The sequence below is a fragment of the Pseudomonas sp. FP1740 genome (genome assembly GCF_030687165.1).
Lineage (GTDB): Bacteria > Pseudomonadota > Gammaproteobacteria > Pseudomonadales > Pseudomonadaceae > Aquipseudomonas.
Genome location: NZ_CP117461.1, coordinates 4153231 through 4210901, shown reverse-complemented (window position 1 = coordinate 4210901; position 57671 = coordinate 4153231). Strand labels below are relative to the sequence as shown.

Below are 57671 nucleotides of genomic sequence, written 5' to 3'. Positions count from 1 at the left end.
TGGATGCACACCGGCGATCTGGCGAGCATGAACGACGAAGGCTACGTGTGCATCGCCGGGCGTAACAAGGACATGATCATTCGCGGCGGTGAGAATATTTACCCAAGGGAACTGGAAGAGTTCTTCTTCACCCACCCGGCGGTTGCCGATGTGCAGGTGATCGGCATTCCTTGCTCCCGGTATGGCGAAGAGATTGTCGCCTGGATCAAATTCCATCCCGGCCACAGCGCTACCGAGCAGGAACTGCAAGCCTGGTGCAAGGAGCGTATCGCGCACTTCAAGACGCCGCGTTACTTCAAGTTCGTCGAGGAGTTTCCGATGACCGTGACCGGCAAGATCCAGAAGTTTCGGATGCGCGAGATCAGCATCGAGGAGCTACGCAGCAAAAACGCCTGACACATAACCAGTGTGGGAGCGAGCAAGCCTGCTTCCACATGTGGGTCGAGAAAAATAGAAAAGCAGGAAAGCACAAAGGGGAGCCGAAGCTCCCCTTTAATTTTGTCGTTACGTGCTCTTTTTTTATTATTGAGGGGCGGTCTGTTGTTGTTTTTGGCAACCGTGGCCCTTTACCGCTGTTTTTGTCGATCCCCATCCGGGATCAAGAGCAAACGTATTTTTTTGAGCGCTGATCTACTTTTTCGCCAAGCGATCCAACCAGTTCGGGAGCTACCTGAAGGTAGTTTTATTGTTCTCTGCCCGGTTGCGGGTTACTCCGAAAAGCACCCTGAAAAGTACACCTTCTCCAAAAAAATCTGTTAGCTGCGTCTCTGCCGTGTTGTTCTTGTTATGTCAGAGTCGTTACGTCTTATTTTTATTGGTTTGCAGCTTTTTATTCTTGTTATGCCATAGAGATAGCAGAAGCCGTGCCAACTTTGAAAAATCCTTTAAAATCAATGATTTGATTTTTTTGAGATTTTTTCATCCGTACCAAACCTGACAATTTGTTTCCGTGTTACTCGTTTCCGCCCCACGTTCCAGAACACGCGGTAACACCCGGACACATCCACATTGTCACTGTGCGCTGCGGGCCTTGGCCACGCGAGAACCGGTAGGGCGCCCCAGCACCGCGCAAATCTGCTGGCCGGCGCGAATCAAGGCGTCCAGGTCGATCCCGGTCTCGATGCCCAGGCCGTTGAGCAGGTAAACCACGTCTTCGGTGGCGACGTTACCGCTGGCGCCCTTGGCGTACGGGCAGCCGCCAAGGCCGGCGATGGAGCTGTCGAATACCGAAATGCCTTCCAGCAGGCTGGCGTAGATATTGGCCATGGCCTGGCCATAGGTGTCGTGGAAGTGCCCGGCCAGTTTTTCCCGTGGCACGTCGGCCGAAACCACTTCAAACATCTTGCGGGTCGCGCCAGCGGTGCCGGTGCCGATGGTGTCTCCCAGCGAAACCTCGTAGCAGCCCATGGCATAGAGCTCGCGAGCGACCCGGGCGACTTGCGCAGGCTTGACATCACCCTCGTAAGGGCAGCCCAGCACACAGGACACGTAACCGCGCACGCTGACGCCGTGTTGTTTGGCCGCGTCCATGATAGGCACGAAGCGCTCCAGGCTTTCGCTGATCGAGCAATTGATATTGCGCTGGGAGAACGCTTCGGACGCTGCGGCGAACACGGCGACTTCCTTGACCCCAGCGGCGATAGCGTCTTCAAAGCCCCGCAGGTTGGGGGCGAGGGCGCCATAGGTCACCCCTGGTTTGCGCTGGATCTGCGCGAAGACCTCGGCGGAACCGGCCATTTGCGGCACCCATTTGGGCGAGACGAAACTGCCGACTTCTATATAGCCGAGGCCAGCGGCGGTGAGCGCATCGACCAATTGCACCTTGTCCGCGACGCTGATGGGTTGGGCTTCGTTTTGCAGACCGTCGCGGGGGCCGACTTCGACCAGGCGTACGTGGGTGGGGAGGGACATGGGAATCGACCTGTGCTGATTGTCTGAATGCTGAGAGAACCCTGTGGGAGCGGGCTTGTGTAGGTCTACTGGACTGATTCCTGGCTCTTGATCGTTTGCTCCAGCGCCTGGGTGCAGCGCTCTTCGGCCGTGTCGAGTTCCAGCTTCATTTGTTCGATGTCCAGCAGTTGCTGCTCGAGTTGTTCCCGACGCTCGGCAATTTTCGCCAGCATGCTGTGCAATTGCTTGGTGTTACCGCTGGAGGGGTCGTAGAGCTCGATCAGCTCGCGGCATTCGGCCAGGGAAAAACCAATGCGCTTGCCCCGCAGGATCAGCTTCAGGCTGACCTTGTCACGGGGCGAATAAATGCGTTCCTGACCGCGACGCTCGGGGCTGAGCAGGCCTTGCTCTTCATAGAAGCGAATGGCCCGGGTGGTGATGTCGAGCTCGCGGGCGAGGTCGGAAATGCTATAGGTCTGGCTGCTCATGGAAGCGCTCGAAAAAGGTCATGGCGCTAAGCTAATGTCAGGTTGACGTTTACGTCAAGGGGCATGGATCTTCGTTGGTATCACCGGCCTCTTCATCGCGGGCTTGCCCGCGAAGAACAATGACACGGATTAACGTCCTACACCTTATCCAGCTTCTTCTCGTGCGCCGTGACCTGCTGGCACAACTCGATCATCTGCTCGCGCATCCAGCGGTTGGCCGGGTCCTGGTCGGTGCTTTCGTGCCAGTAGAGGTGGGTTTCCACCGGCGGAACTTCTTTGACCGGCAGGTTCACCGAGTACAAATCATGGCGACGGGCGAAGCGTTCCGGCACGGTCATGACCATGTCGGTCTGCTGCAACACTTGGGACGCCATCAGGTAATGCTGGGAGCGCAGGGCGATCTTGCGCTGGATGCCCATTTTGCCCAGGGCCAGGTCGACATAGCCCAGGCCGCTGCGGCGGCTGGAGATATGGATGTGGGTCAGGGACAGGTAATCGTCGAGGGTGAATTTCTCTTTGCCCGCCAGCGGATGGCCCTTGCGCATGGCGCACACATAACGGTCTTCCATCAACTTGACGTGACGCACCTGCGGATCGGTGTTGAGCGGCGCATCCACCGCGAAATCCAGGCGCCCGGCCGCCAGTTCCTTGGTGGTTTCGCGGCGTTTGGACAGGAAACTTTCGATGATCACCGTCGGCGCCAGGCGGCGCAGGCGCTGGAACAATGGCGGCAGGATCACCGCTTCGGTGAGGTCGGTCATGCTGATGCGGTAGGTCTTGACCGCCTGCAACGGGTTGAAGATTCGGCTTTCCTGCACCGACACCCGCAGCAGGGAGAGGGCGTTGCGCACGGGGCCGATGATGTTCTGCGCCATCGGCGTCGGCACCATGCCCTGGGCGGTGCGCACGAAAAGCGGGTCGTTGAAGGTCTCGCGCAGGCGGGCCAGTGCGTTCGACACCGCCGGTTGAGTAATGCCGACGATCTGCCCGGCGCGGGTCAGGTTGGCTTCGGTGTAGATCGCGTCGAAGACGATGAAAAGGTTGAGGTCGACCTTGCTCAGATTCATGCGCTGCACTCTTGTTTTTAGGGGCGTCTTGATCGGACCCGAGGGCCTTGGCAATCAGCCGATCATATATCGGTGATGAATGTTAATACACGCCGAGAATAGGTTAGGTAAATTTTCGTAGCTGTTCTAGCATCGATTGCATGACCTGAACAACTCCTCTGAACCCCTGATTAAAAGGTAGAGCTGCCATGGATTTCGCTTATTCGCCCAAGGTCCAGGAACTGCGTGAGCGCGTGACTGCGTTCATGGACACCTACGTTTATCCCGCCGAAGCGGTGTTCGAACGCCAGGTCGCCGAGGGCGATCGCTGGCAGCCGACAGCAATCATGGAAGAGCTCAAGCTCAAGGCCAAGGCTGAAGGCCTGTGGAATTTGTTTCTGCCTGAGTCCGAACTCGGTGCCGGCCTGACCAACCTCGAATACGCGCCATTGGCGGAAATCATGGGCCGCTCGTTGCTGGGCCCTGAGCCGTTCAACTGCTCGGCGCCCGACACCGGCAACATGGAAGTGCTGGTGCGTTACGCCAACGAAGAGCAGAAGCAACGCTGGCTCGAACCGCTGTTGCGCGGCGAGATCCGTTCGGCGTTCGCCATGACCGAACCGGACGTGGCTTCGTCCGACGCCACCAACATGGCCGCCCGCGCTGTGCGTGATGGCGATGAATGGGTGATCGATGGCAAGAAATGGTGGACTTCGGGGGCTTGCGATCCGCGTTGCAAGATCCTGATCTTCATGGGCCTGAGCAATCCGGATGCGCCGCGCCATGCGCAGCACTCGATGATTCTGGTGCCGGTGGATACGCCTGGCGTGAAGATTGTGCGCCCGCTGCCGGTGTTCGGTTACGACGACGCACCTCACGGCCACGCCGAAGTGCTGTTCGAAAACGTCCGGGTGCCGTATGAAAACGTCCTGTTGGGCGAAGGACGCGGCTTCGAAATCGCCCAGGGTCGCCTCGGTCCGGGACGGATTCACCACTGCATGCGTTCGATCGGCATGGCTGAACGTGCGCTGGAGTTGATGTGCAAACGGGCGGTCAACCGCACCGCGTTCGGCAAACCGCTGGCGCGTCTGGGCGGCAACATCGACAAAATCGCCGATTCGCGGATGGAGATCGACATGGCGCGACTGCTGACGTTGAAAGCGGCGTACATGATGGACACCGTCGGCAACAAAGTGGCGAAGAGCGAGATCGCGCAGATCAAAGTGGTCGCGCCGAACGTGGCGTTACGGGTGATCGACCGGGCGATCCAGATCCATGGCGGGGCAGGGGTTTCCAATGATTTCCCGCTGGCCTACATGTATGCCATGCAACGCACCCTGCGCCTGGCCGACGGCCCGGACGAAGTGCACCGCGCGGCGATCGGCAAGTTCGAGATCGGCAAGTATGTGCCTAAAGAAATGATGCGCAGCGGGCACTGAGACCTGTGGCGAGGGGGCTTGCCCCCGTTCGGCTGCGCAGCAGTCGTAAATTGTACACCGCGTCTTTCCAGGAAAAATGCGGTGGCCGGTTTGAGGCCCGCTTCGCGGTCCAACGGGGGCAAGCCCCCTCGCCACGGTAGGCCCCCAAGCCACAATGTTTGGTGCTTACTTCAATACACCCAAACCTCAACCCGCCGATTCTTGATCCGCCCTTCATCCCCGCTGTTGGCCGCCACCGGCATCTCGGCGCCAAAACCGCGAATCTCGCGAAACACCACGCCGTTTTTCACCAGTTCTCGTCGCACTGCCATGGCCCGCAGCTTCGACAGCAGATCGGCCCGTGCCGGATCGCTCTTGGCATCGCCAAACCCCACCAGGGTCACCTGCCGATTGGTTTTGTCGTGCTGCTTTATATAGTCGAGCACCCGCGACAGGTCCTGGCGGGCCTTGTTGTCCAGCGTCGCGCTGCCTTCTTCGAAACGAAAATTCACCGTCAGCCGCTGGGCATGCCGACTGAGTGCCTGATAACCCTCGGGCATCAGCGCATTCGGTGTGACGGCCATGGCCTGAACGGTCTGCGCGATAAAACCATTGGCCGCGACAATCGCCTGGCCATTGCTGCTCTGGGCGAACTTCACCAGCGCCTTGGCCCAGGGATTTTTCCCGTTCGGCGGCAGGTAAAAGAACAGCCGACGGGACAGCGGGTAATCTTCCGTCGCGATCAGGCTATTGAGCGGCAGCATGGCCTGGGAGTCACCATCGACAATGGCCGCGGCTTTGGCCTGGCGCACATAAGGCAAACCGATGAAGCCGATGGCTTGCGGGTCCAGACTGACCGCGTCGGACAATTGCTCACTGGATTCGAAGCGTTTCGCGTTGCCGCTCAGCATTTTCCCACGCGGGCTGAGGACCAACTCCTTGAACGTGTCGTAGGTGCCCGATTGGTCATCCCGCGCGTAGAGATGAATCGTCCCACCGCTGCCGCCGAGTTCTTCCCAGGTTTTCGTTTCGCCGCTGAAGATTCGCGCCAGTTGCTCGGTGTTGAGCTGCTTCAGTGGATTGTACGGATGAAGGATGATGGCCAGCCCGTCGATGGCGATGACTTGTTCGGCAACCGGGCTTTTCAGGTCGCCCAGCGGTTCGAGATCCAGTCGTTCGCTGTCCTTGATCGGCCGTGACGAGGCCGCAAGATCGGCGGAGGCGATTTTCAGGGCTTTGAATCCGGTGCTGGAACCGTGGGCCGCTACCTCTACCTCGACTCGGCGGCCCTGAACGGTTTCGCCGACGATGCGTTGTTCGTTGGCCTTGTCCGGGGCTTCGCGGTGCACCTTGAGCAGGCCCTGTTCATGCATCAAACCCTCGACCAGCGCCGGCCCCAACGCCGCGCCAATGGTGTTGGAACCCTGGATGCGCAGCACCGGGCCACGTTCGGGTGTCGGCAAATCGCCGGCCGACACCGTCAACGGCAGCACGGCGCCGAGCAGCAGGAACAACACGCGCAGGGTCATGCCGGCACCTTAATAAGCCAAAGAAAGTGCCGGGAGAATAAGTCAGTAAGGTTTCTGAACGATGACAGTGATCGTTCCCACGCTCTGCGTGGCAACGCCGCCGGGGACGCTCCGCGTTCCGCTGTTGAATGTGACGCAGAGCGTCACGGGATGCATTCCGTTGCTGCGCGTGGGAACGATCAGATCAGCTCAACTCAAGCCAGATCGGCGCGTGATCGGAAGGCTTTTCCATTGCGCGCAGTTCGTAATCCACGCCCGCGTCCTTGACCCGGGGCAACAAACCGTTGGATGCCATGATCAGGTCAATCCGCAGCCCGCGCTTGGGCTCATCTTCAAAACCGCGGCTGCGGTAGTCGAACCAGCTGAAACGGTCGGCAACGTCCGGGTTCAGGTGACGGAAACTGTCCACCAGACCCCAGTTCTTCAGGCGGGCCATCCATTCGCGTTCTTCGGGCAGGAAGCTGCATTTGCCGGTTTTCAGCCAGCGTTTCATGTTGTCCGGGCCAATGCCAATGTCGCAGTCTTCCGGGGAAATGTTCACATCGCCCATCACCACGATCGGCTGGTCGTTGCTGAACTGGCTTTCCAGCAATTGCTGCAAATCGCTGTAGAAACGTTCCTTGGCCGGGAACTTGGTGGGGTGATCGCGACTTTCGCCCTGTGGGAAATAGCCGTTCATGATGGTTACCGGCACGCCATTGGCGTCGGCGAACGTGCCCCAGATAAAGCGACGTTGAGCGTCTTCTTCATCCGTGGCGAAACCTTTGTGCAGCGCAATCGGCTCCTGGCGCGAGAGCAGGGCCACGCCGTAGTGACTCTTCTGGCCGTGGAAATACACGTGATACCCCAGCGCCTGCACCTCGGCCAGGGGAAACTGGTCGTCGTGGACCTTGGTTTCCTGCAACCCGATCACGTCCGGTTGATGCTTTTCGATCAGCGCCGCCAGCTGATGCGGGCGAGCGCGCAGCCCGTTGATGTTGAAGGAGACGATCTTCATGGTCGGCAGTCCTGGCAAAAGTGCGATGCTAGCTGACATGTAGGAATGGGGCCAGCTTTGGGGTGAGGGGATTCGTTGTGTCCTGTCAGAGATGCGTTGGCGCGGGCAAGTCCAGTCGATGAAGCTCCTCGCTTGGTCTATACCTGTCTGGGGAACTGTGAAGCCACCCCAAGGCTCGTACCAAGAAGAGCGCGGCCATCTGAGCTGTGCCCCAGGGAGATCCGCCGTTATGCCCGAAACCTCGACCGCCATCGCCGATATTCACATGCTCGACAGCGGCTATTCCCGCGAAGCGCGTTCCCTGTTGTACCAGGCGTACCGGCACGAGCCGACGTTCGGCTACCTGTTCGAAGCCGAACGCCCCGGTTATGAACAGCGGGTCCGGGCGACGGTGCGCGAACTGATCAAACAACACTTTCTGCAGGATTTGCCGGCCATCGGCCTGTTGGTGAATGACCGCTTGATCGGCATCGCCCTGATCGCGCCGCCGCAACGCCGCCTGGGCATCACCGAAAGCTGGGCCTGGCGCCTGCGGATGGTGCTCAGCACCGGGTTTCGCTGTACCCGACGCTACCTCGATTACCACGCCGCCGTGATGGCCTGCGTGCCGTCCGATTCGGTGCACATCCTGCCGTTGCTGGGGGTTCACCCCCAATTCCAGGGCAAGTACTTTGGCGAACAATTGCTGCAAGCGGTGCACAACTGGTGCGCAGTCGATGAGCACTCCCAAGGCGTGATCCTCGACACCGGGAATCCTCGCTATCTGGAGTTCTATAAGCGTCAGGGCTATGAGGAAATCGGCGAAGTGGCCGTAGGACCGATCCGTGAGCACGTGTTTTTCCACGCCAACCCGCAGGTGTTACAAACAGCAACAGCGTAATCGCCGAACTTATGGGACAAGTCCGGCTCTATCAGGCTCCCAAGCTCGTGATAGCATCCGCGCCTATGAATGTTCCAGGAAGAATCACCAGCGGCCTGTTGTTGCTGTTATCCAGCTGCGCGGCGCTGGCGCAAAGTGAATTGGATGTGCGGATCAAACCGTCCAACGATGAACTGAAGGCCAATATAGAGGGCTATATCGGTAGCCTCGGCGATCGCGATGAAGAAGCCTTGCTGCGCTTCAGTCGCGGCGCCGAAGAACAGGCGCGCAAGGCCGCCCAGGCCTTGGGGTATTACCAGCCGCAAATCGACAGCGACGTGAAGGGCGGCAAGACGCCGCGCCTGGTGCTGAACATCGATCCCGGCGAGCCGATCCGTTTGCGTAACGTCACGATACGTGTCGACGGTCCTGCCGCCTCGCTCAAATCCTTTCGTGTGCCCAAAAGCGACCTGCTAATGCCAGGCGCGGTGCTTAACCATGGCCGTTACGAAGACGCCAAGCGGCTGATCCAGAACCAGGCCTCGCGTTTCGGCTTCTTCAGTGGGCGCTTCACTCGCCAGAAGCTGCTGGTGGACCCGCGTGCGGGCGTCGCCGATATCGAATTGATCTACGACAGCGGCCCGCGTTATGCGCTGGGCAAAGTCAGTTTTGAAGGCGACACGCCGTTCGACGAAGACCTGCTGCAACGCATGGTGCCGTTCAAGGCCGGTACGCCCTATGACTCGGAACTGATCGCCGAACTCAATCAGGCGCTGCAATCGAGCGGTTATTTCGAAGGCGTGCGCGTCGACGCGGCGCCAACGGCCTCCAAGGACGACGTGATCCCGGTGGCGGTCAAACTCGACACCCGCAAGCCACGAACCATGGGGCTCGGCTTGGGTTTTTCCACCGACGTCGGCCCGCGAATCAAGGCCAACTGGACCCGGCACTGGGTCAACCCGCAAGGCGACAGCTATGGCTGGGAAGCCGAACTGTCGGCACCGCGGCAGAACGTCGGGGTGTTTTACGACATTCCCCTGGACCCACCGCTGACCGACAAACTGCGCTGGGCCGCTGGCTATCAATATGAAGATATCGCTGGCACCGACTCCCGCAGCAAATTGCTGACCCTCGGTCCCGAATGGCACAGCAAGTTGCCCAGCGGCTGGCAGCGGGTGGTGTCGCTTAAATGGCAACGCGAGGAATACACACTCGGTGACGACTCGGGGCTCAGTACCTTGTTGATGCCCGGCGTGAGCTATTCGTACCTGAAAAGCGACAACCGCATCGATCCGCATAATGGCTATCGCCTGCAATTCGAAACCAAGGTCGCCAAGGAAGGATTGGGTTCGGACACCAACCTGGTGTATGGCACGGCATTGGTCAAAGGCCTGACCACGGTCTTCGATAAACACCGCTTCCTCGGTCGGGTGCAGGTCGGCGGCAGCGCCACCAACGGTTACAAATCGGTGCCGCCATCCTTACGCTTCTTCGCCGGTGGCGATCAGAGCGTGCGCGGTTACGATTACCAGAGCCTGTCCCCGGAGAACTCCGATGGCGACCGTATCGGTGGTCGCTACATGGTGGCCGGCAGCGTCGAGTATCAGTACTCCATCGCCGAAAAGTGGCGGGTCGCAACCTTCATCGACCAGGGCAACTCTTTCAACACCCTCGAACTGCCGAACCTGAAGACCGGCGTCGGTATTGGCGTACGCTGGGTTTCGCCGGTAGGACCAATTCGCCTCGACCTGGCCCACGCGATGGACGACGACGGCGGCATTCGACTGCACTTTTCCATGGGGCCTGAGCTGTGAAGCGTGGTTTGAAAATAACGCTGCTGGCGATCCCGGCGCTACTGATGCTGGTCGTGCTGGCCTTGATCATCGTGCTGGGTACGGCGACGGGCAGTCGCTGGGCGCTCGGGTTTGCGCCGGGTTTGACCGTGGAGAATTTCCAGGGCCGTTTGGGTGGACAGTGGAGCGCCGACCATCTGCTGTGGCAGCAGGACAACAGCCGGGTTGAGCTGAACCAGGCGATTTTCGCCTGGTCGCCGCTGTGCCTGACGCGCATGACGCTGTGCATCGAGCAATTGCAGGCTGAGCAGGTCAGCCTGCAATTTCCGCCAGGCGCAGAAGAGCAAAGCAGCGGGCCGATCAGCCTTCCGGACTTGAAGTTGCCGCTGGCCATCGAGTTGGGTGACGTCAAGGTCGGCCGTTTGCTGTTCAATGGCAGCGAAGAGCTCAAAGGCCTGCAACTGGCGGCGCACTGGACCGAACAGGGTTTGAAGATCGACTCGGTGCACTTGCAGCGGGATGAACTGAGCCTGAACCTGTCTGGCCTGTTGCAACCGATCGGCAACTGGCCGCTGACCGCCGAAGGCAAGCTGACCTTGCCGGCGCCGGGCACCGAACCCTGGGCACTGGCTTTGAAGGTCGACGGCGATCTGCTGAAAACCTTGAACCTGAAAGCCGACAGCAGCGGTTACCTGAACGGGCAGTTGACTGGCGAATTGCAGCCACTGGTGGAAAACCTGCCGGCAAAAGTGCGCATCACCGCTGACGGCTTCAAGGCCAGCGCCGAGCTGCCGGACACCCTGCAACTCAATCAACTGGAACTCACCGGCGACGGCGACCTGAAAAACGGCTACCAGTTGCTCGGCAAAGCCACGTTGCCCGCCGAACAAGGCCCGGTCGCGTTGTTGCTGCAAGGCAAGGTCGACGCCAAGGGCGCGCAAATCGCGGGTCTCGACCTGACCGCCAATGACAAACAAAGCCTCAAGCTCACCGGGCAACTGGACTGGAGCAAAGGCTTCAGTGCCGAAGCGAAAATCGACTGGCTGGATTTCCCCTGGCACCGCCTCTATCCGCTGATCGACGAGCCGCAAGTGGCACTGCGCAGCTTCAACGGTGAAGTCTCCTACACCGACGGCAACTACATCGGTAACTTCAAGGCCGCACTGGATGGCCCGGCCGGGGCGTTCAGCCTGAACAGCCCGTTCAGCGGCGACCTGAGCCAAATCCATCTGCCGCAATTCAAGCTCGAAGCCGGGCAGGGCAAGGCCGAAGGGCACCTGAACCTGCAATTTGCCGACGGCATCGCCTGGGATACCGCGCTGGACCTCTCGGCGATCAACCCGGCGTACTGGCTCGCGGAGTTGCCGGGTACCTTGGCGGGTCCGTTGCGCAGCAAAGGCGAGATGAAGAATGAAAGGCTCAGCCTGACCGCCGACCTGGACCTGAAAGGCAAACTGCGCGGGCAGCCGGCGGTGTTGCAAGCCAAGGCTGATGGCGGCGGCGAGCAATGGAACCTCAGCGCGTTGCAGATTCGCCTGGGTGACAACAGCATCAATGGCCAGGGCAGCCTGCAACAGAAACTCGCCGGCCAGATAGACATCAAAATGCCGCGCCTGGCCCAACTCTGGCCGCAACTGCGCGGCCAGCTCAATGGTCGGGTCAATGTCGCCGGCACGCTCAAGGCACCGCAAGGCAAGCTCGCCCTGCAAGGCACGCAACTGGTTTTCGAAGACAACCGCCTGCAAAGCCTCAATCTGGATGCCACCCTCGACAGTGCCCAACGGGCGAAGATCGACCTCAAGGGCAGCGGCATTCAGACCGGCGACACGTCACTGGGCACCTTGACCGCCAGCGGCCAGGGCGACATCAAAAACCAGAAGCTGACCCTCGACCTGCAAGGACCGAAACTGAAACTGGCGCTCGGTCTCGACGGCGCGTTGGATAAAGGTAACTGGCGCGGGCGTCTGGCCAGTGGCGATATCCAGGCCGGTGGTCAGGACTGGAAGCTGCAAAACCCGGCCAGGCTCGAACGGCTGGCGGACGGCAAAATCAACTTCGGTGCCCATTGCTGGATGTCCGGCCCGGCCAGCCTGTGTGGCGAAGACCAGCGCTTGATGCCCGAGCCAAAGCTGCGTTACCACCTCAAGCAGTTCCCGATCGACAGCCTGGCGCAATGGCTGCCGAAGGATTTTGCCTGGCAGGGCCGGCTCAACGCCGACCTGCAACTGGACTTGCCGGCCAGCGGCCCGAACGGCCAGATCAGCGTCGATGCCAGCGGCGGCACGTTGCGCATGAAGGAAAAGGATCAGTGGCTGGACTTCCCGTACCAGACCCTGAAACTCACCAGCAAACTCACGCCAAAACGCATCGATACCGACCTCAGCTTCGTCGGTGGCAAGCTTGGTGAGCTGATGCTCCAGGCGCAGATCAACCCGTTGCCGAAGAACAAACCGCTGACCGGCTCATTCCGCCTCAATGGCCTGGATTTATCGGTGGCGCGGCCGTTTGTGCCGATGGTCGAGAAACTCACCGGGCATTTGAACGGCAGCGGCACGCTGTCTGGCGGGTTGTTGGCGCCGCAGGTCAACGGCAACCTTGAGCTGCGCGACGGTGAAATCTCCGGGCCGGAACTGCCGATGGTGCTCCAGGCCCTGCAACTGCAAGCGGTGATTGCCGGCGAAACCGTGCAACTGAACGGCGGCTGGAAAAGCGGCAAGAGCGGGCAGGGCAGTCTCAATGGCAACATCGCCTGGGGCCAGGCACTGGTGGTGGATCTGGCGCTCAAGGGCTCGCAGTTGCCGGTCACCGTCGAACCCTACGCCGCGCTGGAAGTCGCGCCGGACCTGAAAATCTCCATGAAGGACGACAAACTGGCAATCGTCGGCAAGGTGTTGGTGCCCAAGGGCGAGATCACTGTGCGGGAACTGCCGCCGTCGACGGTCAAGGTCTCCAATGACACGGTGATCGTCGGTCAGCAGACCGAAGAGGGCAAACCGCCGATGGCCATGGCGATGGACATCGATGTGGTGGTGGGGGAGGACAAGCTGAGCTTTGCCGGCTTCGGCCTGACCGCCAACCTGCAAGGTCATGTGCACATCGGCGACAACATGGACACCCGCGGCGAGCTGTGGCTCAACGACGGGCGTTATCGCGCCTATGGCCAGCGCCTGACCGTGCGCCGGGCCCGCTTGCTGTTTGCCGGTCCCATCGATCAGCCGTACCTGGACATCGAAGCGATTCGCCAGACCGACGACGTGATCGCCGGCATTCGCTTGAGCGGCAGTGCCGAGCAGCCGACCACGCAGATCTTTTCCGAGCCGGCGATGAGTCAGGAGCAGGCGTTGTCCTATCTGGTGCTGGGGCGTCCTCTGAGTACCACCGGTGAAGACAACAACATGCTCGCCCAGGCCGCCCTTGGCTTGGGTTTGATGGGCAGCTCCGGGGTCACCAGCGGGTTGGCCAAGGACCTGGGCATTCAGGACTTCCAGCTCGATACCCAAGGCAGCGGCAACACCACCAGTGTGGTGGCCAGCGGCAACATCTCCGAGAAGCTCAGCCTGCGTTATGGCGTAGGCGTGTTTGAACCGGCCAACACCATCGCCTTGCGTTACAAACTGAGTAAAAAGGTCTACCTCGAAGCCGCCAGCGGCGTGGCCAGTTCGCTGGACATCTTCTACAAGCGGGATTTCTAACTCCGCTTTCCCTTAAAGATCGTTCCCATGCTCTGCATGGGAACGCAGCCCGGGACGCTCCGCGTCCCTTCCAGAGCCGAACGCAGAGCGTCCGTTGAAACATTCCCACGCAGAGCGTGGGAACGATCGGTCGTGCGCCTTTTATCAGTTGAATACAAAGCATCCTAACTATTACTTTGACATTGGCTGCCTAGGCAGTAATATCTCGACATACATTCACTGCCTAGGCAGCTAATTGGTGGTCCGATGAAACACTTCTCCTCATACGATTTCCACAATTGCCATCTCGGCCTGTTGCTCGGACGTGCCGCGCTGCTCAAGGACCGAATCATCGACACGCACATGGAACCCCACGGCATCACCGCCGCGCAGTTCAAAGTGCTGATCATCATGGCCCAGTTCGGCGTCGATACCCCGGCCGAGCTGTGCCGACACCTGTCGCTGGACAGCGGTTCGATGACCCGCATGCTCGATCGTCTGGAACAGAAAGGTTTCCTCGCCCGCCAACGCTCCGAAGCAGACCGCCGTCAGGTGCAACTGGTGTTGACCGAACAAGGCCAACAATTGACTGACCAGCTGCCGCAGATCGGTGCCGATGCCATGAACGAACTGGCCGGCGCCATCACCCCGGAAGAATTGAAAACCCTGGAACACATCCTGAAGAAAATTCTGGTAGCGGCGGGTGACTCGATCACTCTGCTGCGGGTAGGTGGCCATGAACAGTAAACGCCTGCGTACCGGACTGAGCCTGGTGCTGTTGGCCATGAGCGTCGCCGGTTGCGCCAGCTACAGCGGCCTGACCACTGAAGGCGTCAGCCTCGATGCGAAGAACCTCAAGGCCGGGCAGTCGCTCAATGGCGTGACCCTGACACCCGCCGCATGGCCGAAAAGCGATTGGTGGAAAAGCCTCGGCGACCCGCAGCTCGACGGCTTGATCCGCGAAGCCCTGCACGACAGCCCCGACATGCAAATCGCCGACGCCCGTGCTCACCAGGCCAGTGCTGCCGCCTATGCCGCCGACGCTGCGCGGATGCCCACCCTCGATGCCAACGCCGGTGTCAGCCGTTCGCGTCTGGCTCGCGATAAAGACCCGAGCGGGCAGGGTGGAACGTATTCCACCGTGCGTAACCTCGGCGCCAGCTTCAATTACACCTTCGACCTCTGGGGCGGCCAGCGCGATGCCTGGGAAGCCGCATTGGGCCAGGCCCGCGCCGCCGAAGTCGATCAGCAGGCCGCGCAACTGACCTTGTCCGCCGACGTCGCCCGCGCCTACAGCGATCTGGGGCAGGCACACATCATCCATGACCTGGCCAGCGAAGACCTCAAACGCACCAAACAAATGCTCGACCTCAGCCAGCGTCGCCTGAGCTCGGGGATCGACAGTCAGTACCAGTTCCAGCAAACCGAAAGCCTTGAAGCCAGCGCCGAAGCCAGCCTGATCGACGCCGAGAAACGCCTGCAAAGCGCGAAAATCGCCTTGGCGGTGCTGCTGGGCAAAGGCCCGGATCGCGGCAACGAAATCGCCCGGCCGAAAGTCCTTCAGGCCAGCGCCGTCGCGTTGCCATCGGTGTTACCAGCGGAATTGCTCGGTCGTCGCCCGGACCTGGTGGCGGCACGCTGGCGGGTTGAGGCTGCGAGCAAAAATATCGCGGCGAGCAAGACCCGGTTCTACCCCAACCTCAACCTGAGCGCGGCGGCCGGTGTCGAGTCGTTGCTGGGGGATGCGATGTTCGGTTCCGCCAGTCGTTTCTTCAACATCGCTCCGACGATCTCGGTGCCGATTTTCGACGGCGGCCGCCTGCGTGCCGACCTCGATTCCCGCGACGCCGATTACGACCTCGCGGTGGCGCAGTACAACAAAAGCCTGGTGAAAGCTTTAGGCGATGTCAGCGACACCATCAACCAGTTGCACGATATCGGCCGGCAAATCGGTGCCCAGCAACACGCCACCGACATCGCCCAGGATTCTTACAACACCGTGGTCCAGCGCTACGGTTCCGGCATCGGCAACTACCTCGACGTGCTCAGCATCGAGCAGCAATTGCTCCAGGCCCAGCGTCAGCTGGCCAACCTGAATGCCGAGCAGATCGACCTGTCGATCCAACTGATGCAGGCGCTGGGTGGCGGTTTTCAGGGCGAAACCCTGACCGCCGCCAACGCAACCCCAGCCACGCAGCACAACTAATTCAAGGTACTTGTCATGGCCACTGCCGATACAACTCCAACCCCAACTCCTGACAACGGTCAAGACACGAGCAACCCGCGCAAGCGCAAAGTGATGCTGTTTGTCCTGACGATCATGGTGATCCTCGCCGGAGCCGGCGTCTGGGGTTATCACCAATTCTTCGGCCGCTGGAGCGAAAGCACCGACGACGCCTACGTGAACGGCAACGTGGTGGAAATCACTCCGCTGGTCACCGGCACCGTGGTCAGCATCGGCGCCGACGACGGCGATTTGGTCCACGAAGGCCAGGTGCTGATCAACTTCGACCCGAACGACGCCGAAGTCGGTCTGCAAAGCGCCCAGGCCAACCTGGCCCGCACCGTGCGCCAGGTGCGCGGTTTGTATAGCAACGTCGACGGCATGAAAGCCCAGGTCAATGCACAGCAGGCCGAAGTGCAAAAGGCTCAGGACAACTTCAATCGGCGCAAGAACCTCGCTGCCGGCGGGGCGATTTCCCAGGAAGAGCTGTCCCACGCCCGTGATGATCTAACCTCGGCGCAGAACGCCCTGGCCAACGCCCAACAACAGCTCAAGACCACCAGCGCGCTGGTCGATGACACCGTGGTGTCGTCGCACCCGGACGTGATGGCCGCCGCCGCGCAAGTGCGTCAGGCGTACCTGAACAATGCCCGCAGCACCTTGATTGCGCCGGTCACCGGTTATGTCGCCAAACGTACCGTGCAACTCGGTCAGCGGGTTCAGCCGGGCACGGCGCTGATGGCGGTGATCCCGCTGGATCAGCTGTGGATCGACGCCAACTTCAAGGAAACCCAACTGCGTGACATGCGCATTGGTCAGCCGGTGGACATTGAAGCCGATCTCTACGGTAGCAACGTCAAATACAGCGGCACCATCGACAGCCTCGGTGCCGGGACCGGCAGCGCGTTTGCCTTGCTGCCGGCGCAGAACGCGACTGGGAACTGGATCAAGATCGTGCAGCGGGTGCCGGTGCGAATTCACATCAATGCCGAAGAGCTGGCCAAGCACCCGTTGCGGGTCGGCCTGTCGACTCAGGTCGAGGTGAACCTGCGCGACCAGAGCGGTCCGGTGCTGGCGCAGCAGCCACCGCAAAAGGCTTCGTTCAGTACCAATGTGTATGACCGTCAATTGGTCGAGGCCGACGCGATGATCACCCAATTGATCCACGATAACAGCGCCGCGGTCAGCAAAACCGCGCACCGCTGATGCGCCATCACACCGACCCTGTGGGAGCGAGCTCCCTCTCCACAAAGCTCACTCCCACAAGGTCAGCTGCGTCAGTAACAGGCGCTGTGCCAATCCCGCTCCAAAAAATTCAGCTCCAAAGGATTCGCGATGAGCCATAACGACTCTTTCTCGCCGCCCAGTCTGGTGCTCAGCACCATCGGCCTGTCGCTGGCGACGTTCATGCAAGTGCTCGACACCACCATCGCCAACGTGGCCTTGCCGACGATTTCCGGCAACCTGGGCGTGAGTTCGGAGCAGGGCACCTGGGTGATCACCTCGTTTGCCGTGAGCAACGCCATCGCGCTGCCGCTGACCGGTTGGCTCAGCCGACGTTTCGGTGAAGTGAAACTGTTTCTCTGGGCGACGATGCTGTTCGTGCTGGCGTCTTTTCTGTGCGGTATCTCGACCTCGATGCCGGAGCTGATCGGCTTTCGGGTACTGCAAGGCCTGGTGGCCGGGCCGTTGTACCCGATGACCCAGACGCTGTTGATCGCGGTCTATCCGCCCGCCAGGCGCGGCATGGCCCTGGCGTTGCTGGCGATGGTCACGGTGGTGGCGCCGATTGCCGGTCCCATCCTCGGCGGCTGGATCACCGACAGCTACAGCTGGCCGTGGATCTTCTTCATCAACGTGCCGATCGGGGTCTTCGCCGTGATGGTGGTGCGCCAGCAACTCAAGGCGCGTCCGGTGGAGACCAGTTACCAGCCGATGGATTACGTGGGGCTGATCACCTTGATCATTGGGGTGGGTGCATTGCAGGTGATCCTCGACAAGGGCAACGACCTGGACTGGTTCGAGTCGAATTTCATCATCATCGGCGCGGCTATTTCGGTAATTGCGCTGGCGGTGTTCGTGATCTGGGAAATGACCGACAAACACCCTGTGGTCAATCTGCGGTTGTTCGCCTACCGCAACTTTCGCATCGGCACCATCGTGCTGGTGGGCGGATACGCCGGGTTCTTCGGCATCAACCTGATCCTGCCGCAATGGCTGCAAACCCAGATGGGCTACACGGCCACCTGGGCCGGTCTGGCGGTAGCACCGATCGGCATTCTGCCGGTGGTGTTGTCGCCGTTTGTCGGTAGGTACGCGCACAAATTCGACCTGCGATTGCTGGCCGGTGGCGCATTCCTGTGCATCGGCTTGAGTTGCTTCATGCGCGCCGGGTTTACCAACGAAGTGGACTTCCAGCACATCACCCTGGTGCAGCTGTTCATGGGCATTGGCATGGCGCTGTTCTTCATGCCGACCTTGAGCATTTTGATGTCGGACCTGCCGCCTGGCCAGATTGCCGACGGCGCGGGGCTGGCGACATTCCTGCGGACCCTGGGCGGTAGTTTTGCGGCGTCGTTGACCACCTGGATCTGGATTCGCCGGGCCGATCAGCACCATGCGTATCTGAGTGAAAGCATCACTACCTATGAGCCGGCGACCCGGGAGGCGTTGAACACGCTGGGCGGGGCAGGCAACCCGGCCTACGCGCAACTGGATCATGTGCTGACCAGCCAGGCGTACATGCTCTCCACCGTGGATTACTTCACGTTGCTGGGGTGGGCGTTCATGGGCTTGATTCTGCTGGTATGGCTGGCGAAACCGCCGTTTGCGGCGAAGGCGGGGCCGGCTGCTTCCGGCCACTGAGGCAGGAAGATCGTTCCCACGCAGAGCGTGGGAACGATCAGGCTGAAGGTGCTGCCAATTGCGGTGGCGGGGTGAAATCAAACGGCGCCAACGCAAACCCTTGCTCATCCACCTGCAACGCCCAGCCCTGACGGTCCCAATCTCCCAGCACAATGCGCTTGGCCGCCTGCTCGCCAATCTGCAACTTGTGGATGGCGGGGCGATGGGTGTGGCCGTGGATCAAGGTTTTCACACCATATTGCTGCATGACCCGCGGCACTTCTTCCGGCGTGACATCGACGATGTCATTGGCCTTCATCCGCGTTTGCACACGGCTTTCACTGCGCAACTTGCGCGCCAGCTTATGCCGGGTGCCCAAGGGCAGATGGCGCAGGATGAACAGGGTGATCGGGTTACGCAGGTAGCGCCGCAGCTTCATATAACCTACGTCGCGGGTGCAAAGGCTGTCGCCGTGCATCAACAGCACCGGCTCGCCGTAAAACTGCACGACACTCGGATCTTTGAGCAAGGTACAGCCGGCCGCTTTGCAGAAGGCCTTGCCGAGCATGAAGTCGCGATTGCCGTGCATCAGGAAAATGGCCGTGCCGCTGTCGCTCAAATTACGCAGGGCCTGGCAGATGGAACGCTGGAAGGCAGTCATGGCATCGTCGCCAATCCACGCCTCGAAAAAGTCGCCCAGAATGTACAACGCACTCGCCGAGCGGGCGCGTCCAGCGAGCAAATCCAGAAACGCCCGGGTAATGTCCGGGCGCTCCTCTTCCAGATGCAAGTCTGAAATCAGCAGTATCACTCAATGATCTCGGCTTTCTCGATGATCACGTCGTCTGCAGGTACGTCCTGGTGACCGGCCTTGGAGGTGGTGGCCACGCCTTTGATCTTGTCGACGACGTCGGTGCCTTCAACCACTTCGCCGAATACCGCGTAGCCCCAGCCCTGAACGGTCTTGGCGCTGTGGTTCAGGAAGCTGTTGTCAGCCACGTTGATGAAGAATTGCGCGGAAGCCGAATGCGGCTCCATGGTGCGGGCCATGGCAACGCTGTACTTCTTGTTCGGCAGGCCGTTGTCGGCTTCGTTCTGGATGCTTGGGCGCTTGTCTTTCTTTTCTTTCATGCCAGGCTCGAAACCGCCGCCCTGGATCATGAAGTTACCGATGACGCGGTGGAAAACAGTGTTTTCGTAGTGACCGGCCTTGACGTATTCGATGAAGTTGGCAACGGTCAGCGGTGCCTTTTCAGCGTTCAGTTGCAGAACGATGTCGCCGAAGTTGGTAGACAGTTTGACTTGAGTCATGATCAGTACTCTTTATAGGAATTCGTGGGTTAGGGGCGCTTTGGCCCTCAACCGGTCCGGCCAGTGTCGGCCAAGGTGCGCAGTTTAGCGTGCCGGACGCGAATTTCGAGGCTGTTTTTCATCGGCAGCCGATTAAATGCAACCGATTGCCGGCCCGCTCTGTCAGCTACTTGACAGCATCGGCTATGATAAGCCCCTTTGATTTATAACAGCCGCTTTGATTTGGCCAACTGGCCGCGCACTTGTACGTTCAAGGATCCTATGAGCAAGCCCACTGTCGACCCTACCTCGAATTCCAAGACCGGCCCTGCCGTGCCGGTCAATTTCCTGCGCCCGATCATCCAGGCGGACCTGGACTCGGGTAAGCACACGCAGATCGTTACCCGTTTCCCGCCCGAGCCCAACGGCTACCTGCACATTGGTCACGCCAAGTCGATCTGTGTGAACTTCGGCCTGGCCCAGGAGTTCGGCGGCGTCACGCACCTGCGTTTCGACGACACCAACCCGGCCAAGGAAGACCAGGAATACATCGACGCGATCGAAAGCGACGTCAAATGGCTGGGCTTCGAATGGTCCGGTGAAGTGCGCTACGCCTCGCAGTATTTCGACCAGTTGCACGACTGGGCGGTAGAGCTGATCAAGGCCGGCAAGGCCTATGTCGACGACCTGACCCCTGAACAGGCCAAGGAATACCGTGGCAGCCTGACCGAGCCGGGCAAGAACAGCCCGTTCCGCGATCGCTCGGTTGAGGAAAACCTCGACCTGTTCGCTCGCATGAAGGCCGGCGAATTCAAGGACGGTGCACGCGTGCTGCGGGCCAAGATCGACATGGCCTCGCCGAACATGAACCTGCGCGACCCGATCATGTATCGCATCCGTCATGCCCATCACCACCAGACCGGCGACAAGTGGTGCATCTACCCGAACTACGACTTCACCCACGGTCAGTCGGACGCCATCGAAGGCATCACCCACTCGATCTGCACCCTGGAGTTCGAAAGCCATCGTCCACTGTATGACTGGTTCCTCGACAACCTGGCAGTACCGGCGCACCCGCGTCAGTACGAATTCAGCCGTCTGAACCTGAACTACACCATCACCAGCAAGCGCAAGCTCAAGCAACTGGTCGATGAAAAGCACGTCAATGGCTGGGACGATCCGCGCATGTCCACGCTGTCGGGCTTCCGCCGCCGTGGCTACACACCGAAATCGATCCGCAACTTCTGCGAAATGATCGGCACCAACCGTTCCGACGGCGTGGTGGATTTCGGCATGCTCGAATTCAGCATCCGTGACGACCTCGACCACAGCGCCCCGCGCGCCATGTGCGTGCTGCGTCCGCTGAAAGTCGTGATCACCAACTACCCGGAAGGTCAGGTCGAAAACCTCGAACTGGCGTGCCACCCGAAAGAAGACATGGGCGTGCGCGTTTTGCCGTTCGCCCGTGAGCTCTACATCGACCGTGAAGACTTCATGGAAGAGCCGCCGAAGGGCTACAAGCGCCTGGAGCCGAACGGCGAAGTGCGTCTGCGCGGCAGCTACGTGATCCGTGCCGACGAAGCGATCAAGGATGCCGACGGCAACATCGTCGAACTGCGTTGCTCGTACGATCCGGACACCCTGGGCAAGAACCCTGAAGGCCGCAAGGTCAAAGGCGTGGTGCACTGGGTGCCGGCTGCGGCCAGCGTCGAGTGCGAAGTACGTCTGTACGATCGTCTGTTCCGTTCTCCGAACCCGGAGAAGGCCGAAGACAGCGCCAGTTTCCTGGACAACATCAACCCTGACTCACTGCAAGTCCTCACCGGTTGTCGTGCTGAACCCTCGTTGGGCAACGCACAGCCGGAAGACCGTTTCCAGTTCGAGCGCGAAGGTTACTTCGTCGCGGATATCAAGGACTCGAAACCGGGCGCTCCGGTATTCAACCGTACCGTGACCCTGCGTGATTCGTGGGGCCAGTGATCAAGTCTTAAGGAACCGTCGTGCTTACGATCTACAACACGCTCACCAAGAGCAAAGAAGTCTTCAAGCCGCTGGATGGCAACAAGGTGCGCATGTACGTCTGCGGGATGACCGTATATGACTACTGCCACCTGGGCCACGGCCGCAGCATGGTCGCGTTCGACCTGGTGACCCGCTGGTTGCGGTTCAGCGGTTACGACCTGACCTACGTGCGCAACATCACCGATATCGACGACAAGATCATCAATCGGGCCAACGAGAACGGCGAGTCGTTCGAGGCCTTGACCGAGCGCATGATCGCGGCGATGCACGAAGATGAAGCGCGCCTGAACATCAAAAAACCGGACATGGAGCCGCGTGCCACGGATCACATCCCGGGAATGCACGCGATGATCCAGACCCTGATCGACAAGGGCTACGCCTACGCACCGGGCAATGGCGACGTGTACTACCGCGTCGCTAAGTTCATGGGCTACGGCAAGCTGTCGCGCAAGAAGATCGAAGACCTGCGCATCGGCGCACGAATCGAAGTCGATGAGTCGAAACAGGACCCGCTGGACTTCGTGCTGTGGAAAGGCGCCAAGCCGGGCGAACCGAGCTGGCCATCGCCGTGGGGCGACGGTCGTCCGGGCTGGCACATCGAGTGCTCGGTGATGTCCACCTGCTGCCTGGGCGAGACCTTCGACATTCATGGTGGCGGCAGCGACCTCGAGTTCCCGCACCACGAAAACGAAATCGCCCAGAGCGAGGCGGCCACCGGCAAGACCTACGCCAACGCGTGGATGCACTGCGGCATGATTCGCATCAATGGCGAGAAGATGTCCAAGTCGTTGAACAACTTCTTCACCATTCGCGACGTGCTCGACAAGTACCACCCGGAAGTCGTGCGTTACCTGCTGGTGTCGAGCCACTACCGCAGCGCGATCAACTATTCGGAAGACAACCTCAAGGACGCCAAGGGCGCCCTCGAGCGTTTCTACCATGCGTTGAAAGGCCTGCCGAAAGTGGCACCTGCTGGCGGCGAAGCCTTCGTCGAGCGTTTCACCCAGGTGATGAACGACGACTTCGGCACGCCGGAAGCCTGTGCGGTGCTGTTCGAGATGGTCCGCGAGATCAACCGTCTGCGCGAGAGCGATCTGGATGCGGCGGCCGGTCTGGCGGCGCGCTTGAAAGAGCTGGCCAGCGTGCTGGGCGTGTTGCAGCTTGAAGCCGATGACTTCCTGCAGGCCGGCGCTGAAGGGCGGGTCGATGCGGCTGAGGTCGATGCTCTGATCCAGGCGCGCCTGACCGCTCGTGCCAACAAGGACTGGGCCGAATCCGACCGCATCCGCGACCAGCTCACCGCCATGGGCGTGGTGCTGGAAGACGGCAAGGGCGGCACGACCTGGCGTCTGGCTGACTGATGATCGTTCCCACGCTCTGCGTGGGAATGCCTCAATGGACGCTCCGCGTCCGCTTTGGTATGGGACGCAGAGCGTCCCGGGCTGCATTCCCACGCGGAGCGTGGGAATGATCAACCCTCCAATTGGCGCAACCGCTTGTAAAGGGTATTGCGACTCACCCCCAACCGCCGCGCCAAGTGCGAAATATTTCCCCCAGCCGCCTGCAATTGCCGATTCAATGCCTCCGCATCATTCAAATCAACGGCTATCGGCTCCGGCGTATCCACCGGCTCCATCTCCAGATCGACAAAAAAATCATCCGGCAAATGCTCCGGCCGCACCGGTTGTTCCTCGGCCATGGCCAACGCCACCTGCATCACGCTGCTGACCTGACGCAAATTCCCCGGCCACGGATGACGGCTGAACAGTTCCAGCACCTCGGGGCTCAACCCGGCCCATTGCGACGGTTCGCGGTGTTGTTCCCACAAGCGCTTGAACAGTGCCTGCTTGTCGCTGCGTTCCCTGAGCGGTGGCAGCTCCAGAGTCAAACCACCGATGCGGTAATACAAATCCTCACGAAACCGCCCCAACTGCACCTGCTCGCGCAATGAGCGGTTGGTCGCCGAGATGATCCGGATGTCCACCGGGAACAACTCGCTGCTACCCACCGGTTGTACGCAACGTTCCTGCAACACCCGCAGCAGCCGGGCTTGGGTCGGTAACGGCATGTCGCCGATTTCATCGAGGAACAGGGTGCCTTTGTCGGCCTTGCGGATCAGGCCGATGCTGCCTTTCTGGTTGGCGCCGGTGAATGCGCCTTTCTCGTAGCCAAACAGCTCGGACTCCACCAGTTCGGCGGGAATCGCTGCACAGTTGACGGCAATGAACGGTTGTTTGCTGCGTGAGCTGGCGTGGTGCAGGGCTTTGACGAAGACTTCCTTGCCGACCCCGGTTTCCCCGTGGATCAACAATGGAATGTCCTTCTCCAGCAAACGTTCGGCCTGGCGCACGGCTTTTTCCACGCGGCTGTCGCCAAAGTGCAGGGTGTTGAGGCTGATCGCGGCGGGCGCTGCCAGGGCGGGCTCAGTGCACTTTATTTCAGGGCTTTTCGTTTCAGTGCTCTTTTTTTCTGCAAACAGCCGCGCCTGAATCGACGCCTGTTTCGGTCGTTTCAGCACGCACTGGAAACGGTTGCTTCCCGAGGCTTGCAGGGAAAACGGCAGGCCGTCCGGCTGATTCAGCAGTTCCATCAACGAGACTTTGAACAGGCTTTCGACGCTGACCCGCGACAGGCTGATGCCCAGCAGATTGTCGGCCCGGCGGTTGGCCGACAGTACCTGACCGGTTTCATCGAAGATCAGCATCCCGGCCCATTGGCTGTCGAGGTTGTTCAACCCGGTGTTGAAGGTCAGTTGGAAATGCTGGCCGTGGAACAGGTTGAGGATCAGCCGGTTCTCCACGGTCTGGCTCATCATCTTGACCATGCCCAGGGTGTGGGAGGGCGGCAGGTAGCTGTCGCTGGACACATCCAGCACCGCGATCATCTTGCGCTCTGCATCGAAAATCGGCGCGGCGGAACCGGTCATGAAGCGGTTGGCCTTGAGGAAATGTTCATCGTGCTCGATGTGCACGGCCTGCTCGCAGGCCAACGCGGTGCCGATCGCATTGGTCCCGCTGCAATGCTCCATCCAGCTGGCGCCGACGCTGAAACCGCGGGTCAGGCTCGGCTCGATGAAACGCTGGGTACCCCACGACGTCAGCACCTGGCCGTGATTGTCGGCGAGCATGATCAGGCAATTGGAGTTGCTGAGGATGTTTTCGTAATACGGCAGGACTTCCTGATGGGTGGTCTGCACCAGGGAATGCTGGCTCTCCAGCAAGTGGGCGATGCCATCGGCCGGCAGTTGGTCGAACGCCGGAGCGCTCTGATGATCGAGCCCGAACGCGCGGCAGCGGGACCAGGAGTCCTGGATGATGGCGTCGTGGGAGCGCTTTGAGACAGGTACGGCCATGGCGGTCGATCTCTGGGCAAGCTTTTATTGTTTTTATGGGTTTTGCATCACGTGAGGGCCACGCAGAAAACATCCGTAGAGTGTTGTTCACATTTGTTCATTGTCAATCGTTGAATTGTTCAGTTGTTCATTCGTGGTTGTTCATTTCTGTTCAGCAACGAAGGCGATTTTTATCTTGCTTGAGGGGATTCCCAGTCAAATCAAGCGCTTGAGATTTCTGGCACGAATGTCGCTGTAGTGCTCCGGTCGCTTGACTCAAAAAATAAAAAAAAGGCCGAGCCATGTCACTAATCCTGGAGCACGTCAGCCGCACCATCGAAGGCCAGACCTGGATCGACGATGCGTGCCTTAATTTCGAACCCGGATCCTTCAACGTTTTGCTCGGTCGCACGCTGTCCGGCAAAACCAGCCTCATGCGCCTGATGGCCGGTCTGGACAAGCCCGATAGCGGCCGCATCCTGATGAACGGCGTGGATGTCACCCAGCGCCCGGTGCGTTTGCGCAACGTGTCGATGGTCTATCAGCAGTTCATCAATTACCCGACCATGACGGTGTTCGAGAACATCGCCTCGCCGCTGCGTCAGGGTGGCGTTGCCAATGAGCTGATCCAGAGCAAGGTGCTGGAAACCGCGAAGATGCTGCGCATCGAGAAGTTCCTCCAGCGCCATCCGTTGGAGCTCTCCGGCGGCCAGCAACAGCGCACGGCCATGGCCCGGGCGCTGGTCAAGGACGCCGAGCTGATTCTGTTCGACGAGCCGCTGGTCAACCTTGACTACAAGCTGCGCGAGGAGCTGCGCCAGGAAATGCGCGAGCTGTTCAAGGCGCGCAATACCATCGCGATTTACGCCACCACCGAACCCAACGAAGCCCTGGCGCTGGGCGGCACCACGACGATTCTTCACGAAGGTCGGGTGATTCAGAGCGGCAAGTCCTCCGAGGTGTATCACCAGCCGCAAACCGTGCTGGCGGCGGAGTTGTTCTCCGAGCCACCGATCAACCTGATGCCGGGGCGCATTGCCGGCAACGAAGTCAGTTTCGCCAATTTCGTGCACTTTCCGTTGAACGTCGATCTGCGCCCGGTGGGCGAGGGCGAGTTCCGTTTCGGCGTGCGCCCCAGCCACATCTCGCTGGTGCCGAGCAACGACGATGACCTGGAACTGGCGGTGACCGTCGAGGTGGCCGAGATCAGCGGTTCGGAAACCTTCCTGCACGTGCGCAACGAGTATTTCCTGTTGGTGCTGCACCTGCCGGGGGTGCACGAATACGACGTCGATGCGCCGATCCGCATCTATATACCGACCCATAAACTGTTTGTGTTCGATATGCAGGGGCGGCTGGTCCAGGCGCCCGGTCGCCGCATTGCGAGGGTTGCCTGATGGCCGAAATCCGATTGCAGAACCTTGCCCACAGCTATACCCACACGCCGGCCGGCCCCGAGGATTACGCGATCCGCGAAATGGATCACGTCTGGGAGCAGGGCGGCGCTTATGCGCTGCTTGGCCCTTCGGGGTGCGGCAAGTCGACCTTGCTCAACATCATTTCCGGGTTGCTCAGCCCGTCCCAGGGCCAGGTGTTGTTCGACAGTAAAGTGGTCAACGAACTGACCCCGGAAAAGCGCAACATCGCCCAGGTTTTCCAGTTCCCGGTGGTCTACGACACCATGACAGTGTTCGACAACCTGGCCTTCCCGCTGCGCAATCAGGGCATGGTCGAAGCGAAAATCTACAGCAAGGTGCATGAAATCGCCGAAGTCCTCGACCTTCAGGCATTGCTGCACAAGAAGGCGCGCAACCTCACCGCCGATGAAAAACAGAAAGTCTCCATGGGCCGTGGGCTGGTGCGCGATGACGTGTCGGCGATCCTCTTCGATGAACCGTTGACGGTAATCGACCCGCACCTGAAGTGGAAGCTGCGGCGCAAGCTCAAGCAGATCCACGAGCAGTTCAACATCACCATGGTCTACGTCACCCACGATCAGCTCGAAGCTTCGACCTTCGCCGACAAGATCGCAGTGATGTATGGCGGGCAGATCGTGCAGTTCGGTACGCCACGGGAATTGTTCGAGCGGCCGAGCCACACCTTTGTCGGCTATTTCATCGGCAGCCCGGGGATGAACCTGATCGAGGTTCAACCGCAACCCGGCGGTGTCGGTTTTGCCGGGACTCACTTGCCGTTGTCCGAAGCGATGCAGAAACAAATCGCCGACACCGAATGGAAAACCCTGAAGGTCGGCATCCGTCCGGAGTTCGTTCATGTGTGGGAGGAGGCCTTTGATGACGCGTTGCAGGCAAAGGTCGTACACGTCGAAGACCTAGGCACCTACAAGATCATGACCCTGAACCTCGACGGCGTTCTGCTGAAAGTACGCCTGGCCGAAGACAAACCGGTGCCCGATGGCACGGCGTACATCAGTTTTCCGGCCCAGTGGTTGATGGTCTATGCCGATGATTACCTGCTGGAGGTGCTGCCATGAACAAGGTGCAGAACAACAAGGCCTGGTGGCTGGTGCTGCCGGTGTTCCTGCTGGTGGCATTCAGTGCGGTGATCCCGATGATGACCGTGGTCAACTACTCGGTGCAGGACATCTTCGACCAGTCCAGCCGCTACTTCGTCGGCGCCGACTGGTACAAGCAGGTGCTGCTCGATCCACGCCTGCATGCGTCTTTGCTGCGTCAGTTCATCTACTCCGGCTGCGTGTTATTGATCGAAATCCCGTTGGGCATCGCCATCGCCCTGACCATGCCGATCAAGGGCCGCTGGTCGTCGGTGGTGCTGATCATTCTGGCGATTCCGCTGCTGATTCCATGGAACGTGGTCGGCACCATCTGGCAGATCTTCGGTCGCGCCGATATCGGCCTGCTCGGGTCGAGCCTCAACGGCATGGGCATCAGCTACAACTATGCGGCCAACACCATGGATGCCTGGGTCACGGTGCTGGTGATGGATGTGTGGCACTGGACGTCGCTGGTGGCGTTGTTGTGTTTCTCCGGTCTGCGAGCGATTCCGGACGTGTACTACCAGGCGGCGCGGATCGATCGGGCGTCGGCCTGGGCGGTGTTCCGACACATCCAGTTGCCCAAGCTCAAGAGCGTGCTGCTGATCGCGGTGATGCTGCGGTTCATGGACAGTTTCATGATCTACACCGAGCCGTTCGTGCTGACCGGTGGCGGTCCGGGCAATGCCACGACCTTCTTGAGTCAGACTTTGACCCAAATGGCCGTAGGCCAATTCGATCTGGGCCCGGCGGCAGCTTTCTCGCTGGTGTACTTCCTGATCATCCTGTTGGTGTCGTGGCTGTTTTACACCGCCATGACTCACTCTGACGCCAATCGGTGAGGCCCGCCATGAGCAAGAGAAAGCTGATCCCGCTGCTGATCTACATCCTGTTCCTTTTGGTGCCGATTTACTGGCTGTTGAACATGTCCTTCAAGAGCAACACCGAAATCCTCGGCGGCCTGACGCTGTTTCCCCAGGATTTCACCTTCGCCAACTACAAGGTGATCTTCACCGACCCGAGCTGGTACACCGGCTACCTCAACTCGGCGTACTACGTCAGCATGAACACGATCATTTCCCTGACCGTGGCGTTGCCGGCGGCCTATGCGTTTTCCCGTTACCGCTTTCTCGGTGACAAGCACCTGTTTTTCTGGCTGCTGACCAACCGCATGGCACCGCCGGCGGTGTTCCTGCTGCCGTTCTTCCAGCTGTATTCCTCGATCGGGTTGTTCGACACGCACATCGCGGTGGCGTTGGCTCACTGTCTGTTTAACGTGCCGCTGGCGGTGTGGATTCTTGAGGGCTTCATGTCTGGTGTCCCCAAGGAAATCGACGAAACGGCCTACATCGACGGCTACAGCTTTCCCAAGTTCTTCGTGAAGATTTTCGTCCCGCTGATCGGTTCCGGGATCGGTGTCACGGCGTTTTTCTGCTTCATGTTTTCCTGGGTCGAACTGTTGCTGGCGCGAACCCTGACGTCGGTGAACGCCAAACCCATCGCCGCGGTGATGACCCGTACGGTCTCGGCGTCGGGCATCGACTGGGGCGTGCTGGCGGCAGCGGGGGTGTTGACCATCCTGCCGGGCATGCTGGTGATCTGGTTTGTTCGCAACCATGTGGCCAAGGGCTTTGCCCTGGGCCGGGTATGAGGAACTGATGATGGAATGGATGAGTTGGACCGGCCCGACGGCGGCGTTCTTCGGCGTCATCGCCTTGATCCTGGTGGGCATGACGACCTGGGAGTTGCGTTCGCCAAGCATTCTTCGAAAAGGTTTTCTGCCGATTGCCACCACCCGTGGCGATCGCTTGTTTATCGGTCTTCTCGGCAGCGCCTACCTGCATTTGCTGGTAATCGGCGTCACCGACTGGAGCATCTGGATAGCGTTCGCGTTGTCCCTGGTGTGGCTGTTGGCTGTGATGCGTTGGGGCTAGTCGAATCGCTCGGCAATCGTGCTCCAAAACCTAAACAGGAGGTCTCTATGTTCGACAAAAACAATAAGCTGCGACATAGCATTTCATTGGCAGCCATGCTGGCACTCAGCGGTTTGAGCGCATCGGCCTGGGCTGATGCCTACGAAGACGCTGCGAAAAAATGGATCGGCAGCGAATTCAAACCGTCCACCCTGACGGCCGATCAGCAACTCGCGGAATTGAAGTGGTTCATCAAGGCGGCCGAGCCGTTTCGCGGGATGGACATCAAGGTTGTCTCGGAAACCCTGACCACCCATGAATACGAGTCCAAGGTGCTGGCCAAGGCCTTCACCGAGATCACCGGCATCAAGGTTACCCACGACCTGCTGCAAGAAGGCGATGTGGTGGAAAAGCTGCAGACCGTGATGCAGTCGGACAAGAGCATCTATGACGGCTGGGTCAACGACTCGGACCTGATCGGCACCCATTTCCGTTACGGCAAGACCGAAGCCATTACCGACCTGATGGCCAATGAAGGTAAAAACTTCACCTCGCCGACCCTCGACATCAAGGACTTCATCGGCACTTCCTTCACCACCGCGCCCGATGGCAAGCTCTATCAATTGCCCGATCAACAGTTCGCCAACCTCTACTGGTTCCGCGCCGACTGGTTCGAGCGCCCGGAGCTGAAAGCCAAGTTCAAGGAAAAGTATGGGTATGAACTGGGCGTGCCGGTGAACTGGTCTGCCTATGAAGACATCGCCAAATTCTTCAGCGAAGACGTCAAGGAAATCGACGGCAAGCGGGTCTACGGGCACATGGACTACGGCAAGAAAGACCCGTCCCTGGGCTGGCGCTTTACCGATGCCTGGTTCTCCATGGCCGGTGGCGGTGACAAGGGCTTGCCCAACGGTTTGCCGGTGGATGAGTGGGGCATTCGTGTCGAAGACTGTCATCCGGTCGGCTCCAGCGTGACCCGCGGAGGCGATACCAACGGCCCGGCAGCGGTTTTTGCCACCACCAAATACGTCGACTGGCTGAAGAAGTACGCGCCACCGGAAGCGGCGGGCATGACCTTCTCCGAATCCGGCCCGGTGCCGTCCCAGGGCAACATTGCCCAGCAGATTTTCTGGTACACCGCGTTCACCGCCGACATGACCAAACCGGGCCTGCCGGTGGTGAATGCCGACGGTACGCCGAAGTGGCGTATGGCGCCGTCGCCGAGAGGGCCGTACTGGGAAGAGGGGATGAAGCTTGGGTATCAGGACGTGGGTTCCTGGACATTCATGAAGTCCACGCCCGAGAAACAGAAACTCGCGGCCTGGTTGTACGCGCAGTTCGTGACCTCGAAAACCGTGTCGCTGAAGAAAACCATCGTCGGCCTGACACCGATCCGCGAGTCGGACATCAACTCTCAAGCGATGACCGACCTCGCGCCGAAGCTCGGTGGCCTGGTCGAGTTCTATCGCAGCCCGGCGCGGGTGCAATGGACACCGACCGGCACCAACGTGCCGGACTATCCGCGTCTGGCACAGTTGTGGTGGAGCCACATCGCCGAAGCCGCCAGCGGCGAGAAAACCCCGCAACAGGCGCTCGATGGTCTGGCCAAGGATCAGGACGCGATCATGACCCGTCTGGAACGCTCCAAGGCCCAGGCCACTTGCGCGCCGAAAATGAACGCCGAACGCGACGCGCAATACTGGTTCGACCAACCGGGCGCACCGAAGCCGAAACTGGCCAACGAGAAGCCCAAGGGTGAAACCGTGAGCTATGCCGAACTGCTGAAATCGTGGGAGGTGGCGCGTAAGTAACAGATCGGCCTGCGACGTCGAACGGCACCTTCGGGTGCCGTTTCTATTTATGCCCACTTTCTCGTTTCAGCGACTGGCGCACGGTTCTCATTATCGCGAGGTCGAAGGCGTTGTGCCCGGCGTGGAGCAGACGACAACGGATGTTCTGGCGCTGGCGAAGCCAACGTACGCTGGACATGCCGAAGGTGTCTTTGATGCCTTGTATCACCAGGGTATCGGGATCGACCCAGAGACGCTCGTCCGCCCGTGTGAAGAAATAGTGATTAACGTGGTAATGCAACTCCAGGCAGATGGCGCGCACCGCTTCTTCATCAACGAAGTCTTTGAGTGCGTGCGGGCACATCGATTGCCCGTTCAATTGCAAAATGGCCTGCAGCCAGTGGATGGCAGCCTGACGCTGTTGCACCTCGCAACCATTGCTCAGTAGCTGGTAGATACCCCGCGCACTGGCGTCGTGGGAGCCAATGGCGAATTGAGATAAACCCTCGCTCAAGGTTTTATCGTAGGCGCTTACGTTCGCAACAAACGGTATGAACACCGAGACCAACGTGGTTTTCAGAATGGCGTCGGGATAGAGCTGCTGGTATTGGATGGCCAACCAGCTTCCCCATGAAATGCCCAGCAAACTGATTTTTTCGAAACCAAAATGCCGACGCAGGGCATCGATGTCTTCAACGGATAGCCCAGTGTTGTTGTGCTGGAGCTCGCCGAGGGGAAGGGAGCGCCCGCAGCCTCGCTGGTCGAACAAAATGATATCGAAACATCGCAGATCGAAGAACTCAAGATGATGGAGGGTGCTACGACCACCCGGCCCGCCATGCAGGAAAAATATCGGTTCGCTGCCGGGGGTGCCGTGCCGCTCCCAATAGAGATGGTGGCCGTCACAAGTCGGGTAGTAGCCATTGATCGGGGAGACCAGCATCAGATGGGAACCTTCAGCCTGTAGAACTGGAACAGCTCCGTGTGCCCGGGGCGGGCCGCTACACTGGAAATCACCTGCAGTTTCAGGATCTGGGCCATGTAGGGAACGGAAATCAGTACCGGCGTATGGCCGAAAACGATAATCGTGCCTCCCGGATTCACGCACGGTGTCATATCGTGCAATGTCTGCTGCGCATCGGCGCGAGTCATGACTTCGGCATTGAGGAAACGCAGTATCAGCACATCACATTTGATGCCGGCAGAGGCAATGTTTCGGGCATCGGCCAGATAAAATTCGGCAGATGAGGTGCCATGACGATTTTTTGCATGTTCGATCATCGAGGCCGAACGATCGGAGCCCAGGCAATGTCGGTCGGGGAGTTCGCGGGCCAGGTGCGCAATGAATTCCCCAGTCGAGCACGCCGGATCATGGATCACCGCGCCGGGACTCGATATCGTCTTGAGTAACGTTGCGCAATGCTGGCGAAAGTGGCTTTCGTCGGCATCCAGTTGCTTGGCGAGCGATTCATTGCACTGCCAGTATTCGGGCGGGCAAACAAACTCCAGGCCCGTGTCATCAGTGACAGGAAACGGGAAACACACCTCGCTGTCCGGTTGAGTCTGCGCAACGTGGAAAGCCGTTTCCTTTTCTTGTCGGGTAACTCCTCGAAAATAGATCTCTGCACCTTCATTGCCCCAATGCCACTCAGCGAGCGGTCCGAGTAACATCCAGGGCCTGAGCAGGCTGTTGATATGCCAGCCGTCAGTTTCAGTGTATTGCAGGACTTTTCGGCCCACCCAGTCGCAGCCATTCACGCGTAGAACGAAGAGCTGATGGAGCCCCGGCCCCAAGGGCTCGATGTAACGATCGAGTTTGCCAGGGGAGGTCACATGACGGACGAAGGATTGAGCCAAGCGCTGTTCTCGATGGAGGGCGGTCGTTGTCGATCGAGCGTTCATGCCGGCGCTCCATGCCGCCTTTCCAAGCGCCGTCCCCGCGCCTGCGGGATAACCACATTGCCGCTGGAGACTACGAAAAAACGCTCCAGTCCCGGAATGACGACATTGACCAGCGTGGTCCCGAGGGCGGTCTGGTGAAGCGGTGCAATACCCAGCGTGCGCCCATACCGATGCAGGTCTTCGGCCAGCAAGCCGATTTGCTCGGCCAATGGTCGTTCATCACGAGCATCGGGCAAGACTACCGTTTGTTGCTCACACAGGTTCAACAGCGGATGCAGATCGAATCGCAGGCAGCGTAACAGGCGAGGAAAGGCCGTCAGATGCCGCTGAGCGTTGCTCAGATAGTCTCTCAGTTCAGGCTCCGAGGACCAAAGATGTAACTGAACCAGTTCGGTAAGTGCTCGCCAGGCGCCATGCCTGGCATCAATCGAGCAACCGGTGCCGAAGACTCGCGGGTGAGTGCATGGCGCGGCTGAAAAGGCCAGAAAGGTTCGCGGCAGGAATTCGGTGCTGATGTCGACAAGGACGATCTCGGCACCGATTTCCGCTTCGGCGCCCAGCCACAGCCGACCCAGCTCGTCGTGATCGGACATGCGTGCGGCGCGGCGCAGGGGCGCGTGGTTTTCGTAGTAGAAATGCTCCAGCAAGAACAACGAAACCGCATCGCGCTCAATACATTCATTGGCAGCATGCAAAACCGCCTCGTTGTAAGTTGCGCCAATAGCGGTTCCGCTATTACTGGCATAACGTTGCAGTGCGCCATAGTTGGTTGTGTCTTGTATCGGTGTCCGTCGTGAATAACCGGGTGTGCATAAAGCGACCGGGTATGTAAATGAAGTGTGCTTTAGTACATCCGTATACTGTCGGCAGGCTGTTATGGCATTGGGTTGTTCGGCGATAAGTGCCAGGGCAGTGTCGTCGGTAAATAGTGATGTGTCGGAAAAATAGCGCGGGGCTATATAGTGAATGTCGGAAGTATCCAAGTGGTCACTTAAATAGTGTTCCAGCATTTCGTAAAGTGCACCGACACGAGCGTGGCGCGGGTAGCCTTTACCTGATCCCCTGGCGGTGTGGTGCTGATCGCTGGAGCTGGCAGAGGCATGGACCACGACAATCTGCTGGCCCAGTGTGCGGGTGTCGACACGCAGGCCCAAGCCATCAAGTTCAGCGTGAATCCGCTGTTCAGCTTGCTCCAGGGTGAGCTCTCGTTCGGCAAGTGTGAAACCCATTGTTCGTTCCCTCGAGAGACGGGGGGCGGCGGCCCCCCGTTTTTTATACAGCTTCCAGTTCGGACCGTTCAGCCTCAGTCAGTTGCAGTTCTTCAACCTGCTCTGGCGTAGGCGCTTCCTGTTGTTCAAGGTCGATCACTTTGTTGGCGTTCCAGTTACCCATATAACCCATAATTAAACTCTCTTTTTGTTAGACATTGGATGTGCTGTATCGAGCACGGAGCAAATGTATAAGACAGGTATTGGCTCGGTCAAAAGTGACAGGAAGTTTCAAAAAACATATTCAAGGGGTGTTGAAATACGTACACATCAATTGTCGGCTTGACGATTTTTTCGTGATGCATCGGCGGGTGGTGAATGGGACGGTATTGCGGAACATACCCGCCCCAACGATTTCGACGCATGCACTTGTCGGAAATTTCAGCTGCATGGAGGTGCGAAATCGTGATGACTGACTTTTGTGGCTCTTCAGGATTCTTCGCGCGACGATTTTTCCTATCGCGCATGAAGGCGTTTCAGAAAAAATGCAGGTTGAATGATTGGGCATCTACTCATCGGGGGGTGGGAAATCCCAATCGAAACACCGTCAACGTCCCAGGCGAGCTTTTAACCTGTGCCACCCCCTGATGCAGGCTCATGATCGATCGCACGATGGCCAGGCCCAGTCCGGTGCTGCCTTGTGAGCGGGAGCGGCTGCTGTCGACCCGGTAAAAGCGGTCGAACAGGTGCGGCAGATGCTGCGCTTCGATGCCCGCGCCGGGGTTGCTGACTTCCAGTGCAACCAGTGTCGCCTCTTGTTCAATATGCAGCGAAACCGTTTGCCCGGTCGGGCAGTGGCGCAGGGCGTTGGACAGCAGGTTCGAGATCGCCCGTTGAATCATCAGCCGGTCGCCCAGCACGCGTGCGCTGCCGGTCACGCTCAGGCTGATGCGCTTGTCTTGCGCCGACAAGGAAAACAGGTCGGCCACTTTCTCGACTTCTTCTTCCAGGGCGACCGACTCGAAAGGCGTGAGCGCTGCCGGGTTGCTGGCCTGCGCCAGAAACAGCATGTCCGAGACAATCCGCGCGACGCGCTCCAGTTCTTCGGTGCAGGATACCAAGACGTTTTTGTACGCCTCGGCCGGGCGTTCCCGGGACAGCGTCACTTGTGCCTTGCCCATCAAATTGTTGATCGGCGTGCGCAGTTCATGGGCCAGGTCATCGGAGAACTGCGACAACTGCTGCACACCATTGTCGAGGCGATCCAGCATGACGTTGATCCCCTGGGCCAGTTCGCTGAGTTCCTGGGGCATGTCGAGCACCGACAGCCGATGGCCGAGGTCTTGCGTCGAGACCATCGCCGCCACTTTGCGAAACTCGCGCAACGGCATCAGCCCCCGCTGTACGGCGGCCCAGGCACTGAGGCCGATGAAGATCAGCAGCAATGGCAAAGCAATCAGCGTCGAGCGCAGATAGGCGCTGAGCAACGCCTGATTGTGGGCATCGTCCATCGACAGCAGCAGCGGGACGCGGGTGCCGTCCTTGATGCGGACCAACCGAGAAGCGGTCAGGTAGCGCTTGCCTTGATCGTCGGTACCGTCGGAGAACGCCAGTGGTTCGTCGGCGGCCAGTACAGCCTTGCGTTCAAGGCGCGGGTCGGCCATGCCGGAGCCGGATTTCAACAGTGGCGTGCGCAAGTTACTGCGGTCATAAATCGTCAGGGTGAGGTTGTCATGGCCCATGACCTGATCGAGCAGAATGTGCGGCGCCGAACGAATTTCTGCGGCATCGGCGTACAGCGACAGGCTGTGTTCCACCTGTTCCACCTTCTGGGCCAGGCTGTTTCTGGATAACGCGTTCAACTCATGGGTCAGGGCAAAGTAAGCAAGGATCGCCAGGAACACCACCAGTAGCGCGCCGAGAATACTCACCGTCAGGCCCAGGCGCATCGACAGGCTGGCCGGCTTCATTCCCGCGCCTCCAGCACATAGCCGACACCGCGCAGGGTGTGGATCAGTTTGCTGTCGAACGGGTCGTCGATCTTCGCCCGCAAACGCCGGATCGACACTTCGACCACGTTGGTGTCGCAGTCGAAATTCATGTCCCACACCAGCGAAATGATCTGGGTGCGGGTGAGCACTTCCCCGGACTGGCGCATCAGCAGATGCAGCAGGGCGAACTCCTTGGTGGTCAGGTCGATGCGCTGCTCGCCGCGAAAGGCGCGGTGACGGCCGGGATCAAGTTCCAGGTCGGCGACTTTGAGCACCTGCGGCACCGGGATGTTTTCGCTGCGGCGCATCAGCGTGCGCACCCGCGCCAGCAATTCCGGAAACTCGAATGGCTTGACCAGATAATCGTCGGCACCCAGATCCAGACCACGAATCTTGTCGGCCAGACGCCCGCGGGCGGTGAGCATCATCACCCGGGTGGAGTGGGTGCGACGCAATTGTTCCAGCACGCCCCAGCCATCGAGTTCCGGCAGGTTCACATCCAGGATCACCAGGTCGTATGCCTGCTGTTGCGCCAGATGCAGTCCGTCGGCGCCAGTGGCCGCGTGGTCAACGATATAACCACTTTCCGTCAGTCCCTGATGCAAGTATTCGGCAGCTTTAAGCTCGTCCTCGACGACAAGGATTCGCATGATTTATCACCACTTTTATTTAATGGATATTTAATTAAGGTGGCCGGGAAAGTTGTTGTTTTTGTAGGGGCTTCCGGACGGATTTGAATAACGACTAGAGGTTGTGAGTTGGTGGTTTCCTACAGCGGTTTCCCTGTGTGATGGCGTGCAAGGTAAAGGCTGTAGTGGCTACAGGGTCAACTGAAATGCTGAGTCTTGAGCCCTGAATATAGTCATCTGCGACAGCCTGTCGCAGCAGGTAAGCCCGAATGCCCATGCGCCAGATTCAGGCAAGTGCTGTTTGGCAGATAACTACCGTGTATTTGTTTCCATGTATTGCTATGTCGCCTATCGCACTTCGCATCCTAGATCAAAACAACTTCCATAAACCGAGGATGACGGATTTGTAATGTTCCAGTCACCTTGCCGATAAGTTCAAAACCCTACCGTGGTGGCATCAAAGATTCTTGAATAAAGGAAGTCTTCCATTGCCCGGTTTAAAAGAACGGACGGCGCGAGCACGCCTGAAAAAAACAGCGAGGACAGTGACGGCCAGCGTTGTGTTGCTGGCCGGCACGGGGCTTGTGCATGCATCGACCCTGACCCTCGATCAAGCCCTGCAAACGGCATTCGCCGGTAACCCGGATCTGGCGGCGGCGCAGTGGGAAATCGGCATCGCCGAGGGTGAGCGCAAACAGGCCGGTCTGATCCCCAACCCCGAAGTGTCGTGGGAGGCCGAAGACACCCGGCGCGACTCGCGAACCACCACGGTGATGCTCAGCCAACCGATCGAACTGGGTGGCAAACGTGGCGCACGGATCGACGTCGCCAGCCGCGCACAGGACGCCGCAGGGATCGAGTGGGAGCGCAAGCGCAATGCCTTGCGCGCCGATGTGATTCAGACGTTCAACAGCGCCCGGACCGCGCAACAACGCTTGCAGTTGTCTCGTCAGTCGCTGCAACTCGCCGAACACGGTTTGCGCGTTGCCCAAGGACGCATCGAGGCCGGCAAATCATCGCCAGTCGAAGGCACCCGGGCGCGCGTGCAACTCTCCGAAGTGCGCCTGGAACTGAGCCGCGCCGAACGCGATCGGACCAACGCCTACCAGCAATTGGCGCAGATCATGGGCGCACCGTTGCCAACCTCGACCACCGTGCAAGCGGCCGCGCAAAGCATGCCCACCGTGCCATCGGCAAGTCGATTGCTGGAGCGCCTGAACGAGACCGCCGAGCTGCGTCTGGCCAAATTGCAGATCGATCAGCGCGAAGCCTCACTGGGTCTGGAAAAGTCGCAACGCATTCCCGACCTGACCGTGAGCATTGGCAGCCAATACAGCGAAACCGAGCGCGAGCGGGTCAACGTAGTCGGGCTGTCGCTGCCGATTCCGCTGTTCAACCGCAATCAGGGCAACGTGCTGGCAGCAGCCCGGCGCAGCGATCAGGCGCGGGACCTGCGCAACGCCACCGAGCTGCGTTTGCGCACGGAAATCCAGACCGCCCTTGAGCAATGGCAGACCGCCAACGGCGAAGTCGAAGCGTTCAACCAGACCATCCTGCCCGCTGCGCAAAGTGCGGTCGACAGCGCCACGCGCGGTTTCGAAATGGGCAAGTTCGGCTTCCTCGATGTGCTCGACGCCCAGCGCACCCTGATCAGCGCACGCAGCCAATACATCCAGGCCGTCAGCGAGGCGACGGACGCGCGAGTACGCATTGAACGCATTTTCGGCGACCTCACCGTCAGCCCTTGAATTTCATCTTTCAAATCACTGCGCGATGGCATGGCGCAGAGGAGTTTCCATGGAAAAAAAACTGATCGTGGTGGCTTCGGCGACGTTGGCGCTGGGCATTGGTATTGGCTCGATGTGGCCGGGCAATGCGTCCATCGACGCTCACGCCGATGAAGCGGCGGAACACGCCGGTCATGCTGAAGAAGGCGCAGCAGCCGACGGTGAACATATAGAAGAAGGGCACCTGGAGCTGAGCACCGAACAGATCGCTGCGGCGGGCATTCAACTGGCCGAAGCGCGGGCGCAGAGCATCAGCCTCGGCTTGCCGTACCCCGGCGAAGTGCGCTTTGACGAAGACCGTACCGCGCACGTGGTGCCTCGGGTGCCCGGGGTGGTCGAGTCGGTATCGGTCAATCTTGGGCAGCCGGTGAAGAAGGGGCAGTTGCTGGCGGTGATCGCCAGTCAGCAGATTTCTGATCAGCGCAGCGAACAGGCAGCCGCGCAGCGTCGCCTGACCTTGGCGCGCACCACTTACGAACGCGAGAAAAAGCTGTGGCAGGACAAGATCTCCGCCGAGCAGGATTTCCTTCAGGCACGCCAGGCATTGGAAGAAGCCGAAATTGCCCTGACCAATGCCCGGCAAAAAATCAGCGTGCTCAGCGGCAGCGTGGTCGCCACCGGCGGCAATCGCTATGAACTGCGCGCGCCGTTCGACGGTGTGGTGGTGGAAAAACACCTGACGCCGGGGGAGGTGGTCGATGAAACCACGGCGGCGTTTACGCTCTCCGACCTGTCGCGGGTGTGGGTGACGTTCGGCGTTTCGCCCAAGGATCTGACCAAGGTACAAGTGGGCAAACCGGTCACCGTCAGCGCCCCGGAACTCAATGCTGAAGTCGCCGGCACCGTGGCCTACGTCGGCAGTCTGCTCGGTGAACAGACCCGCACTGCAACGGTCCGCGTGACCCTGGAAAATCCGCAAGGCTCGTGGCGCCCCGGCCTGTTCGTCACCGTGCTGGTGGCGACTGACAGTCGCCAAGCCAGGGTCGCCGTACCTGAAACCGCAATCCAGACCGTCGAGGACAAACCCACGGTGTTCGTGCGCACCGATGACGGCTTCAAGGCGCAAGCGGTGGAGCTGGGCAGTCGCGCGGCCGGCTTGGTGGAAGTCACCCAAGGGCTGGAACCGGGCGTGCAAGTCGCCAGTGCCGGCAGCTTCGTCCTCAAATCGGAGTTGGGCAAAGCCTCGGCCGAGCACTCTCATTGAAGGCTCCCACTGATCCGTCAACCTCGACCGGAAGGTTCTCATGTTCGAACGCCTGATCCAGTTTGCCATCGAGCAGCGCATCATCGTGCTGCTCGCCGTTCTCCTCATGGCCGGCCTCGGCGTCGCCAGTTACCAAAAACTGCCGATCGACGCCGTGCCGGACATCACCAACGTCCAGGTGCAAATCAACACCGGCGCGGCCGGGTTCTCGCCGCTGGAAACCGAGCAGCGCATCACCTTCCCGATTGAAACCGCCATGGCCGGTTTGCCGGCGCTGGAGCAGACCCGCTCGCTGTCGCGTTCGGGGCTGTCGCAGGTCACGGTGATCTTCAAGGACGGCACCGATCTGTTCTTCGCCCGGCAATTGGTCAACGAGCGTTTGCAGATCGCCAGGGAGCAATTGCCCGAGGGCGCGGAAGCGCTGATGGGGCCGATTTCCACCGGGCTCGGGGAGATTTTCCTGTGGACGGTGGAGGCACAGGACGGTGCGCTGAAGGACGACGGCACCGCCTACACGTCAACCGATTTGCGGGTGATTCAGGACTGGATCATCAAGCCGCAATTGCGCAACGTGCCCGGTGTGGCCGAGATCAACACCATCGGCGGATTCGCCAAGGAATACCAGATCGCCCCCGACCCGAAACGGCTGGCGGCTTACAAATTGACCCTCACCGATCTGGTCACGGCGCTGGAGCGCAACAACGCCAACGTCGGCGCCGGTTACATCGAGCGCAGCGGTGAGCAGCTGCTGATTCGCGCGCCCGGGCAAGTGGCGAGCACTGACGACATCGCCAATATCGTGATGGCCAATGTCGACGGAACGCCGATCCGGATCAAGAACGTCGCGACGGTAGACATCGGTCGCGAACTGCGTACCGGTGCCGCCACCGAAAACGGTCGCGAAGTGGTACTGGGCACGGTGTTCATGCTGATCGGCGAAAACAGCCGAACGGTCTCCCAGGCAGTGGCGACCAGGCTTGAGCAGATCAATCGTTCCCTGCCCAAAGGCGTGATCGCGGTGCCGGTGTATGACCGCACGCACCTGGTGGACAAGGCGATCGCCACGGTGAAGAAGAACCTGATGGAAGGCGCGATTCTGGTCATCGCGATTCTGTTCCTGTTCCTGGGCAACATCCGTGCGGCGTTGATCACCGCGATGGTCATTCCGCTGTCGATGCTGTTCACCTTCACCGGCATGTTCACCAACAAAGTCAGCGCCAACCTGATGAGCCTCGGCGCCCTCGACTTCGGCATCATCGTCGACGGCGCGGTGGTGATCGTCGAAAACACCCTGCGACGGCTGGCCCATGCGCAGCAGCATCACGGGCGTTTACTGAGCCGTTCCGAGCGTTTCCACGAAGTATTCGCGGCGGCCAAAGAAGCGCGGCGGCCGCTGATTTTTGGCCAGTTGATCATCATGGTCGTGTACCTGCCGATCTTCGCCCTGAGCGGTGTCGAAGGAAAAATGTTCCACCCGATGGCCTTTACGGTGGTCATCGCGCTGTTGGGCGCCATGCTGTTGTCGGTGACCTTTGTGCCGGCGGCCATCGCGTTGTTTGTCACCGGCAAGGTCAAGGAAGAAGAGGGCGTGGTCATGCGCGGCGCGCGTCGCGTTTATGCGCCGGCGCTGGCGTGGGTGATGTCCCATCGCGCCATGGCGGTGGGTGCGGCGCTGGCTGTGATTGTGCTCAGCGGCGTGCTTACCAGCCGCATGGGCAGCGAGTTTGTGCCGAGCCTCAGTGAGGGCGATTTTGCCCTGCAAGCCTTGCGCGTGCCGGGCACCAGCCTCACGCAATCGGTGGATATGCAGCAGCGTCTGGAGACCTTGATCCTCAACAAGGTGCCCGAAGTCGAGCGCGTGTTCGCCCGTACCGGCACCGCCGAAATCGCCTCCGACCCGATGCCGCCGAACATCTCCGACAGCTACGTGATGCTCAAGCCGAAGGTGCAGTGGCCGGATCCGGGCAAGTCCCGCGAAACGCTGATGGCCGAACTGCAACAAGCCGCCGCGACGCTGCCGGGCAGCAACTATGAACTGTCGCAGCCGATCCAGTTGCGCTTCAACGAACTGATCTCCGGCGTGCGCAGCGATGTGGCGGTCAAGGTGTTCGGGGATGACATGGACGTGCTCAACGCTACGGCGGCGAAGATCGCCGCCGCCATGCAGAAGGTCAACGGCGCGTCCGAGGTCAAGGTCGAGCAAACCACCGGCCTGCCGGTGCTGACCATCAACATCGATCGCGACAAGGCGGCGCGGTACGGGCTCAACGTCGGTGACGTGCAAGACACCATTGCGGTGGCAGTCGGCGGGCGTCAGGCCGGGACATTGTATGAAGGCGATCGGCGTTTCGACATGGTGGTGCGCCTGTCCGATGCCATGCGCAAGGACATCGAAGGTTTGTCGGCACTGTTGATTCCGGTGCCGGCGCCCCTGAATGGCGCGGCCGATCGGATTGGCTTCATCGCCCTCAAGGACGTCGCCAGCCTTGATCTGGTGCTCGGGCCGAATCAGGTCAGCCGCGAGAACGGCAAGCGGCTGGTGATCGTCAGCGCCAACGTGCGTGGGCGCGATATTGGCTCCTTCGTTAAAGAGGCCGGTGAGGTGATCGAGCGCGATGTGCAGGTTCCGGCGGGTTACTGGACCGGCTGGGGCGGGCAGTTCGAGCAGTTGCAGTCGGCGGCCAAACGCTTGCAGATCGTGGTGCCGGTGGCCTTGCTGTTGGTGTTCGGCTTGCTGTTCATGATGTTCAACAACCTCAAGGACGGCTTGCTGGTGTTCACCGGGATTCCGTTTGCGTTGACCGGGGGCGTCATGGCGCTGTGGCTGCGGGACATTCCGCTGTCGATCTCGGCGGGCGTTGGTTTCATTGCGCTGTCGGGGGTGGCGGTGCTCAACGGTCTGGTGATGATCGCGTTTATCCGCAATTTGCGGGAGGAGGGGCGTTCGCTCGCTGATGCAATCAATGAGGGGGCGCTCACGCGTCTGCGCCCGGTGTTGATGACGGCGCTGGTCGCGTCCCTGGGCTTCATTCCCATGGCTTTGGCGACCGGCACGGGTGCCGAGGTGCAGCGACCGTTGGCGACGGTGGTGATCGGCGGGATTCTGTCTTCGACCATCCTGACGCTGCTGATTTTGCCGGCGCTGTATCAGCTCGCGCATCGACGTGACGAAGACGCAGCTTCAACCAAGTAGGTGGTCCTCCTGTGGCAGCGCCAGATAACGGATATGTAATTTGCGCGCCACCGTCACGAAAGGTTCGGATTGTTACCTTGATCCCGTTAGTTAATTAAACGAGGAATCAAGCATGAAATTTGTACAACTGAGTGCGTTCGCAGCGGCGTTGGTGATGTCTTCTGTTGTTTTGGCTGAAGGTGGCGGCGACAGAGTCTTTGAGAAAATGATGGCGGCCAATGACCGTTCGGTGGAGGCGTTTGTCGCCAAGGAACAGGCGCGCAACCCCGTCGTGTTGAATGAAAAAAAGGACGACAAGACCAAAGACTTGTAAGCGTGTCGCACTTGAACTAGCCCGTCATCGAAGGCCGATGGTGGGCTTTTTTTTGAGCCTGGATTTGAAGGTACTGGATATGAAAGTTTTTAAGTTGATGGCGTTCGTCGGTGTGATGGCGATGTCGTTGAATGCGCTGGCAGAAGGCGGCGGTGACCGGACGTTTGAGAGGGCATTCAGTGCCAACGCCAAAGCCATGGAGCAGTACGCGGCCAACCAGGGCAAACCTGCACCGGTGGTGAAAGACTACGAATACGGGATGAAACTGGATGTGGTCAAAGTGGTGAGCGTTGTGCGGCCGCAAGTTGCCTGCTCCGTGGTGCCGACTGCCATGACCTATGAAGATTCAAAGGGCCAACTCAATACCATCAAATACACCGTGGCAGGCGATTGCCGCCGACAGGGCGGGTGAGGGCACAGAGGGCCTCCAACCTACGTTGAGTATTTCAATTCGGGATGTTTAACGGATGTGGCGAAAGTAGGGAGGCTTCCCACAATGTTTCAGGTTGTCCGTCGGACGTCCGCTCTCTAGCCTGTGTTTGTCGCTGCCAATTCAGCGATCGGGATTGGAACCCCGCGGCTCCACTGAAAGCAAATGCGCCTTTCATGACGTAAGCTTGTGCACCTTGATGTGCGCACTCCGTTATGGCGGCTGTGCGCGGGAGACTTCGAGTCTGTCGGGTTTTGCTCAGTGGCCCGGGTTCCAGCCTGCGTACAGCTGCCTCCTTTTCGCGTGTAACCGAATGGGGCAGCTCTAACCATCACGCTGAATGCCGAAATCATGAAAAAGCCAACACCAACCCCTCCCGAAACAGAAGCCGACCCTGTAGGCGTCGCCGAAGGCTGCTCCTGCAGTGCTCAATCCACGGACATAAAAAAGGCGCCCCGAAGGACGCCAAAAGATTCACCTCTTACCAAAGGAGCAAGGAGCTTCTAAAGGTGAATTTGCATAAACCGTGAAGTCAGAGAATCGCCAGCGGATACTCGACAATCACCCGTACTTCATCCAGATCCGACTCAAACGCCGTGGCGCGGGTGGTGGCCTGGCGCAAACGAAGAGACATGTCTTTCAGCGAGCCGCTCTGCACCACGTATTTGACTTCGATGTCACGCTCCCAGCGCTTCTGGTCAGTCAGTGGGTTGCCGTCGGCATCGCGGCGCATGTACACGGCGTTGGCGTTGGAGTAATCGGCGTCGGTGCCGCGGGCGTAACGGGTCATGAACGACAAGCCCGACACGCCATAGCTGCTCATGTCGAGGTCGTAACGCACCATCCAGGAACGTTCCTTGGGTGAGTTGAAGTCGCTGTACTGGATGGAGTTGTCGAGGAAGATCGAGTCGGACTGGCGCAGGTAATCGAAGTCGTCGTTGCCGTTGTTGCGCTGGTGCGACAAGGCAACGGAGTGGGCGCCGAGTTTCACCCCGACACGGCCGCTCCAGATGTTGTTGTCGAACTCGCCGAGCAGTTGTTTGCCTTCGTCGACCGCCTTGTAATAGTTCAAGCCACCGAATAGCGACAGGTCATCCGACAGCGGATAAGTCCATGCGGTGCCGGCGTAATACTGATTCCAGGCGTCCTTGAGGCGACTGGAATACAGGCTGAAACTGAGGTTTTTGTTCAGTGCATAGTCGCCACCGAGATAGCCGATCCACGGCGAGTTGACTGGACCGGCGTAGAAGGTCGCGAAGTTTTCGCGCATGTCGCTGGACACCGGTTGGCTCATCGCATGCAAGCGACCGCCCTGTACCGACAGACCTTCGATACTGGTGTTGGTGGCCGTGACACCCCGGAAGCTTTCCGGCAACAGTCGGGAGTCACCCGCCGCAACCACCGGGTTGGCGGGGAACACATCGCCGACCTTCACCACCGTATCGAAGGCGCGCACTTTGGCGGCGCCACCGACCTTGGTGTATTCATCCCGCGCCTGACCATCGCTGTCGACCGGCAACACGTCGAAAGAACTACGGCCACCGTTGCGCCCGTCACCGGTATCGAGTTTCAAGCCGATCATCGCAAACGCATCGACCCCGAATCCAACGGTGCCTTGGGTGAAGCCGGATTCGAACTTGCTGATGACCGCGTGAGCCCAGGCCTCGGAATAACCATTGCCGGTGGGACTCGACTTAAGTTGCGGTTGAGCACCGTCAGGCTGCTGCCCTCGATAAACCCCTCGGGTTTTTCTTCCGCCAACACCATGGACGGCCCGGAGCCGACAACCACCGCTAAAGCGGCTATCGACATTTTTGTATTGTTAACCATCAATCACTCCTTGGGTTCGGCAGAACGGGAACGTGCTTCGGCGTGGGTTTTATTGTTCGGCGGGCAAGGGCCCGCCGGCATGGTCGCCGGGTGACATCGTTGCAAGCTGCGGATAACGCCAAGGTGATGGGGGAATTACAATTTCGTCATGTGGGTGTGGTGTTGCCTGATCAGACCAAAACAGCCAGATCCGTGTACCGGGCAACCAATGGATCGGCGGTGAGGAGTTTCATGGGTTCTGTCATGGCCATTGCAACAATGAGGCGGTCAAACGGGTCCCGATGGTGATGTTCGAGGTCCTTCACGGCAATGGCGTGTTCTGAGGTCACAGGCAGCTCGATGAAACCGCTGTCGAGGCAGTACTGGCGGATTTCTTCCAGGTCAACGTCCAGTTTTCCCAGCCCAATCTTGATCGCCATCTCCCAGAATGTCGCTGCGCTGACGTAAATGTCGGCAGCACTCTCAATGAGCTTTCTGGCTTTGCCGGATAGCCTGGGGTCATCGCTGAGCGTCCAGAGCAAAATATGTGTGTCGAGCAGAAGCCTCATTCTTGAGTGCCTTCAAAAGCATCGAGCATGTCGTCAGGCAATGAGGCGTCAAAGTCTTCGGGGAGCACCAGTTTGCCTTTCATCGCTCCGATACGCTGGCCGCGGGGTTTTCCCACCGGAACCAGACGCGCAAGGGCCCGACCATGTTTGGTAATCGTGATGATCTGTCCGGCGGCCGCGTCATCGACGAGTTTGGACAGGTTATTTTTTGCTTCGGCCAACGGAACGACGATCATGGTTTCTCTCCCATATTCTGGACAAATATAGCCAGAATATTGGGAGGTGGTAAATAGGTGCGATTCTTCAAGGGGGACGGGGGGCGATTTGGAGCGTTTCACTCGATGGGTCAGCAGCGTGACGTTACCCTGGCGCTCAGCGGCCAAGGCGTCGAGGCCGTCTACCAGTTCGGAAAAGATATTACGGTTCATTGTTATTTCTCGCGTTGATTTATCGATCTAGCCAGTCATTCAAGATAGAGCCAAGTGCACAGTGCTGGATGTAGGACGAAACGGACGTTCCCGCGCGAGGTTTCGGGGATTGTAGAAGGAGGGGAGGGTAGCGGTAACAAATCCCACAAACGCAAAAACGGCACCCGAAGGTGCCGTTTCTGTTTTCTAGCGAGTAACGCTACGCGATCAACCCGTCAACCCCGACTGTTGAACCAGGTTCAGCAGCGGTTGTGGGTACAGGCCGAGGAAGAACGCCAGTACGGCGATCGCCAGCAGCATCACGCCGCCTGCACGTTGTTCCCAGTGCAGTTGCGCATCGTGGCGACGCAGGTTCGGTTCCATCAGGTACAGGGTGACCATCACACGCAGGTAGTAGAAGACGCCGATGGCGCTGCCCAGTACCAGGGAGCCGACCAGCCACCATTGGTGCGATTCGACGCCGGTGGCGATGATGTAGAACTTGCCGATGAAGCCCGCAGTCAGCGGGATACCGGCCAGGGACAGCATCATCACGGTCAGGACGGCGGTCAGGTACGGACGGCGCCAGAACAGGCCACGGTATTCGTACAGGGCATCCGCGTCACGGCCGCTGTACGGCGAGGACATCAGGGTGATCACACCGAACGCGCCGAGGCTGGTGATCACGTAGGTGACCAGGTACACGCCGATGGCTTCCACGGCCAGGCCCTTGCTCGCCACCAGGGCGATCAACAGGTAACCGAAGTGCGCGATGGACGAGTAACCCAGCAGACGCTTGAGGTTGCTCTGGGTCAGTGCCAGCAGGTTACCGAACAGGATCGACGCGATGGCGATGATGGTCAGCACGTTGCTCAGCACGCCACTGCTCGCCGCTGGCGAGATCTGGAACAGACGCACCATCACCGCGAACACAGCCACTTTGGAGGCCGTGGCCAGGAACGCTGCCACCGGTGCCGGAGCCCCTTCGTAAACGTCCGGGGTCCAGAGGTGGAACGGTACCAGCGACAGTTTGAACGCCAGGCCGATCAGCATCATGCCCAGACCCAGTTGCGCGATCGGGCTAGGCAGGCCGGTGGCCGCCAGGGCCTGACCGATGCCGTTGAAGCTCAGGCTGCCGGCTTCGGCGTAGAGCAGGGCCATGCCGAACAACAGGAACGCGGAACCGGCGGCCGACAGCACCATGTACTTGATGCCGGCTTCCAGCGAACGCTTGTTGAAGAAGGCGTAAGCCACCAGACCGTAGACCGGTACCGAGAGCAGTTCCAGACCGACGAACAAGCCGGCCAGGTGCTGCGCGCTGACCAACACCAGGCCACCGGCGGCGGACATCAGGATCAGCAGGTAAAGTTCTTCACGGTTGCCCGGGTAGCCCGTACCGCCATCGCCCAGGTAGGCGTGGGCGAGGGTCACACAGGCGAGGGTGGCGACCAGGATCAGCGCCATGTACAGGCAGGCGAAGGTGTCGATCTGCAGCAACGGGGTCACGGCCAATGGCGCGACTTTCAGGGCTGGCAGGATCGACAGCAAGGCCAGGTTAAGACCTGCCACCGACAGCAGGAAGGTTTGCGAGTGGTTGCGGCGCCACGCGATAGCCAGCATCACCACGATGATCGTGGCGCTGGTGATCAACAACGGCGCAAGCGCGATAAAGTGTTGAGTCGTGAATTCCATAGCGCTCTTACCGGGCCGAAGCGAGTTGAGTGAAGGCGGAGCCGAGCCACTGCTGCACGCCATGCATCGTCGCGGCAGAGGTATCGAGGAACGGTTGCGGGTACACGCCGATGTAAAGCAGCAGTGCCGCAAGCCCAACCACCATGATCAGCTCGCGACCGTCCATGCCATGCAGCACCGCGTCGGATTTCGACGGGCCGAAGAAGGCACGGTGGACCATGATCAGCGAGTAGACCGAACCGAATACCAGGCCGGACGTGGCGATCACGGTGACCCATGGCGCGCTGGCGAAGGTGCCGATCAGGATCAGGAACTCACCGACGAAGTTACCGGTCGCCGGCAGGCCCAGCGACGCCGCTGCGAAGAACAGGCTGAGGGCTGGCAGGTAGGCAATCTTCGACCACAGGCCACCCATCTCGCGCATATCGCGGGTGTGGGTGCGCTCGTACAGCTGACCGGAGAGGATAAAGAGTGCCGCGGCCGACAGACCGTGAGCCAGCATCTGCATGACCGCGCCCTGCAGCGCCAGTTGGCTGCCGGAGTAGATGCCGATCAGCACGAAGCCCATGTGGGAAACGGACGAGAAGGCAATCAGACGCTTGATGTCGGTTTGCGCGAAGGCCAGGAACGCACCGTAGAAGATCCCGATCAGACCCAGGGTCATGGCGAACGGCGCGAACTCGGCCGAGGCATTCGGGAACAGCGGCAGGGCGAAACGCAGCAGGCCGTACGCAGCAGTCTTCAGCAAGATACCGGCCAGGTCGACGGAACCCGCGGTCGGTGCCTGGGCGTGAGCGTCAGGCAACCAGGAGTGGAACGGTACGACTGGCAGCTTGACCGCAAAGGCGATGAAGAAGCCGAGCATCAGGATGTACTCGGTGGTCTGCGACATCTTGGTTTTCAACAGATCGGCGTAGTTGAAGGTAATCACGCCGGTGTCGTTGAAGTTGACCAGTACCAGGCCCAGGATCGCCACCAACATGATCAGGCCGGAAGCCTGAGTGAAGATGAAGAACTTGGTCGCCGCGTAGATCCGGGTTTTCTTGCCGTCCGAAGAACTGTGACCCCAGAGCGCGATGAGGAAGTACATCGGCACCAGCATCATTTCCCAGAAGAAGAAGAACATGAACAGGTCGAGGGCGAGGAACACGCCGACGACACCGCCCAGGATCCACATCAGGTTCAGGTGGAAGAAGCCCACATGACGCTGAATTTCTTTCCAGGAGCAGAGTACCGAGAGGACACCCAGCAGGCCGGTCAGCAGGATCATCAACAGCGACAGACCGTCGAGGGCCAGGTGCACGTTGATGCCGAAGCGCTGGATCCAGACGTGTTTGAACTCAAGCGCCCAGGTCGGATCGGCACCAGGCTTTGGTGCAAATGAATAGTCACCGTTGGCCCACAGCCAGAGGCCGAGGGAGAGCAGCAGGGACATGGTGATCAGCGCAATCCAGCGGGGGAGGGTGGCGCCGAAGCGCTCACCCATCCAGCACAGCAGGCCGCCGATGAAGGGGATCAGGATTAGCCATGGCAGAATCATGACGGGCTCGTTTCCTTTCGCAAGTTCGCAAGGTTCATAGTCAGACCGCTACCAGCACGACGGCGCCGATTACCAGCACGGCACCAGCAGCCATCGAGGCGGCATACCAACGCAATTGACCGGTCTCGGTGTGGCTCAGGGCGGTGTGACCGCCTTTGGCCATACGCGGGATCAGACCGATGGTCTGGTCGAGCGGGTCTTTGCGCAGAATGTGGCTGATCGCAAGGTATGGCTTGACGAACAGTTTGTCGTAGATCCAGTCGAAGCCCCAGGCAGCGAACCACCAGGCCGATAGGAAGCGGCCGATGCCGCTGTTGGCGATGGCCGTGACGAAGCGACGCTTGCCGAGGAACAGCAGCGCGGCCAGCAGGATACCGGACAGGGCAATGGCGCCCGAAGCGATTTCCAGGCTGTGCTTGGCTTCGCCGCCGGCATGGCCGACGCTTTCCGGCAGTACACCGTGCAGCGGTGGAACGATCATCGCGCCGACGAATGTCGACAGTACGATCAGCACCGACAGCGGCAGCCAGTGAGCAACGCCGTGACCGGCATGGGCTTCGGTCTTCGCTTCACCGTGGAACGTGATGAAGATCAGGCGGAAGGTGTAGAGCGAGGTCATGAAGGCACCGACCAGACCGGCATACAGCAGGCCTTCGTTACCGCTGGCGAACGCTTCCCAGAGGATTTCATCCTTGGAGTAGAAGCCCGCGGTCACCAGAGGCAAGGCCGCCAGGGCCGCGCCGCCGACGATGAAGCTGGCGTAGGCCAGTGGCAGTTTCTTCCACAGGCCGCCCATCTTGAAGATGTTCTGCTCGTGGTGGCAGGCAACGATCACCGCACCGGATGCAAGGAACAGCAGCGCCTTGAAGAAGGCGTGGGTCATCAGGTGGAAGATCGCGCCATCCCATGCACCCACGCCCAGGGCCAGGAACATGTAGCCGATCTGGCTCATGGTCGAGTAGGCGAGGATACGTTTGATGTCGGTCTGAACCAGTGCGGCAAAACCTGCCAGCACCAGCGTCACGCCACCCACAACACCTACCAGGTGCAGGATATCCGGCGCCAGTGCGAACAGGCCGTGGGTACGGGCGATCAGGTAGACACCGGCGGTTACCATGGTCGCGGCGTGGATCAGTGCCGAAACCGGAGTAGGGCCGGCCATCGCATCCGCCAGCCAGGTTTGCAGCGGCAGTTGCGCTGATTTACCAACAGCACCACCCAGCAGCATCAGGGTCGCCAGAACGATCCAGAAGTCACCGGCCTTGAAGTGCTCAGGCGCCTTGACCAGCAGTTCCTGGATATTCAGCGTACCCAGTTGTTGGAACAGGATGAACAGGCCGATGGCCATGAACACGTCGCCGACCCGGGTCACGATGAAGGCTTTGAGTGCCGCGTTACCGTTGTTGCGGTTGCTGTAGTAGAAACCGATCAACAGGTACGAGCACAGGCCTACGCCTTCCCAGCCGAAGTACACGAACAGCAGGTTATCGGCCAGGACCAGGAACAGCATGCTGGCGATAAACAGGTTGGTGTAGGCGAAGAAGCGGGAGTAACCGGCTTCACCGCGCATGTACCAGGACGCGAACAGGTGGATCAGGAAGCCCACGCCCACCACCACACCGAGCATGGTCACGGACAGACCATCCAGGTACAGGGCGAAGTTCGGCGTGAAGCCTTCCACCGCCATCCATTGCCACAGCACCAGGGTGTAGTGGCCACCCTCGGGCGGTGCAACGTTGAATTGCCAGATCACATAAGCCGCGACGATCGCCGACAAGCCGATGGAGCCGACGCCGATCAGCGCCGAGAGGTTTTCCGAGAGGCGTCCCCGGGAGAACGCCAGCAGCACAAAACCGATCAGGGGGAACAGGAAAGTCAGATAGAGAAGGTTCATCCGCGCATCTCGCTGGCAGCGTCGATATCGAGAGTGTGGAAGCGGCGATACAGCTGCAACAGAATCGCCAGGCCGATACTGGCCTCGGCGGCTGCCAGGCTGATCACCAGGATGAACATGATCTGTCCATCCGGCTGCGCCCAACGGCTACCGGCAACGATGAACGCCAGTGCGGAGGCATTCATCATGACCTCCAGGCTCATCAGCACGAAGAGAATGTTGCGCCGGACCATCAGGCCGACCAGACCGAGGCAGAACAGGATGCCGGCGACCGCCAGACCATGCTCCAAAGGGATAGCAGGCATCGTCATTGCTCCTTGGCTTCGTTGCGGCCCAAGTGGAACGCCGTGACGGCTGCGGCGAGCAGCAGCATCGAGGCGAGTTCGACCACCAGCAGATAAGGACCGAACAGGCTGATGCCCACGGCCTTGGCGTCTACGGTGGTGTGGCCGAGGGCCTGGCCGCTGGAGTGGCTGAACAGCACATACAGCAGTTCAGCCAGCAGCAGGGCGCCGAGTACGACCGGGCCCAGCCAGATACCGGGCTTGAGCCAGACGCGCTCTTGCTGAACCGAGGCCGGGCCCAGGTTCAGCATCATCACCACGAACACGAACAGCACCATGATGGCGCCGGCGTAGGCGATCACTTCCAGTACACCGGCAAACGGTGCGCCAAGGGCGAAGAACGTCATGGCCACGGCGATCAGTGAAATGATCAGGTAGAGCAGGGCGTGCACGGGGTTGGTGTTGGTGATCACGCGAAGCGTGGACACAACAGCGATACCCGATGCGAAATAGAAAGCGAATTCCATCGTTCTTCCTTAAGGCAGCAAGCTCTTCACGTTGATCGGCTCGGCTTCATTCTGCGCGGCGCCTTTTGGCTTACCGGCAATCGCCATACCTGCAACACGATAGAAGTTGTAGTCAGGGTTTTTACCGGGACCGGAGATCAGCAGATCTTCTTTCTCGTAAACCAGGTCCTGCCGCTTGAACTCGGCCATTTCGAAATCCGGTGTCAGCTGGATCGCGGTGGTCGGGCAGGCTTCCTCGCAGAGACCACAGAAAATGCAGCGCGAGAAGTTGATGCGGAAGAAGTCCGGGTACCAGCGACCGTCTTCGGTTTCAGCTTTCTGCAGCGAGATGCAACCCACCGGGCACGCCACGGCGCACAGGTTGCAGGCTACACAACGCTCTTCGCCGTCGGGGTCGCGGGTCAGGACGATACGGCCACGGAAACGCGGCGGCAGGTACACGGGTTCTTCCGGGTACTGCAGCGTGTCGCGCTTGCGGAAGGCGTGGCCGAAGATCATCACCAGGCTGCGAAGCTGGGTGAAGAAGCCATGCACGATGTCAAAAATGTACTTCATGATTCTCTATCCTCACTGAGCCGCGACGGCGGGCGTGTTGAGCAACACGATCGCAGCGGTCACCAGCATGTTGACGAGGGTCAGCGGCAGGCAGAACTTCCAGCTGAAGTCCATCACTTGGTCATACCGTGGGCGCGGAATCGAGGCGCGCAGCAGGATGAAGAACATGATGAAGAACGCGGTTTTCAGTGCGAACCAGATGAACGGGATCTGCGGCAGGAGGCCGAACGGGCCGTGCCAGCCACCAAAGAACAGCGTGACCAGCAGCGCCGAGATCAACACGATGCCGATGTACTCACCTACGAAGAACATGCCCCATTTCATGCCGGCGTATTCAATGTGGTAACCGTCGGCCAGTTCCTGTTCCGCTTCCGGCTGGTCGAACGGGTGACGGTGAGTCACGGCGACGCCAGCGATGAAGAAGGTCAGGAAACCGAAGATCTGCGGAATGATGAACCACATGTTCTGCGCTTGGTATTCAACGATGTCGCGCATGTTGAACGAGCCAACCTGGATCACGATGCCCATCAGCGACAGGCCCATGAACACTTCGTACGACACGGTTTGTGCCGAGGCTCGCAAGCTGCCCAACAGGGCGAACTTGTTGTTGCTCGACCAGCCGGCGAACAGCACCGCGTAGACCGACAGACCCGCCATGGCGAAGAAGAACAGGATGCCGATGTTGATATCCGCAACGCCCCAGGTCGGGGTGATCGGGATGATCGCGAAGGCAATCAGCAAGGCGCTCATGGCCACGACCGGTGCCAGGGTGAAGATCACTTTGTCGGCGAACGGCGGAGTCCAGTCTTCCTTGAAGAACATCTTGATCATGTCGGCCGCAATCTGGAACGCGCCGAACGGGCCGACGCGGTTCGGACCGTAACGGTCCTGCCAGAGGGCGAGCAAACGACGCTCGACCCAGCTCAGCAGCGCGCCGCAAACCACCACGGCGAGCAGAATCACGATGGCCTTGAGGACCGCGATGATTACGTCGATCACTTCAGGAGTGAACAAGGTCATAGCGCTGCCTCCTGCAGACCGTCAACGGATTTGCCAAAGATGGCTGGTGGAATGCCGGCGATACCTGCAGGCAATGCGACCAGACCGGCACCCAGCTCTTCGTTGATGCGCAGCGGCAGACGCAAAGTCTGGCCAGCAACGTTCAAGCTCAGCAGGGCACCGTCATTGACACCTAGGCGATCGGCTTCGGACTTGGCCAGCGACACGTAAGCGGCCGGAATGCGTTCCTGCACCGGTGCGGCTTTGGAAGAGTTTTCTTCGCTTCCGAACAGGTGGAAGAACGGTACGACCTGCCAGGTGCCTGGCGCCGGGTTGAACGCACGCGGAACACTGGCGAACCAGTTCAGCGAATCACCGGTGCTTTCGATCAGGCGAGTGCCCGGGTCGCCAGCGCGCAGGTGACCACCGACTTCGTCCTGGAACTTGTTCCAGGCTTGCGGCGAGTTCCAGCCCGGAGACCAGGCGAAAGGTACTTGCTGACGCGGTTCGGCGGAGCCCGAGTAACCTTCCATGGAGAACGAGAACGCGGTGTCGTTATCCTGGGAAGTACGCGGTTCGTGCACGCTGATGTCGGCGCGCATGGCGGTACGACCGGAATAACGCAGCGGTTCGCGCGCCAGTTTCAGGCCTTTGATCCGGAATGCGGCGGACGGTGCGGCATCGACGATACGCGCCAGTTGCGGCGTGCTTGCAGCAACGGCAGCGGTGACGTGGTCCAGTTGGGTCCAGTCGATCGGCTGGTTCAGCAGGGTCGAACGCAGGGCGTGCAGCCAGCGCCAGCCTTCGTGAACCAGAATGCTCGCGTCGAGGTAAGTCGGGTCGAAGACCTGGAAGAAGCGCTGGGCGCGGCCTTCCTGGCTGACCAGCGTACCGTCGCCTTCAGCGAAGCTGGCCGCTGGCAGTACCAGGTGCGCGCGATCGCTGGTGGCAGTCTTCTGATGGTCCGCCACGATCACCACTTTCGCGGCGTTCAGGGCAGCATCGACCTTGGATTTGTCGGTGCGGGTGTACAGGTCGTTTTCCAGCACGACGATGGCGTCGGCACGGCCGTCGATCACTGCTTGCAGTGCTTCGTCGACCGAGTTGCCGCCGAGCATGGCCAGGCCGAGGCTGTTGGCCTCCGGCACGATCAGGCTGATGGAACCGTTCTTCTCGCGCAGCTTCAGGGCTTTGGCGATGTTTGCCGCCGCTTCGATCAGCGCCTTGGAACCCAGCGAGGTACCGGCAATGATCAGCGGACGCTTGGCGGCGAGCAGGGCGTCGGCAATGCGCTTGGCCAGCGCCAGAGCTTCGGCGTCCAGACCTTCAACGGCCGGTGCGCTGGCGTCGAGGGCGTGAGCCACGGCGAAACCGATGCGGGCCAGGTCGTCTGGTGCAGCGTGAACGCATTCTTCAGCGATGTCGTCGAGCTTGGTTTCAGCCAGGCTGGCGATGAACAGCGGGTTCAGCTCGTGCTGGCCGATGTTCTTCACCGCGGCGTCGAGCCATGGCTGAACGCGCATGGCGTCGGCCATGTCTTCGGCCTTGCCCTTGACCGATTGACGCAGGGCCAGGGCCATGCGCGCAGCGGTCTGGGTCAGGTCTTCGCCGAGGACGAAAATCGCATCGTGGTCTTCGACGTCGCGCATGTTCGGGATCGGCAGCGGGCTGTCTTTGAGCACCTGCATGACCAGACGAATGCGCTCCAGCTCCGAGGCTTCGATACCGGAGTAGAAGTGCTCGGCGCCGACCAGTTCGAGCAGCGCGTAGTTGCTTTCGAGGCTGGCGCGTGGCGAACCGATACCGACGATGTTGCGACCGCGCAGCAGGTCGGCGGCTTTATCCAGTGCTTCGTCCAGGCTCAGTTTCGCGCCGTTGGCCAGCAGTGGCTGACGTGGGCGATCCTTGCGGTTGACATAGCCATAGCCGAAACGGCCACGGTCGCACAGGAAGTACTGGTTCACCGAACCGTTGAAGCGGTTTTCAATGCGGCGCAGTTCGCCGTAACGCTCGCCCGGGGAGATGTTGCAACCGCTGGAGCAGCCATGGCAGATGCTCGGCGAGAACTGCATGTCCCATTTGCGGTTGTAGCGCTCGGAGTGAGTCTTGTCGGTGAACACACCGGTCGGGCAGACCTCGGTGAGGTTGCCGGAGAACTCGCTTTCCAGGGTGCCGTCTTCAACGCGACCGAAGTACACGTTGTCGTGGGCGCCAAACACACCGAGGTCGGTGCCGCCAGCGTAGTCCTTATAGAAGCGCACGCAGCGGTAGCAGGCGATGCAGCGGTTCATTTCATGGGAAATGAACGGGCCCAGTTGCTGGTTCTGGTGGGTACGCTTGGTGAAGCGATAACGGCGCTCGTTGTGGCCGGTCATCACCGTCATGTCTTGCAGGTGGCAGTGACCGCCTTCCTCACAGACCGGGCAGTCGTGAGGGTGGTTGGTCATCAGCCATTCAACGACGCTTGCGCGAAACACTTTCGCTTCTTCGTCGTCGATGGAGATCCAGCTGCCGTCGGTGGCGGGGGTCATGCAGGACATGACGATCCGACCACGCTTGTCGTTCTCGTCGGTGTACTGCTTGACCGCGCACTGGCGGCAAGCGCCAACGCTGCCAAGGGCTGGGTGCCAGCAGAAATAAGGGATATCGAGGCCTAGCGACAGACATGCCTGTAACAGGTTGTCTGCCCCATCGACTTCGAGCTCTTTGCCGTCTACGTGGATAGTGGCCATGGTTCAAAGTTCTTCGTTGGCCCGGTGTCAGCGGGCGTGGCTAATGGAATCTTGTTATCCGTCCAAATCCAAACAGCCTCGAAAGGCGTCATCGGACGAAAGGCGAACGGCACGGACCGTTCGCCTTTTTTAAAGCGTTAAGCGCCGACTACGATCGGCTTTGCCAGAGGCGGGACGACGGCGCGGGTAGGCGCGATGCCGGCTTCGAACTCTGGACGGAAGTATTTGATGGCACTGCCCAACGGCTCCACGGCACCCGGTGCGTGAGCACAGAAGGTCTTGCCTGGGCCGAGGAAACCGACCAGACCCAGCAGGGTCTCGATATCGCCGGCTTGCCCTTCACCGTTTTCGATCGCGCGCAGCAGCTTGACGCTCCACGGCAGACC

47 protein-coding genes and 1 pseudogene (2 of these 48 only partly in view) are annotated in these 57671 nt (G+C 59.9%); 22 read left to right on the top strand and 26 right to left on the bottom strand.

Annotation, left to right across the window (positions count from 1 at the left end; translation table 11 throughout):
• Window positions 1-396: the end of an AMP-binding protein gene (locus tag PSH69_RS18830; RefSeq protein ID WP_305409411.1), read on the top strand. The gene continues 1302 nt to the left of window position 1, outside the view; only the last 396 of its 1698 coding nucleotides appear in the window; its start codon lies beyond the left edge, outside the window; it ends in the stop codon at window positions 394-396.
• 615 nt (window positions 397-1011) lie between these two features.
• Here PSH69_RS18830 and PSH69_RS18825 read toward each other — a convergent pair.
• The 3 genes from PSH69_RS18825 to PSH69_RS18815 form a co-directional block, all read right to left on the bottom strand.
• The gene (locus PSH69_RS18825; RefSeq protein ID WP_018925461.1) at window positions 1012-1911 is read right to left on the bottom strand and encodes a hydroxymethylglutaryl-CoA lyase; all 900 of its coding nucleotides are present in this window, start codon (window positions 1909-1911) and stop codon (window positions 1012-1014) included.
• A gap of 65 nt (window positions 1912-1976) precedes the next feature.
• Entirely contained in the window at window positions 1977-2378 is a 402-nt protein-coding gene (locus PSH69_RS18820; protein WP_038982455.1) for a MerR family DNA-binding transcriptional regulator, read from the bottom strand.
• 137 nt (window positions 2379-2515) lie between these two features.
• Window positions 2516-3445 carry a LysR family transcriptional regulator gene (locus PSH69_RS18815; protein ID WP_008068246.1) on the bottom strand — a complete coding sequence of 310 codons (930 nt, stop codon included), beginning with the start codon at window positions 3443-3445 and terminating at the stop codon, window positions 2516-2518.
• Window positions 3446-3633: 188 nt separating this feature from the next.
• Between PSH69_RS18815 and PSH69_RS18810 the strand changes: the two genes are divergently transcribed.
• Window positions 3634-4863, top strand: coding sequence for an acyl-CoA dehydrogenase (locus PSH69_RS18810; RefSeq protein WP_305409410.1), 1230 nt, complete (start codon window positions 3634-3636; stop codon window positions 4861-4863).
• 170 nt (window positions 4864-5033) lie between these two features.
• Here the strand turns inward: PSH69_RS18810 and PSH69_RS18805 are convergent, their stop codons facing one another.
• A complete protein-coding gene (locus PSH69_RS18805; protein WP_305409409.1) occupies window positions 5034-6371 on the bottom strand; it encodes a phosphate ABC transporter substrate-binding/OmpA family protein in 1338 nt (445 codons plus the stop codon).
• A 184-nt stretch (window positions 6372-6555) separates the two neighbouring features.
• Window positions 6556-7368 (bottom strand): exodeoxyribonuclease III, encoded by an 813-nt coding sequence (xthA, locus tag PSH69_RS18800; protein WP_305409408.1) that lies wholly within the window; start codon window positions 7366-7368, stop codon window positions 6556-6558.
• 229 nt (window positions 7369-7597) lie between these two features.
• On the opposite strand from xthA, the gene PSH69_RS18795 reads away from it, so the two are divergent.
• From PSH69_RS18795 to PSH69_RS18765, 7 genes are all read left to right on the top strand, one after another.
• Window positions 7598-8248: an N-acetyltransferase gene (locus tag PSH69_RS18795; protein WP_305409407.1), complete on the top strand. Its 651-nt coding sequence runs from the start codon at window positions 7598-7600 to the stop codon at window positions 8246-8248.
• 65 nt (window positions 8249-8313) lie between these two features.
• Window positions 8314-10041, top strand: coding sequence for an autotransporter assembly complex family protein (locus PSH69_RS18790; RefSeq protein ID WP_305409406.1), 1728 nt, complete (start codon window positions 8314-8316; stop codon window positions 10039-10041).
• The gene (locus tag PSH69_RS18785) at window positions 10038-13712 is read left to right on the top strand and encodes a translocation/assembly module TamB domain-containing protein (RefSeq protein ID WP_305409405.1); all 3675 of its coding nucleotides are present in this window, start codon (window positions 10038-10040) and stop codon (window positions 13710-13712) included. The genes PSH69_RS18790 and PSH69_RS18785 overlap by 4 nt, the downstream gene beginning before the upstream one ends.
• Before the next feature lie 246 nt (window positions 13713-13958).
• Complete coding sequence (locus PSH69_RS18780) at window positions 13959-14438, top strand: MarR family winged helix-turn-helix transcriptional regulator (protein ID WP_007940922.1); 480 nt, start codon at window positions 13959-13961, stop codon at window positions 14436-14438.
• Entirely contained in the window at window positions 14428-15897 is a 1470-nt protein-coding gene (locus tag PSH69_RS18775; protein ID WP_305409404.1) for an efflux transporter outer membrane subunit, read from the top strand. Before PSH69_RS18780 ends, PSH69_RS18775 begins: the two co-directional genes overlap by 11 nt.
• A 15-nt stretch (window positions 15898-15912) precedes the next feature.
• Window positions 15913-17121 (top strand): HlyD family efflux transporter periplasmic adaptor subunit, encoded by a 1209-nt coding sequence (locus PSH69_RS18770; RefSeq protein ID WP_305409403.1) that lies wholly within the window; start codon window positions 15913-15915, stop codon window positions 17119-17121.
• Window positions 17122-17250: 129 nt separating this feature from the next.
• Complete coding sequence (locus PSH69_RS18765) at window positions 17251-18780, top strand: DHA2 family efflux MFS transporter permease subunit (RefSeq protein WP_305409402.1); 1530 nt, start codon at window positions 17251-17253, stop codon at window positions 18778-18780.
• A 37-nt stretch (window positions 18781-18817) separates the two neighbouring features.
• Here the strand turns inward: PSH69_RS18765 and lpxH are convergent, their stop codons facing one another.
• Together lpxH and PSH69_RS18755 are read right to left on the bottom strand one after the other, a co-directional pair.
• Complete coding sequence (gene lpxH / locus PSH69_RS18760) at window positions 18818-19570, bottom strand: UDP-2,3-diacylglucosamine diphosphatase (RefSeq protein WP_305409401.1); 753 nt, start codon at window positions 19568-19570, stop codon at window positions 18818-18820.
• Window positions 19567-20070, bottom strand: coding sequence for a peptidylprolyl isomerase (locus tag PSH69_RS18755; RefSeq protein WP_064618823.1), 504 nt, complete (start codon window positions 20068-20070; stop codon window positions 19567-19569). The genes lpxH and PSH69_RS18755 overlap by 4 nt, the downstream gene beginning before the upstream one ends.
• Before the next feature lie 261 nt (window positions 20071-20331).
• Between PSH69_RS18755 and PSH69_RS18750 the strand changes: the two genes are divergently transcribed.
• Window positions 20332-22029, top strand: a complete 1698-nt coding sequence (locus PSH69_RS18750; protein ID WP_305409400.1) for a glutamine--tRNA ligase/YqeY domain fusion protein — start codon at window positions 20332-20334, stop codon at window positions 22027-22029.
• A gap of 20 nt (window positions 22030-22049) precedes the next feature.
• Window positions 22050-23432 (top strand): cysteine--tRNA ligase, encoded by a 1383-nt coding sequence (gene cysS / locus PSH69_RS18745; protein ID WP_019580054.1) that lies wholly within the window; start codon window positions 22050-22052, stop codon window positions 23430-23432.
• 110 nt (window positions 23433-23542) lie between these two features.
• Here the strand turns inward: cysS and PSH69_RS18740 are convergent, their stop codons facing one another.
• The gene (locus tag PSH69_RS18740) at window positions 23543-25423 is read right to left on the bottom strand and encodes a sigma-54-dependent Fis family transcriptional regulator (protein WP_305409399.1); all 1881 of its coding nucleotides are present in this window, start codon (window positions 25421-25423) and stop codon (window positions 23543-23545) included.
• 281 nt (window positions 25424-25704) lie between these two features.
• Between PSH69_RS18740 and PSH69_RS18735 the strand changes: the two genes are divergently transcribed.
• From PSH69_RS18735 to PSH69_RS18710, 6 genes are read left to right on the top strand one after another with little or no spacing between them, the layout of a single operon-like run.
• The gene (locus tag PSH69_RS18735; RefSeq protein WP_018925486.1) at window positions 25705-26799 is read left to right on the top strand and encodes an ABC transporter ATP-binding protein; all 1095 of its coding nucleotides are present in this window, start codon (window positions 25705-25707) and stop codon (window positions 26797-26799) included.
• On the top strand, window positions 26799-27896 hold the full coding sequence (locus PSH69_RS18730) for an ABC transporter ATP-binding protein (protein ID WP_305409398.1): 1098 nt from the start codon (window positions 26799-26801) through the stop codon (window positions 27894-27896). Before PSH69_RS18735 ends, PSH69_RS18730 begins: the two co-directional genes overlap by 1 nt.
• Complete coding sequence (locus PSH69_RS18725) at window positions 27893-28759, top strand: carbohydrate ABC transporter permease (protein WP_018925488.1); 867 nt, start codon at window positions 27893-27895, stop codon at window positions 28757-28759. The genes PSH69_RS18730 and PSH69_RS18725 overlap by 4 nt, the downstream gene beginning before the upstream one ends.
• A gap of 8 nt (window positions 28760-28767) precedes the next feature.
• Window positions 28768-29568: a carbohydrate ABC transporter permease gene (locus tag PSH69_RS18720; RefSeq protein WP_105343966.1), complete on the top strand. Its 801-nt coding sequence runs from the start codon at window positions 28768-28770 to the stop codon at window positions 29566-29568.
• 10 nt (window positions 29569-29578) lie between these two features.
• A complete protein-coding gene (locus PSH69_RS18715; RefSeq protein WP_105343964.1) occupies window positions 29579-29851 on the top strand; it encodes a DUF2160 domain-containing protein in 273 nt (90 codons plus the stop codon).
• A 47-nt stretch (window positions 29852-29898) separates the two neighbouring features.
• Window positions 29899-31641: an ABC transporter substrate-binding protein gene (locus PSH69_RS18710; RefSeq protein ID WP_305409397.1), complete on the top strand. Its 1743-nt coding sequence runs from the start codon at window positions 29899-29901 to the stop codon at window positions 31639-31641.
• Between the two features lie 43 nt (window positions 31642-31684).
• Here the strand turns inward: PSH69_RS18710 and PSH69_RS18705 are convergent, their stop codons facing one another.
• The 6 genes from PSH69_RS18705 to PSH69_RS18680 all read right to left on the bottom strand — a co-directional run bounded on the left by PSH69_RS18705 (window position 31685) and on the right by PSH69_RS18680 (window position 37371).
• A complete protein-coding gene (locus PSH69_RS18705; protein ID WP_305409396.1) occupies window positions 31685-32563 on the bottom strand; it encodes an alpha/beta fold hydrolase in 879 nt (292 codons plus the stop codon).
• Window positions 32563-33522 (bottom strand): trans-aconitate 2-methyltransferase, encoded by a 960-nt coding sequence (locus PSH69_RS18700; RefSeq protein ID WP_305409395.1) that lies wholly within the window; start codon window positions 33520-33522, stop codon window positions 32563-32565. The genes PSH69_RS18705 and PSH69_RS18700 overlap by 1 nt, the downstream gene beginning before the upstream one ends.
• The gene (locus PSH69_RS18695; RefSeq protein ID WP_305409394.1) at window positions 33519-34751 is read right to left on the bottom strand and encodes a YcaO-like family protein; all 1233 of its coding nucleotides are present in this window, start codon (window positions 34749-34751) and stop codon (window positions 33519-33521) included. The genes PSH69_RS18700 and PSH69_RS18695 overlap by 4 nt, the downstream gene beginning before the upstream one ends.
• A gap of 43 nt (window positions 34752-34794) precedes the next feature.
• Complete coding sequence (locus PSH69_RS18690) at window positions 34795-34923, bottom strand: hypothetical protein (RefSeq protein WP_018925495.1); 129 nt, start codon at window positions 34921-34923, stop codon at window positions 34795-34797.
• Between the two features lie 379 nt (window positions 34924-35302).
• Complete coding sequence (locus tag PSH69_RS18685; protein WP_305409393.1) at window positions 35303-36700, bottom strand: heavy metal sensor histidine kinase; 1398 nt, start codon at window positions 36698-36700, stop codon at window positions 35303-35305.
• Window positions 36697-37371, bottom strand: coding sequence for a heavy metal response regulator transcription factor (locus PSH69_RS18680; RefSeq protein ID WP_007940896.1), 675 nt, complete (start codon window positions 37369-37371; stop codon window positions 36697-36699). Before PSH69_RS18680 ends, PSH69_RS18685 begins: the two co-directional genes overlap by 4 nt.
• 467 nt (window positions 37372-37838) lie before the next feature.
• Here PSH69_RS18680 and PSH69_RS18675 point away from each other — a divergent pair, with 467 nt between their 5' ends.
• The 5 genes from PSH69_RS18675 (at window position 37839) to PSH69_RS18655 (ending at window position 44259) form a co-directional block, all read left to right on the top strand.
• Window positions 37839-39098: a TolC family protein gene (locus PSH69_RS18675; protein ID WP_305409392.1), complete on the top strand. Its 1260-nt coding sequence runs from the start codon at window positions 37839-37841 to the stop codon at window positions 39096-39098.
• A gap of 49 nt (window positions 39099-39147) precedes the next feature.
• Window positions 39148-40341 carry an efflux RND transporter periplasmic adaptor subunit gene (locus tag PSH69_RS18670; RefSeq protein WP_305409391.1) on the top strand — a complete coding sequence of 398 codons (1194 nt, stop codon included), beginning with the start codon at window positions 39148-39150 and terminating at the stop codon, window positions 40339-40341.
• A gap of 40 nt (window positions 40342-40381) precedes the next feature.
• Entirely contained in the window at window positions 40382-43534 is a 3153-nt protein-coding gene (locus PSH69_RS18665) for a CusA/CzcA family heavy metal efflux RND transporter (RefSeq protein ID WP_305409390.1), read from the top strand.
• Between the two features lie 112 nt (window positions 43535-43646).
• Window positions 43647-43847, top strand: a complete 201-nt coding sequence (locus tag PSH69_RS18660; RefSeq protein WP_018925500.1) for a co-regulatory protein PtrA N-terminal domain-containing protein — start codon at window positions 43647-43649, stop codon at window positions 43845-43847.
• Window positions 43848-43926: 79 nt separating this feature from the next.
• A complete protein-coding gene (locus PSH69_RS18655; RefSeq protein ID WP_305409389.1) occupies window positions 43927-44259 on the top strand; it encodes a DUF2790 domain-containing protein in 333 nt (110 codons plus the stop codon).
• Between the two features lie 550 nt (window positions 44260-44809).
• Here the strand turns inward: PSH69_RS18655 and PSH69_RS18650 are convergent.
• The 12 genes and pseudogenes from PSH69_RS18650 to nuoF all read right to left on the bottom strand — a co-directional run.
• Window positions 44810-46107, bottom strand: a pseudogene (locus PSH69_RS18650) (OprD family porin).
• Between the two features lie 170 nt (window positions 46108-46277).
• A complete protein-coding gene (locus PSH69_RS18645; protein WP_305409388.1) occupies window positions 46278-46655 on the bottom strand; it encodes a type II toxin-antitoxin system VapC family toxin in 378 nt (125 codons plus the stop codon).
• Window positions 46652-47083, bottom strand: coding sequence for a type II toxin-antitoxin system Phd/YefM family antitoxin (locus PSH69_RS18640; protein ID WP_305409387.1), 432 nt, complete (start codon window positions 47081-47083; stop codon window positions 46652-46654). Before PSH69_RS18640 ends, PSH69_RS18645 begins: the two co-directional genes overlap by 4 nt.
• A 207-nt stretch (window positions 47084-47290) precedes the next feature.
• Entirely contained in the window at window positions 47291-48754 is a 1464-nt protein-coding gene (gene nuoN, locus PSH69_RS18635) for an NADH-quinone oxidoreductase subunit NuoN (protein WP_305409386.1), read from the bottom strand.
• A 7-nt stretch (window positions 48755-48761) separates the two neighbouring features.
• The gene (gene nuoM / locus PSH69_RS18630; RefSeq protein WP_028941267.1) at window positions 48762-50294 is read right to left on the bottom strand and encodes an NADH-quinone oxidoreductase subunit M; all 1533 of its coding nucleotides are present in this window, start codon (window positions 50292-50294) and stop codon (window positions 48762-48764) included.
• Window positions 50295-50334: 40 nt separating this feature from the next.
• Window positions 50335-52188: an NADH-quinone oxidoreductase subunit L gene (gene nuoL, locus PSH69_RS18625; RefSeq protein ID WP_305409385.1), complete on the bottom strand. Its 1854-nt coding sequence runs from the start codon at window positions 52186-52188 to the stop codon at window positions 50335-50337.
• A complete protein-coding gene (gene nuoK, locus PSH69_RS18620; protein ID WP_007940879.1) occupies window positions 52185-52493 on the bottom strand; it encodes an NADH-quinone oxidoreductase subunit NuoK in 309 nt (102 codons plus the stop codon). Before nuoK ends, nuoL begins: the two co-directional genes overlap by 4 nt.
• A gap of 2 nt (window positions 52494-52495) precedes the next feature.
• Window positions 52496-52999 carry an NADH-quinone oxidoreductase subunit J gene (nuoJ, locus tag PSH69_RS18615; protein ID WP_019580075.1) on the bottom strand — a complete coding sequence of 168 codons (504 nt, stop codon included), beginning with the start codon at window positions 52997-52999 and terminating at the stop codon, window positions 52496-52498.
• A gap of 9 nt (window positions 53000-53008) precedes the next feature.
• Window positions 53009-53554 carry an NADH-quinone oxidoreductase subunit NuoI gene (nuoI, locus tag PSH69_RS18610; RefSeq protein WP_007940875.1) on the bottom strand — a complete coding sequence of 182 codons (546 nt, stop codon included), beginning with the start codon at window positions 53552-53554 and terminating at the stop codon, window positions 53009-53011.
• Between the two features lie 12 nt (window positions 53555-53566).
• The gene (gene nuoH / locus PSH69_RS18605; RefSeq protein ID WP_019648467.1) at window positions 53567-54574 is read right to left on the bottom strand and encodes an NADH-quinone oxidoreductase subunit NuoH; all 1008 of its coding nucleotides are present in this window, start codon (window positions 54572-54574) and stop codon (window positions 53567-53569) included.
• Window positions 54571-57285, bottom strand: coding sequence for an NADH-quinone oxidoreductase subunit NuoG (gene nuoG / locus PSH69_RS18600; protein WP_018925510.1), 2715 nt, complete (start codon window positions 57283-57285; stop codon window positions 54571-54573). The genes nuoH and nuoG overlap by 4 nt, the downstream gene beginning before the upstream one ends.
• Before the next feature lie 137 nt (window positions 57286-57422).
• Window positions 57423-57671, bottom strand: the final stretch of a protein-coding gene (gene nuoF / locus PSH69_RS18595) for an NADH-quinone oxidoreductase subunit NuoF (RefSeq protein WP_018925511.1). Its footprint extends 1107 nt past the window's final position; only the last 249 of its 1356 coding nucleotides appear in the window; its start codon lies beyond the right edge, outside the window; its stop codon occupies window positions 57423-57425.

Bases quoted from the DNA above. Each gene is read 5' to 3' on its own strand.
- PSH69_RS18825 (WP_018925461.1), bottom strand. From the start codon at position 1,911: ATGTCCCTCCCCACCCACGTACGCCTGGTCGAAGTCGGCCCCCGCGAC.
- PSH69_RS18820 (WP_038982455.1), bottom strand. From the start codon at position 2,378: ATGAGCAGCCAGACCTATAGCATTTCCGACCTCGCCCGCGAGCTCGAC.
- PSH69_RS18815 (WP_008068246.1), bottom strand. From the start codon at position 3,445: ATGAATCTGAGCAAGGTCGACCTCAACCTTTTCATCGTCTTCGACGCG.
- PSH69_RS18810 (WP_305409410.1), top strand. From the start codon at position 3,634: ATGGATTTCGCTTATTCGCCCAAGGTCCAGGAACTGCGTGAGCGCGTG.
- PSH69_RS18805 (WP_305409409.1), bottom strand. From the start codon at position 6,371: ATGACCCTGCGCGTGTTGTTCCTGCTGCTCGGCGCCGTGCTGCCGTTG.
- xthA (WP_305409408.1), bottom strand. From the start codon at position 7,368: ATGAAGATCGTCTCCTTCAACATCAACGGGCTGCGCGCTCGCCCGCAT.
- PSH69_RS18795 (WP_305409407.1), top strand. From the start codon at position 7,598: ATGCCCGAAACCTCGACCGCCATCGCCGATATTCACATGCTCGACAGC.
- PSH69_RS18790 (WP_305409406.1), top strand. From the start codon at position 8,314: ATGAATGTTCCAGGAAGAATCACCAGCGGCCTGTTGTTGCTGTTATCC.
- PSH69_RS18780 (WP_007940922.1), top strand. From the start codon at position 13,959: ATGAAACACTTCTCCTCATACGATTTCCACAATTGCCATCTCGGCCTG.
- PSH69_RS18775 (WP_305409404.1), top strand. From the start codon at position 14,428: ATGAACAGTAAACGCCTGCGTACCGGACTGAGCCTGGTGCTGTTGGCC.
- PSH69_RS18770 (WP_305409403.1), top strand. From the start codon at position 15,913: ATGGCCACTGCCGATACAACTCCAACCCCAACTCCTGACAACGGTCAA.
- PSH69_RS18765 (WP_305409402.1), top strand. From the start codon at position 17,251: ATGAGCCATAACGACTCTTTCTCGCCGCCCAGTCTGGTGCTCAGCACC.
- PSH69_RS18755 (WP_064618823.1), bottom strand. From the start codon at position 20,070: ATGACTCAAGTCAAACTGTCTACCAACTTCGGCGACATCGTTCTGCAA.
- PSH69_RS18750 (WP_305409400.1), top strand. From the start codon at position 20,332: ATGAGCAAGCCCACTGTCGACCCTACCTCGAATTCCAAGACCGGCCCT.
- PSH69_RS18740 (WP_305409399.1), bottom strand. From the start codon at position 25,423: ATGGCCGTACCTGTCTCAAAGCGCTCCCACGACGCCATCATCCAGGAC.
- PSH69_RS18735 (WP_018925486.1), top strand. From the start codon at position 25,705: ATGTCACTAATCCTGGAGCACGTCAGCCGCACCATCGAAGGCCAGACC.
- PSH69_RS18730 (WP_305409398.1), top strand. From the start codon at position 26,799: ATGGCCGAAATCCGATTGCAGAACCTTGCCCACAGCTATACCCACACG.
- PSH69_RS18725 (WP_018925488.1), top strand. From the start codon at position 27,893: ATGAACAAGGTGCAGAACAACAAGGCCTGGTGGCTGGTGCTGCCGGTG.
- PSH69_RS18720 (WP_105343966.1), top strand. From the start codon at position 28,768: ATGAGCAAGAGAAAGCTGATCCCGCTGCTGATCTACATCCTGTTCCTT.
- PSH69_RS18715 (WP_105343964.1), top strand. From the start codon at position 29,579: ATGGAATGGATGAGTTGGACCGGCCCGACGGCGGCGTTCTTCGGCGTC.
- PSH69_RS18710 (WP_305409397.1), top strand. From the start codon at position 29,899: ATGTTCGACAAAAACAATAAGCTGCGACATAGCATTTCATTGGCAGCC.
- PSH69_RS18705 (WP_305409396.1), bottom strand. From the start codon at position 32,563: ATGCTGGTCTCCCCGATCAATGGCTACTACCCGACTTGTGACGGCCAC.
- PSH69_RS18700 (WP_305409395.1), bottom strand. From the start codon at position 33,522: ATGAACGCTCGATCGACAACGACCGCCCTCCATCGAGAACAGCGCTTG.
- PSH69_RS18695 (WP_305409394.1), bottom strand. From the start codon at position 34,751: ATGGGTTTCACACTTGCCGAACGAGAGCTCACCCTGGAGCAAGCTGAA.
- PSH69_RS18690 (WP_018925495.1), bottom strand. From the start codon at position 34,923: ATGGGTTATATGGGTAACTGGAACGCCAACAAAGTGATCGACCTTGAA.
- PSH69_RS18685 (WP_305409393.1), bottom strand. From the start codon at position 36,700: ATGAAGCCGGCCAGCCTGTCGATGCGCCTGGGCCTGACGGTGAGTATT.
- PSH69_RS18680 (WP_007940896.1), bottom strand. From the start codon at position 37,371: ATGCGAATCCTTGTCGTCGAGGACGAGCTTAAAGCTGCCGAATACTTG.
- PSH69_RS18670 (WP_305409391.1), top strand. From the start codon at position 39,148: ATGGAAAAAAAACTGATCGTGGTGGCTTCGGCGACGTTGGCGCTGGGC.
- PSH69_RS18665 (WP_305409390.1), top strand. From the start codon at position 40,382: ATGTTCGAACGCCTGATCCAGTTTGCCATCGAGCAGCGCATCATCGTG.
- PSH69_RS18660 (WP_018925500.1), top strand. From the start codon at position 43,647: ATGAAATTTGTACAACTGAGTGCGTTCGCAGCGGCGTTGGTGATGTCT.
- PSH69_RS18655 (WP_305409389.1), top strand. From the start codon at position 43,927: ATGAAAGTTTTTAAGTTGATGGCGTTCGTCGGTGTGATGGCGATGTCG.
- PSH69_RS18645 (WP_305409388.1), bottom strand. From the start codon at position 46,655: ATGAGGCTTCTGCTCGACACACATATTTTGCTCTGGACGCTCAGCGAT.
- PSH69_RS18640 (WP_305409387.1), bottom strand. From the start codon at position 47,083: ATGAACCGTAATATCTTTTCCGAACTGGTAGACGGCCTCGACGCCTTG.
- nuoN (WP_305409386.1), bottom strand. From the start codon at position 48,754: ATGGAATTCACGACTCAACACTTTATCGCGCTTGCGCCGTTGTTGATC.
- nuoM (WP_028941267.1), bottom strand. From the start codon at position 50,294: ATGATTCTGCCATGGCTAATCCTGATCCCCTTCATCGGCGGCCTGCTG.
- nuoL (WP_305409385.1), bottom strand. From the start codon at position 52,188: ATGAACCTTCTCTATCTGACTTTCCTGTTCCCCCTGATCGGTTTTGTG.
- nuoK (WP_007940879.1), bottom strand. From the start codon at position 52,493: ATGCCTGCTATCCCTTTGGAGCATGGTCTGGCGGTCGCCGGCATCCTG.
- nuoJ (WP_019580075.1), bottom strand. From the start codon at position 52,999: ATGGAATTCGCTTTCTATTTCGCATCGGGTATCGCTGTTGTGTCCACG.
- nuoI (WP_007940875.1), bottom strand. From the start codon at position 53,554: ATGAAGTACATTTTTGACATCGTGCATGGCTTCTTCACCCAGCTTCGC.
- nuoH (WP_019648467.1), bottom strand. From the start codon at position 54,574: ATGACCTTGTTCACTCCTGAAGTGATCGACGTAATCATCGCGGTCCTC.
- nuoG (WP_018925510.1), bottom strand. From the start codon at position 57,285: ATGGCCACTATCCACGTAGACGGCAAAGAGCTCGAAGTCGATGGGGCA.